Annotated in this window: 51 protein-coding genes and 4 pseudogenes (1 of these 55 only partly in view); 36 read left to right on the top strand and 19 right to left on the bottom strand. The window is 63.7% G+C overall.

What is annotated here, in order from left to right:
- The 3 genes and pseudogenes from aspA to AC1DN2_RS14275 form a co-directional block, all read left to right on the top strand.
- Window positions 1–300, top strand: a pseudogene (aspA, locus tag AC1DN2_RS14265) (aspartate ammonia-lyase); the annotation flags it as partial.
- 154 nt (window positions 301–454) lie between these two features.
- Window positions 455–1,756: a dicarboxylate/amino acid:cation symporter gene (locus tag AC1DN2_RS14270; RefSeq protein ID WP_476850801.1), complete on the top strand. Its 1,302-nt coding sequence runs from the start codon at window positions 455–457 to the stop codon at window positions 1,754–1,756.
- Between the two features lie 69 nt (window positions 1,757–1,825).
- On the top strand, window positions 1,826–2,119 hold the full coding sequence (locus AC1DN2_RS14275; RefSeq protein ID WP_476850802.1) for a winged helix-turn-helix domain-containing protein: 294 nt from the start codon (window positions 1,826–1,828) through the stop codon (window positions 2,117–2,119).
- A gap of 461 nt (window positions 2,120–2,580) precedes the next feature.
- Here AC1DN2_RS14275 and AC1DN2_RS14280 read toward each other — a convergent pair whose 3' ends face one another.
- The 3 genes from AC1DN2_RS14280 to AC1DN2_RS14290 form a co-directional block, all read right to left on the bottom strand.
- Entirely contained in the window at window positions 2,581–5,205 is a 2,625-nt protein-coding gene (locus AC1DN2_RS14280; RefSeq protein ID WP_476850803.1) for a GH32 C-terminal domain-containing protein, read from the bottom strand.
- 286 nt (window positions 5,206–5,491) lie between these two features.
- Window positions 5,492–5,785 carry a putative quinol monooxygenase gene (locus tag AC1DN2_RS14285; protein WP_028275207.1) on the bottom strand — a complete coding sequence of 98 codons (294 nt, stop codon included), beginning with the start codon at window positions 5,783–5,785 and terminating at the stop codon, window positions 5,492–5,494.
- 54 nt (window positions 5,786–5,839) lie between these two features.
- A complete protein-coding gene (locus AC1DN2_RS14290; RefSeq protein ID WP_476850951.1) occupies window positions 5,840–6,838 on the bottom strand; it encodes a LacI family DNA-binding transcriptional regulator in 999 nt (332 codons plus the stop codon).
- A gap of 164 nt (window positions 6,839–7,002) precedes the next feature.
- Here AC1DN2_RS14290 and AC1DN2_RS14295 point away from each other — a divergent pair, with 164 nt between their 5' ends.
- From AC1DN2_RS14295 to AC1DN2_RS14310, 4 genes are all read left to right on the top strand, one after another.
- A complete protein-coding gene (locus tag AC1DN2_RS14295; RefSeq protein ID WP_223917292.1) occupies window positions 7,003–8,121 on the top strand; it encodes a substrate-binding domain-containing protein in 1,119 nt (372 codons plus the stop codon).
- Between the two features lie 114 nt (window positions 8,122–8,235).
- Window positions 8,236–9,282, top strand: coding sequence for an ABC transporter permease (locus AC1DN2_RS14300; protein ID WP_476850804.1), 1,047 nt, complete (start codon window positions 8,236–8,238; stop codon window positions 9,280–9,282).
- Entirely contained in the window at window positions 9,279–10,073 is a 795-nt protein-coding gene (locus tag AC1DN2_RS14305) for an ATP-binding cassette domain-containing protein (RefSeq protein WP_230011630.1), read from the top strand. Before AC1DN2_RS14300 ends, AC1DN2_RS14305 begins: the two co-directional genes overlap by 4 nt.
- Window positions 10,074–10,194: 121 nt before the next feature.
- Window positions 10,195–11,154, top strand: coding sequence for a carbohydrate kinase family protein (locus tag AC1DN2_RS14310; RefSeq protein ID WP_476850805.1), 960 nt, complete (start codon window positions 10,195–10,197; stop codon window positions 11,152–11,154).
- Window positions 11,155–12,038: 884 nt separating this feature from the next.
- On the opposite strand, the gene mmuM is transcribed toward AC1DN2_RS14310, so the two are convergent.
- The gene (gene mmuM / locus AC1DN2_RS14315) at window positions 12,039–13,043 is read right to left on the bottom strand and encodes a homocysteine S-methyltransferase (RefSeq protein WP_476850806.1); all 1,005 of its coding nucleotides are present in this window, start codon (window positions 13,041–13,043) and stop codon (window positions 12,039–12,041) included.
- A gap of 324 nt (window positions 13,044–13,367) precedes the next feature.
- Here mmuM and AC1DN2_RS14320 point away from each other — a divergent pair, with 324 nt between their 5' ends.
- Genes AC1DN2_RS14320 through AC1DN2_RS14330 form a run of 3 tightly spaced genes read left to right on the top strand, consistent with a single transcriptional unit; the run spans window position 13,368 to window position 15,375 of the window.
- The gene (locus AC1DN2_RS14320) at window positions 13,368–13,817 is read left to right on the top strand and encodes a hypothetical protein (RefSeq protein WP_476850807.1); all 450 of its coding nucleotides are present in this window, start codon (window positions 13,368–13,370) and stop codon (window positions 13,815–13,817) included.
- Window positions 13,814–14,566: a cyclase family protein gene (locus tag AC1DN2_RS14325; protein WP_476850808.1), complete on the top strand. Its 753-nt coding sequence runs from the start codon at window positions 13,814–13,816 to the stop codon at window positions 14,564–14,566. The genes AC1DN2_RS14320 and AC1DN2_RS14325 overlap by 4 nt, the downstream gene beginning before the upstream one ends.
- Before the next feature lie 32 nt (window positions 14,567–14,598).
- Entirely contained in the window at window positions 14,599–15,375 is a 777-nt protein-coding gene (locus tag AC1DN2_RS14330) for an IclR family transcriptional regulator (RefSeq protein ID WP_476850809.1), read from the top strand.
- Here AC1DN2_RS14330 and AC1DN2_RS14335 read toward each other — a convergent pair.
- The 3 genes from AC1DN2_RS14335 to AC1DN2_RS14345 form a co-directional block, all read right to left on the bottom strand.
- Complete coding sequence (locus AC1DN2_RS14335; protein WP_476850810.1) at window positions 15,372–16,172, bottom strand: IclR family transcriptional regulator; 801 nt, start codon at window positions 16,170–16,172, stop codon at window positions 15,372–15,374. The two genes, AC1DN2_RS14330 and AC1DN2_RS14335, sit on opposite strands and share 4 nt — an antisense overlap.
- A 37-nt stretch (window positions 16,173–16,209) precedes the next feature.
- Window positions 16,210–17,373 carry an alanine racemase gene (alr, locus tag AC1DN2_RS14340; protein ID WP_476850811.1) on the bottom strand — a complete coding sequence of 388 codons (1,164 nt, stop codon included), beginning with the start codon at window positions 17,371–17,373 and terminating at the stop codon, window positions 16,210–16,212.
- Between the two features lie 81 nt (window positions 17,374–17,454).
- Window positions 17,455–18,894, bottom strand: a complete 1,440-nt coding sequence (locus AC1DN2_RS14345) for an amino acid permease (protein WP_476850812.1) — start codon at window positions 18,892–18,894, stop codon at window positions 17,455–17,457.
- 301 nt (window positions 18,895–19,195) lie between these two features.
- Here AC1DN2_RS14345 and AC1DN2_RS14350 point away from each other — a divergent pair, with 301 nt between their 5' ends.
- The 3 genes and pseudogenes from AC1DN2_RS14350 to AC1DN2_RS14360 form a co-directional block, all read left to right on the top strand.
- Entirely contained in the window at window positions 19,196–20,248 is a 1,053-nt protein-coding gene (locus tag AC1DN2_RS14350) for a homoserine dehydrogenase (protein WP_476850813.1), read from the top strand.
- Window positions 20,241–21,653, top strand: coding sequence for an aldehyde dehydrogenase family protein (locus AC1DN2_RS14355; protein ID WP_476850814.1), 1,413 nt, complete (start codon window positions 20,241–20,243; stop codon window positions 21,651–21,653). The genes AC1DN2_RS14350 and AC1DN2_RS14355 overlap by 8 nt, the downstream gene beginning before the upstream one ends.
- Window positions 21,654–21,758: 105 nt before the next feature.
- Window positions 21,759–21,863 (top strand): annotated as a pseudogene (locus tag AC1DN2_RS14360) (lyase family protein); the annotation flags it as partial.
- Between the two features lie 10 nt (window positions 21,864–21,873).
- On the opposite strand, the gene AC1DN2_RS14365 reads toward AC1DN2_RS14360, so the two are convergent.
- The gene (locus tag AC1DN2_RS14365) at window positions 21,874–22,341 is read right to left on the bottom strand and encodes an Lrp/AsnC family transcriptional regulator (RefSeq protein ID WP_476850815.1); all 468 of its coding nucleotides are present in this window, start codon (window positions 22,339–22,341) and stop codon (window positions 21,874–21,876) included.
- Between the two features lie 75 nt (window positions 22,342–22,416).
- Between AC1DN2_RS14365 and AC1DN2_RS14370 the strand changes: the two genes are divergently transcribed.
- The gene (locus tag AC1DN2_RS14370) at window positions 22,417–23,178 is read left to right on the top strand and encodes an HAD hydrolase-like protein (RefSeq protein ID WP_476850816.1); all 762 of its coding nucleotides are present in this window, start codon (window positions 22,417–22,419) and stop codon (window positions 23,176–23,178) included.
- A 134-nt stretch (window positions 23,179–23,312) separates the two neighbouring features.
- Here the strand turns inward: AC1DN2_RS14370 and AC1DN2_RS14375 are convergent, their stop codons facing one another.
- The gene (locus tag AC1DN2_RS14375) at window positions 23,313–24,836 is read right to left on the bottom strand and encodes a glycoside hydrolase family 43 protein (RefSeq protein WP_476850817.1); all 1,524 of its coding nucleotides are present in this window, start codon (window positions 24,834–24,836) and stop codon (window positions 23,313–23,315) included.
- Between the two features lie 297 nt (window positions 24,837–25,133).
- Between AC1DN2_RS14375 and AC1DN2_RS14380 the strand changes: the two genes are divergently transcribed.
- The 3 genes from AC1DN2_RS14380 (at window position 25,134) to AC1DN2_RS14390 (ending at window position 26,902) form a co-directional block, all read left to right on the top strand.
- A complete protein-coding gene (locus AC1DN2_RS14380) occupies window positions 25,134–25,583 on the top strand; it encodes a hypothetical protein (RefSeq protein ID WP_476850818.1) in 450 nt (149 codons plus the stop codon).
- A gap of 412 nt (window positions 25,584–25,995) precedes the next feature.
- On the top strand, window positions 25,996–26,439 hold the full coding sequence (locus AC1DN2_RS14385; RefSeq protein ID WP_476850819.1) for a hypothetical protein: 444 nt from the start codon (window positions 25,996–25,998) through the stop codon (window positions 26,437–26,439).
- The gene (locus tag AC1DN2_RS14390) at window positions 26,432–26,902 is read left to right on the top strand and encodes a hypothetical protein (protein ID WP_476850820.1); all 471 of its coding nucleotides are present in this window, start codon (window positions 26,432–26,434) and stop codon (window positions 26,900–26,902) included. Before AC1DN2_RS14385 ends, AC1DN2_RS14390 begins: the two co-directional genes overlap by 8 nt.
- A 358-nt stretch (window positions 26,903–27,260) precedes the next feature.
- On the opposite strand, the gene AC1DN2_RS14395 is transcribed toward AC1DN2_RS14390, so the two are convergent.
- Window positions 27,261–27,950 carry a nucleoside/nucleotide kinase family protein gene (locus AC1DN2_RS14395; RefSeq protein ID WP_476850821.1) on the bottom strand — a complete coding sequence of 230 codons (690 nt, stop codon included), beginning with the start codon at window positions 27,948–27,950 and terminating at the stop codon, window positions 27,261–27,263.
- Between the two features lie 627 nt (window positions 27,951–28,577).
- On the opposite strand from AC1DN2_RS14395, the pseudogene AC1DN2_RS14400 reads away from it, so the two are divergent.
- A pseudogene (locus AC1DN2_RS14400) lies at window positions 28,578–28,736 on the top strand (IS110 family transposase); the annotation flags it as partial.
- A 356-nt stretch (window positions 28,737–29,092) separates the two neighbouring features.
- Here AC1DN2_RS14400 and AC1DN2_RS14405 read toward each other — a convergent pair.
- Together AC1DN2_RS14405 and AC1DN2_RS14410 are read right to left on the bottom strand one after the other, a co-directional pair.
- The gene (locus AC1DN2_RS14405; RefSeq protein WP_476850822.1) at window positions 29,093–29,404 is read right to left on the bottom strand and encodes an HAD family hydrolase; all 312 of its coding nucleotides are present in this window, start codon (window positions 29,402–29,404) and stop codon (window positions 29,093–29,095) included.
- Window positions 29,405–29,473: 69 nt separating this feature from the next.
- The gene (locus AC1DN2_RS14410) at window positions 29,474–29,758 is read right to left on the bottom strand and encodes a hypothetical protein (RefSeq protein ID WP_476850823.1); all 285 of its coding nucleotides are present in this window, start codon (window positions 29,756–29,758) and stop codon (window positions 29,474–29,476) included.
- 309 nt (window positions 29,759–30,067) lie between these two features.
- On the opposite strand from AC1DN2_RS14410, the gene AC1DN2_RS14415 reads away from it, so the two are divergent.
- The 3 genes from AC1DN2_RS14415 to AC1DN2_RS14425 are packed head-to-tail and all read left to right on the top strand — an operon-like array spanning window position 30,068 to window position 32,173.
- On the top strand, window positions 30,068–30,793 hold the full coding sequence (locus tag AC1DN2_RS14415) for a glycosyltransferase family 2 protein (RefSeq protein ID WP_476850824.1): 726 nt from the start codon (window positions 30,068–30,070) through the stop codon (window positions 30,791–30,793).
- Between the two features lie 7 nt (window positions 30,794–30,800).
- Window positions 30,801–31,469: a TIGR04282 family arsenosugar biosynthesis glycosyltransferase gene (locus tag AC1DN2_RS14420; RefSeq protein ID WP_476850825.1), complete on the top strand. Its 669-nt coding sequence runs from the start codon at window positions 30,801–30,803 to the stop codon at window positions 31,467–31,469.
- Window positions 31,469–32,173, top strand: a complete 705-nt coding sequence (locus AC1DN2_RS14425; RefSeq protein ID WP_476850826.1) for a methyltransferase domain-containing protein — start codon at window positions 31,469–31,471, stop codon at window positions 32,171–32,173. Before AC1DN2_RS14420 ends, AC1DN2_RS14425 begins: the two co-directional genes overlap by 1 nt.
- Here AC1DN2_RS14425 and AC1DN2_RS14430 read toward each other — a convergent pair.
- Window positions 32,113–32,613, bottom strand: a complete 501-nt coding sequence (locus AC1DN2_RS14430) for a hypothetical protein (protein WP_476850827.1) — start codon at window positions 32,611–32,613, stop codon at window positions 32,113–32,115. The genes AC1DN2_RS14425 and AC1DN2_RS14430 overlap by 61 nt on opposite strands.
- Window positions 32,610–33,800, bottom strand: coding sequence for a molybdopterin-dependent oxidoreductase (locus AC1DN2_RS14435; protein ID WP_476850828.1), 1,191 nt, complete (start codon window positions 33,798–33,800; stop codon window positions 32,610–32,612). The genes AC1DN2_RS14430 and AC1DN2_RS14435 overlap by 4 nt, the downstream gene beginning before the upstream one ends.
- Before the next feature lie 101 nt (window positions 33,801–33,901).
- Between AC1DN2_RS14435 and AC1DN2_RS14440 the strand changes: the two genes are divergently transcribed.
- From AC1DN2_RS14440 to AC1DN2_RS14450, 3 genes are read left to right on the top strand one after another with little or no spacing between them, the layout of a single operon-like run.
- Window positions 33,902–35,365 carry a glycosyltransferase family 87 protein gene (locus AC1DN2_RS14440; protein ID WP_476850829.1) on the top strand — a complete coding sequence of 488 codons (1,464 nt, stop codon included), beginning with the start codon at window positions 33,902–33,904 and terminating at the stop codon, window positions 35,363–35,365.
- A gap of 50 nt (window positions 35,366–35,415) precedes the next feature.
- The gene (locus AC1DN2_RS14445) at window positions 35,416–36,297 is read left to right on the top strand and encodes an MTAP family purine nucleoside phosphorylase (RefSeq protein ID WP_476850830.1); all 882 of its coding nucleotides are present in this window, start codon (window positions 35,416–35,418) and stop codon (window positions 36,295–36,297) included.
- The gene (locus AC1DN2_RS14450) at window positions 36,294–37,355 is read left to right on the top strand and encodes an NAD-dependent epimerase/dehydratase family protein (RefSeq protein ID WP_476850831.1); all 1,062 of its coding nucleotides are present in this window, start codon (window positions 36,294–36,296) and stop codon (window positions 37,353–37,355) included. Before AC1DN2_RS14445 ends, AC1DN2_RS14450 begins: the two co-directional genes overlap by 4 nt.
- Window positions 37,356–37,555: 200 nt before the next feature.
- Here AC1DN2_RS14450 and AC1DN2_RS14455 read toward each other — a convergent pair whose 3' ends face one another.
- Window positions 37,556–37,966, bottom strand: coding sequence for a nuclear transport factor 2-like protein (locus AC1DN2_RS14455; protein ID WP_476850832.1), 411 nt, complete (start codon window positions 37,964–37,966; stop codon window positions 37,556–37,558).
- 712 nt (window positions 37,967–38,678) lie between these two features.
- Between AC1DN2_RS14455 and AC1DN2_RS14460 the strand changes: the two are divergent.
- Window positions 38,679–38,972, top strand: a pseudogene (locus AC1DN2_RS14460) (HhH-GDP family DNA glycosylase); the annotation flags it as partial.
- 68 nt (window positions 38,973–39,040) lie between these two features.
- On the opposite strand, the gene nagA reads toward AC1DN2_RS14460, so the two are convergent.
- The 3 genes from nagA to AC1DN2_RS14475 all read right to left on the bottom strand — a co-directional run bounded on the left by nagA (window position 39,041) and on the right by AC1DN2_RS14475 (window position 42,178).
- Window positions 39,041–40,201, bottom strand: coding sequence for an N-acetylglucosamine-6-phosphate deacetylase (gene nagA / locus AC1DN2_RS14465; RefSeq protein WP_476850833.1), 1,161 nt, complete (start codon window positions 40,199–40,201; stop codon window positions 39,041–39,043).
- A gap of 79 nt (window positions 40,202–40,280) precedes the next feature.
- Window positions 40,281–41,063 carry a glucosamine-6-phosphate deaminase gene (gene nagB / locus AC1DN2_RS14470; RefSeq protein ID WP_476850834.1) on the bottom strand — a complete coding sequence of 261 codons (783 nt, stop codon included), beginning with the start codon at window positions 41,061–41,063 and terminating at the stop codon, window positions 40,281–40,283.
- Window positions 41,064–41,167: 104 nt separating this feature from the next.
- The gene (locus tag AC1DN2_RS14475; protein WP_476850835.1) at window positions 41,168–42,178 is read right to left on the bottom strand and encodes an ROK family protein; all 1,011 of its coding nucleotides are present in this window, start codon (window positions 42,176–42,178) and stop codon (window positions 41,168–41,170) included.
- Window positions 42,179–42,584: 406 nt separating this feature from the next.
- Between AC1DN2_RS14475 and AC1DN2_RS14480 the strand changes: the two genes are divergently transcribed.
- Window positions 42,585–43,376 (top strand): sugar phosphate isomerase/epimerase family protein, encoded by a 792-nt coding sequence (locus tag AC1DN2_RS14480; protein ID WP_476850836.1) that lies wholly within the window; start codon window positions 42,585–42,587, stop codon window positions 43,374–43,376.
- Here the strand turns inward: AC1DN2_RS14480 and AC1DN2_RS14485 are convergent.
- On the bottom strand, window positions 43,373–44,416 hold the full coding sequence (locus AC1DN2_RS14485; protein WP_476850837.1) for a LacI family DNA-binding transcriptional regulator: 1,044 nt from the start codon (window positions 44,414–44,416) through the stop codon (window positions 43,373–43,375). The genes AC1DN2_RS14480 and AC1DN2_RS14485 overlap by 4 nt on opposite strands.
- A gap of 156 nt (window positions 44,417–44,572) precedes the next feature.
- Here AC1DN2_RS14485 and AC1DN2_RS14490 point away from each other — a divergent pair, with 156 nt between their 5' ends.
- The 10 genes from AC1DN2_RS14490 to AC1DN2_RS14535 form a co-directional block, all read left to right on the top strand.
- Window positions 44,573–45,742 carry a Gfo/Idh/MocA family protein gene (locus tag AC1DN2_RS14490; RefSeq protein ID WP_476850838.1) on the top strand — a complete coding sequence of 390 codons (1,170 nt, stop codon included), beginning with the start codon at window positions 44,573–44,575 and terminating at the stop codon, window positions 45,740–45,742.
- Complete coding sequence (locus AC1DN2_RS14495; RefSeq protein ID WP_476850839.1) at window positions 45,742–46,956, top strand: dihydrodipicolinate synthase family protein; 1,215 nt, start codon at window positions 45,742–45,744, stop codon at window positions 46,954–46,956. Before AC1DN2_RS14490 ends, AC1DN2_RS14495 begins: the two co-directional genes overlap by 1 nt.
- Entirely contained in the window at window positions 46,953–47,792 is an 840-nt protein-coding gene (locus AC1DN2_RS14500) for a sugar phosphate isomerase/epimerase family protein (protein WP_476850840.1), read from the top strand. The genes AC1DN2_RS14495 and AC1DN2_RS14500 overlap by 4 nt, the downstream gene beginning before the upstream one ends.
- Before the next feature lie 179 nt (window positions 47,793–47,971).
- Complete coding sequence (locus AC1DN2_RS14505; RefSeq protein ID WP_476850841.1) at window positions 47,972–49,228, top strand: glycerate kinase; 1,257 nt, start codon at window positions 47,972–47,974, stop codon at window positions 49,226–49,228.
- A gap of 95 nt (window positions 49,229–49,323) precedes the next feature.
- Complete coding sequence (locus AC1DN2_RS14510) at window positions 49,324–50,409, top strand: LacI family DNA-binding transcriptional regulator (protein WP_476850842.1); 1,086 nt, start codon at window positions 49,324–49,326, stop codon at window positions 50,407–50,409.
- Window positions 50,410–50,547: 138 nt separating this feature from the next.
- Window positions 50,548–51,861, top strand: coding sequence for an ABC transporter substrate-binding protein (locus tag AC1DN2_RS14515; RefSeq protein WP_476850843.1), 1,314 nt, complete (start codon window positions 50,548–50,550; stop codon window positions 51,859–51,861).
- Window positions 51,862–51,915: 54 nt separating this feature from the next.
- The gene (locus tag AC1DN2_RS14520; RefSeq protein WP_476850844.1) at window positions 51,916–52,848 is read left to right on the top strand and encodes a carbohydrate ABC transporter permease; all 933 of its coding nucleotides are present in this window, start codon (window positions 51,916–51,918) and stop codon (window positions 52,846–52,848) included.
- A complete protein-coding gene (locus tag AC1DN2_RS14525; RefSeq protein WP_476850845.1) occupies window positions 52,845–53,771 on the top strand; it encodes a carbohydrate ABC transporter permease in 927 nt (308 codons plus the stop codon). Before AC1DN2_RS14520 ends, AC1DN2_RS14525 begins: the two co-directional genes overlap by 4 nt.
- Window positions 53,768–54,787: a hydroxyacid dehydrogenase gene (locus AC1DN2_RS14530; RefSeq protein WP_476850846.1), complete on the top strand. Its 1,020-nt coding sequence runs from the start codon at window positions 53,768–53,770 to the stop codon at window positions 54,785–54,787. Before AC1DN2_RS14525 ends, AC1DN2_RS14530 begins: the two co-directional genes overlap by 4 nt.
- A gap of 125 nt (window positions 54,788–54,912) precedes the next feature.
- On the top strand, window positions 54,913–56,211 hold the 5' portion of the coding sequence (locus AC1DN2_RS14535; protein WP_476850847.1) for an outer membrane protein assembly factor BamB family protein. Its footprint extends 729 nt past the window's final position; only the first 1,299 of its 2,028 coding nucleotides appear in the window; the start codon lies at window positions 54,913–54,915; the stop codon falls past the right edge of the window.

The following is a 56,211-nucleotide window of genomic DNA, read 5'->3' on the forward strand; positions in this document are numbered from 1 at the left end:
GTCCACAGCCTCCACAAGAGCATCTCCCACCTCGAAGCCGCGTGCCGCACCCTCACGGCCCGCTGCGTCCGGGGCATCACCGCCAACACCGAACACCTTCGCCTCACCGTGGAACAATCCATCGGCCTCGTCACCGCCCTGAACCCGCAACTGGGCTACGCCACAGCCACGGCCATCGCCCAGGAAGCCCTCGCCACCGGCAAGGGCGTCGCGGAACTAGTCCTCGAACACGGCCTGCTCACCGACGAGCAGCTCACCGAGCTCCTCAGCCCGCACCGCCTGGCCAACCTGAGCAAGTAGCGCCCCTCCGCAGACCGACGACCCCGCCCGACCAGGGAGCAAGGGGCACGCCGTCGTGCCCAAAATCCCGACCGACTACAGAGAAAACGGAACTCGATGACGAGGACCGTTCCAGCACCGGGCCACCAACCCGGCCTCTACCCAAGGACTGACTATGAAAAACAAATCAACGATGTGGATCCTGGCAGCGCTCCTGTTCGGAATCCTCAGCGGTATGCTCTTCCACTGGCTGCTGCCGGTGGACACACGCGAATCCGTCGTGGCGGTCCTCGACACCGTGACGCACATGTTCCTGAACCTCATCAAAATGATCATTGCCCCGCTGATCTTCGCCACCCTCGTCTCCGGCATCGCAGGAGCAGCCAAATCCGCCGGGGTGGGCAAGCTCTTTGGCCGCTCAATGATCTGGTTCCTGACCGCCTCCGTCCTGGTGGGCGCGTTCGGCTTCATCACGGCCCATGTACTCAACGTCGGTGACGGGCTCCACCTAATGCCGGGAGGCGACGCGGGGATGGAAACGAAGCCCCTCGATTACCAGGCGTTCATCACCCACATCATCCCCACGAGCGTCTTCGCCGCACTGACCGAAAACAACCCCCTTCAGATCCTCGTATTCGGCGCCCTCTTCGGCATCGCCCTGCTGAACCTCCGGAAGAAGGGCCGCTCCTCCATAGCCGATGCCATCGACGAACTGATGGGCGTCATGCTGAAGGTCACCGGGTATGTGATGCTGGCGGCACCCGTCGGCGTTTTCGCCGGCATCGCAGCGGCCTTCACCTCCCAAGGTCTCGATGCGTTTGCCACCTACGCGTCGTTCATCGGCGGGTTCTATGTGTCTCTCTCGGCCCTGTGGGTCATCATGGTCGGCGTCGCCGTCGCCTTCCTCGGACGGGCCGCCTTCCGACTGGTACGGATAGTGCGCGAACCCATGGTCATCGCGTTCGCCACCTCCAGCAGTGAAGCCGCCCTGCCCAAGCTCATTGAAGGCCTGACCAAGTTCGGCATCGAGAAGCGCACCACCGGTTTCGTGCTGCCCCTGGGTTACTCGTTCAACGTGGACGGTTCCATGATGTACATGACCTTCGCGTCGGTCTTCCTGATCAACGCCTACGGCATCGACATGGACCTTGGCCAGCAGATCGCGATGACCGCAATGCTCCTGCTCAGCAGCAAGGGCATGGCCGGCGTTCCACGCGGGTCACTCGTCGTCGTAGCCGCCGTGGTCCCTGCCTTCGGCATCCCGGCCGCCGGAATTGGTGTCCTGCTGGTGATCGACCAACTCCTGGACATGGGACGCACCGCCACCAACATCCTGGGAAATGCCATCGCCACCGCGGTCATCGGCCGGAACCACGACAAGTCCACGTCCCTCCTCGAAGCGTCACGCCCGGAAGCCTCCCAGGATGCGCAGGTCACTGAAGACAGCAGGGAGTTTGAGCGTGTTCCGATGCACTGACCGGATCCCGCTCGGCCAAATTTTCAAACCTGCGAACCTACCCTCACACCGGATGAAAGGCCATGGCCAATGACCGCTGACTTTGACCTCCAGAGCCCGATGGACGTGCACCGCATTCAGCGGACGAAAAGAGCGAGAAACACTCCGCTCAGATCAAAAATCATCGACTACCTGGCAAGCCATGGGGCAAGCAAAGTAGCTGACATCAGCGACGGCATCGCGTCCTCGCGCGGCGCAGTCAGATATCATCTGGCAGCGCTGGAGAGCGCTTCGATCGTCCGTTCCAACATTTCCCCCGGTGCCAGGAGTCGTTTCACGCCCTTCTACGGTCTCGCCCCTGGAAAGACGGAGCCCGCCTCCTAGCCGGACAGCGCTGACTGCAACTCTTGCGGACGACGGCGGGACCTCCCGCCGTCGTCCGCCGTGTCCTTACGGCCGGAATCTCATGTCCTCGCCCCCAACCAACCTCGCAGTTTGGGCGGGCGCCACGTCCTGGGCGAACACCCGGACGCCCCCGGCGAAGACTGGCACCTTCCCAACGACCCGAAACCCGCAGCACCAAGAACTGGTTGACGCTATATACCGCCAAGCCGGACAGCAGCACACCAAGCGTCGCTCCGTCCCGGCACTGCTCCTGCTCGCCATGGCACTCACCAACCCCGTCGTGTGTGAACTCCTCCAAATGAGCGCGCTGCTCTGGGGCATTCCCTTTATGTTTCGGCCGCCGGGGTATGGACGAGCTGAAGGGATTGTGCCCGGTGCAATACCGGGCGCAATCCCTTCAGTTCCAGCTCCTTGGGGAGCCCGTCAGGCGGCGGGTGGGGTCACTTCTTTTCAGCCAGGAACATTGCCTTTTCAAGCGGTGTCACGGTGAGTGATTTGAGTTGGGCGGTACCGCCTTCTGCAAAGAGGGCCATCTTGTCGGCTCCGGCGTTGGGGAATACCTGGTCGGTGATGGTCCGCAGACCGTCCTGGGCGAAGACCTCTACTGAGGAGCGGTCGAGGTAGACCCGAAGGGTGACGTAGCCCTTCTTGTCCAGGGTGACGGGGGCGTCCTCTATGGAAGCGAAGGACGGGTGGAACGCGGTGTTGCCGGAGTTAGTGCGGTCAACGAAGAGCTTCCCGGTCGTGGCGTCGTAGCCGATGACGGTGGATGCGGCTCCATCGCCCAGCACGGTGATGCCGGATTTCTTGGCCGTGCCCGGCGCGAAGGTGATGTCGACTCGTTGGATCTGGCCCGATGCTGAAGCCGGCAACTGGTGTGTCCCGGCGGGAATCGGTCCGCCCTTCTTATCCTGATAGGAGACTTTCCCGCCCAACTGTTCCACTTGCTTGACAGCGCTTTGGGTGAGGCGAGGGCCGTCAGAAGTCGTGGTCAGGTTGACTTCGCGGGGAAGTGCCATGGCGCTGCGCCAGGGGCTGGTGGGGATGTCATTGGCGTAGTCCCAGTTGTTCATCCAGCCGAGCATGACCCGCTTGTTATCGGGCATGTTGCCGAAGGACACGGAGGCGTAGTAGTCGCGTCCGTAGTCCAGCCAGTCATAGGTCTCCAGGGCCGACTGTGCCGGTTTCGAGGAGAGCATGAAGTCGTCCGCGAGAATGTGGCCCCAACCGAATCGGTTATTGTCGACCACTTTGATATGTGCTTGTTGGCCAACGAATTCTTTGACATTCCATGATGCCCAGTCGAGCTTTTCACTGTCGTTTCCGGTGGCCGTGCGGACCACTTGTCCGTTGACCACGAGGTTTACCGATTCCTCGTCAGACCGGGGAACGGCCGGGCCGTCAGTCAGCATGACGTGGTCAAGGGTCAGGTGTCCCCACCCGCCGGTGGCCTGGTCAACTACACGCAACTGTGCATTCTGTCCCGCGAACTCGGCGACATCCCAGCCTTTCCAGTTCAGGATTCCGGAATTGTCTCCTGCGAGGGAGCGGACCACCTTGCCGTTGACGAGCAACTGGGCGGCCAGGATCTGTCCGGAGTCCGCGGAGCGGTTGCCGCCGCCGACCAGCATGCTCATGAAATTCTTGGTGATGGGGAATTCCGGTGATGTCAGGGTGCCCTGCCGGTCATCGCCCGGTGCGGTGCCGGTCTCGAAGGTGTTGATCCGTTTGGCCCCGAGGTAGAAGTCCCCGCCGCTGGTGGAGGGCTGGAAGTTGGGGGTGAGGTCGCCGGTCCCGGTCCAGCCGGTGTCGGCCAGCGATGTCCCGGCGGGAACCTCGAAGCCGTCAAACTTGAGCTCCCCTTCGGGCGGGGTGTTGTCCAGCTTGTCGGAGACGCGGGGGTGCTTGCCACCGCCCACGAGGAAGTTCAGGTAGTCGTCGGTCACGGTGAAGTTAGGTGACTGCATGGACCCGAGCGGCCAGTCGCCGTCGTTGAAGGAGTTGATCAGGCCACTGCCGTCAAAGCCGGTCACGGGGCTCTGGCCGGGAAGGGCTCCGTTTGCCGGAGTGCTGCCGAATGGGCCGTTCTTCCAGTTTCCTGGCTCGTTGTTGACGGTCCAGCCGTTGTAAGTTCCGTCGTTGAATCCGGCCAGGACCGTCCCGGGAGGGGGCGTGGCCACGGGTTTGGTGGTTTCGGAGGTGAAGGTGGTGCCGTCGAAGTTGCCCACGAAGTACTGGCCAGCGGAGCCGCCGGCCACGCCTCCGGGGTTGATGTTGACGACCATGACCCATTTAACGTTCTTCGGGTCGCCGTCCACGGCGAGGGGAAACAGGTCGGGGCATTCCCACTGCCCGCCGGTGGCATTGGCTGGTCCGAATTCACTCAGGGCGGTCCAGTCCTTGAGATTGGCGGACTTGTAGAGGACGACCTTGTGATCCTGGGCTTCGACCGCGGTCATGAGCCAGTAGCCTCCGCCGCCGGGTTTGTTGTACCAGGAGACCTTAGGGTCACGGAAGTTGGCGGAGTTTCGGTTCAGTACAGGATTGCCGGAGTACTTGGTCCAGGTCTGGCCGTCATCGAGGCTGTAGGCCAGGGACTGCGCCTGCAGGCCGCGGTGGGGCGAGGCGTCCTTGTAGGCGCTGGTGAAGATCGCGATCAGCGGTGGGTTCTCTTTCGTACCGAAACCGGTCGTGTTGTCCTTGTCCACGACGACGCTGCCGGAGAAGATGTCCTGCTCTGCATCGGTGGAGATCGCCAGCGGCTGCTCCTGCCAGTGAACAAGGTCCTTCGATGTGGCGTGGCCCCAGGACATGTTCCCCCAGGTGTTACCGGAGGGGTTGTGCTGGTAGTACATGTGGTAGACGCCCTTGTAGAAGACGAGCCCGTTGGGGTCGTTCATCCAGTTCTTTGCCGGTGTGTAGTGAATGGCCGGCCGGTAGGGTTCGTCCCCGGGGCCCGTCGCGGCCGACGCCGGCAGGGAACCTGCCAGTGCCGCGGCCAGCGTCAGTCCCGCGAGCGTCAGTGCAGAAACGGCATGCGTCCAGCGGGTGGTCGTGTTCTTCATTCGTTTGATTCGCCCTTCGTTGCGCGCGTCGTCGGTAGACAACGTTGTCAGTGCGAAGGACACTAAGTGATGTCCGTCAGACAAGTCAACGGTTTTGGCGGCGCGGGAATGAGGCCGCCCGCCGCGCGGCTGAGCCGGGCGAAGCGATGGGCGGGCAGCAGAAAATTCCCTCCCAGCGGCAGGGCTGGAAGGGTTATTTCCGGCAGGCGGCTCCGTTCAGCCGTCTCCGTGGGTCCTGGACGCAGCAGCTCCCGCCGACCGTCGACCGGCTGGATTTGGCTGAGGGCTATTCCAGCGGCAGAAGCCAGGTCAGTTCCGAGGCGTCGCCTTCGATATGGCGGGCCAGTTCCTCGTTGAATCTGGCGCCGTAATCGGCGCCGATGTGTTCCTGGAACGCGGCTTCATCGCGGTAGACCTCAAAGACAAAGTACTCCCGGGGGTTCTCTTCCCGGGTGCAGGGAAGGAACAGCTCATTGCCCGGTTCACGGCGCACATGCCGGGTCAGTTCGAGCATCATTTCAGCAACGCGGGCTTCGCTGCCGGGCTTGACGGTGAACTCGGCATACAGGGTCTTGGTCATCATGATCCCTTTCAGGTCGATGGGTTCGAAATATAGTTCAGGAGGCCACCCCTGTCAGGCCGGAGGGCGCAGCTCACCGGAACCTCGTTGTATGAGCTCAGACGGGACAACATAGGTATGCGGGGGCTGCTGGTCGCCATCGATCCTGGCCAGGAGCCGCTCTGCTGCCAGCTTCCCGATCCGCTCGGGGTGCTGGGCGATGACTGTCACGCCGGGATCCATCATGTCGGCAAGCGTGAAGTCATCGAACCCTATCAAGGCCACGCGTTTGCTCAGCCCGAGCTCTCCGAGAGCGCGCATGGCGCCGAACGTGATGAGGTTCTGGCTGGAGAAGATCGCCGTCGGTGGTTCGGCAGCGGTGAGAAGTTCCAACGTGGCCAATCTGGCCGATTCCTCATCGTGCAGGTTTTCACGGACGGGAATCGTGGAGGTGGGAATTCCCTGCCGGCCGATCTCCTCAATGAACCCCCGCCGGCGTTCCCGGGCGGTCTGGATGTCTGTGCGGTCCCCCAAATAGGCGAGCCTGGTGTGGCCGCGGCTGATCAGGTGAGCGGCTGCCCTCGCGGAGCCTGCGGCGTTGTCGGTCACGACGGCGTCTGCTTCCACTCCTACCGGTTCACGGTCGATGAAGACCAAAGGCAGGTCACGGGAATGCTCCGGGATCACATACGCCTGGCTCCTGGCGATGGGCGTGAGGATGAGCCCGTCGACACGCCGCCCAAGAAATGCCGCCACGATGTCCTGCTCCCGCTGGGGGTCATCGTCCAGGCTCGCCGCAAAGACCGCGATTCCCCTGGCCCCAAGAGCATCTTCTATTGCCCGGTTGATCTCGCCGCTGAACGGGTTGGAAACACTCGGCAGCAACAGCCCGACCGAGAGCGTCCTTCTGCCCGCGCGGCGCAGGCTGCCGGCCGCCATGTCCAGTTGGTAGTTAAGTTGCCGGGAAGCGCTGAGCACCTTGTCGCGGGTGGCTTCCGATACGCCAGGTTCGTCATTGATCACCCGCGAGACGGTCTTAATTCCTACGCCGGCAAGTGCAGCCACATGGCGCATCGTCGGGCGGCTGGCGGAAAGGGCCGGCTGGCCACGATTGGACATCGTTGTCAAAAAAATCGCTCCTTCTCATTGCATCTATTGACTCTCCGGTGTGATGCTGATTACATCGTACATGACATCGTTGTCGAGGCCAGTGAGGGCCTCAAACACCAGGAGATTCAATGTTGAGTTCCAAAGCACCCCGTTCAACGGCCACCCGCCTGTTCGCTGCAGGAGCAGTGCTGACTCTGGGAGCGCTCAGTCTTTCTGCCTGTGGTGGCAGTTCCCCGTCCACCTCATCAACCGGTAGCTCGTCAGGGGACAAGGTCGGTGTCTCCCTGATCGTGAAGACGACGACCAACCCGTTCTTCGTCGCCATGGAGGACGGGGCGAAGAAGGCGGCCGAGGCCGGCGGCGTGGACCTTAAGCTCGCTGCGGGCAAGGCTGACGGCGACGAGGACACCCAGATCCAGGCCATTGAGAACGCGATCTCCAAGGGTGACAAGGGCATCCTGATCACCCCCAACGGCCCCTCCGTAGTGGACGCCCTGAAGAAGGCCAAGGACGCCGGGCTCTTCGTCATCGCTCTGGACACCCCGCCGGATCCCGCCGACGCAGCCGACATCACGTTCGCCACTGACAACTTCGCCGCCGGGGAGCTGATCGGCAAATGGACCGCAGCTCAGCTGGACGGGAAAAAAGCGACGATTGCCCTCGTCGATCTCTTTGATGACAAGGTCGTCTCGGTTGACTACAACCGGGACCAGGGCTTCCTGACTGGCCTCGGTATCGACACCGCGGATAAAAAGAAGAACGGCGACGAAGCCAAGACCGGCAAGTACACCGGCGGCAAGGGCGGCGACTACGAGATCGTCGGTAGCCAGGCCTCCCAGGGCGCCGAAGACGGCGGACGCACCGCCATGGAAACCCTCCTGGCCAAGAACCCGAACATCAACGTCGTCTACACCATCAACGAACCTGCGGCAGCGGGTGCCTTCGAGGCACTGAAGGCCGCCGGCAAGGAAAAGGACGTGCTGGTCGTCTCGGTGGACGGCGGTTGCACCGGCGTGAACAACGTCAAGTCCGGCGTCATCGGCGCCACGGCCCAGCAGTACCCGGTCAAGATGGCCGAACTGGGCGTCAAGGCCATCGTTGACCTCGCCAAGACCGGCCAGAAGCCGGCCAACTCACCGGGGCTGGACTTCTACAACACCGGCGTCGAGCTCGTCACAGACAAGCCTGCCGACGGCGTCAAGAGCATCACCACCACCCAAGCCTCCGACATCTGCTGGGGAAAGTAACCCACCCAGCTTCACTGCGGGGCGGGGACCCGGCGCCCGCTATCGGCCTCCCCGCCCCGCATCTCCCGAGCTAGGGCCTCCCCTAGCAACCATCACGGAAGATCAGGACCAATCGTGACCCAGCAACAGACCGCCGGCCCGCCCAGCGCCGGGCATGCCGACCTGGCGGAGGAATTCCTTGACCGCCAGACACCGCTCAGCCGGATACGCAATACCCTCCACCGCTACCCCGCCCTCAGTCCCGCCCTCGTACTTCTCATCGCGGTGGTGGTGTTCGGCCTCCTCAATGACAGGTTCCTGCGGGTTGAAAACCTCTCGCTGATTACCCAGCAGGTCTCCGTCGTCGGCACCCTGGCCATCGCCCAGACCCTCATCATCCTCACCGCTGGCATCGACCTCTCCGTCGGCGCCGTCATGATCCTCTCCTCCATGGTCATGGCCCAGCTCGCCGTCAACAACGGACTGCCCGCACCTGTTGCCCTGCTCGCAGGCCTGGTCGTAGGACTTGCCGCCGGAGCACTCAACGGATTCCTGGTCACCAGGTTCCGGCTCCCGCCGTTCATCGTCACCCTCGGCACGCTGAACATCTTCATCGCCCTGACACTGCTCTACTCCAACGGAGCGACCGTTCGCGGCTCGGCCATGCCTCCCCTGCTGACCTGGACCGGCACCACCTTCCCGCTCGGCCCCGTGCGGATCTCCACCGGCGTCGTCATGATGCTCCTGCTCTATGTCGCGGTCGCCTTCATCCTGGGCAAGACGGCCTGGGGCCGGCATGTCTACGCCGTGGGCGATGACAAGGAAGCCGCCCGCCTGGCTGGCATCCCCGTCAACCGGGTTCTCATGAGCGTCTACCTCGCCGCCGGCGCTGTCCTGGCCGCCGGCGCCTGGATCCAGATCGGGCGCACCAACGCCGCCAGCCCCAACGCCGGCGTAGACCTGAACCTGGACTCCATCACCGCCGTCGTGATCGGCGGAACCAGCCTCTTCGGCGGCCGCGGCTCCATCTGGGGTTCACTGCTTGGAGCGCTGATCGTGGGTGTCTTCCGCAACGGCCTCTCGCTCGCCGGGCTGGACGTGCTCTACCAGACGCTCGCCGTGGGCGTCCTGATCATTGTTGCTGTGTCCGTCGATCAGTGGATCCGAAAGGTCAAGTCATGACCACGACAGAATTTGAAGCCCCCCACGTCGCCACGCGCGAGCCCATCCTGCAGGCCCGGAACCTCGTCAAGACTTTCGGCCGTGTCGTGGGACTGGACGGGGTCAGTCTCGACCTCTACCCGGGCGAAGTCCTCGCGATCATCGGCGACAACGGCGCAGGCAAGTCAACCCTGATCAAATGCCTCACCGGAGCAGAAGTCCCGGACTCCGGCGAGCTCTTCATGTCAGGACAGCCCGTGCACTTCAAGCGGCCGCAGGACGCCAGGGTCCACGGCATCGAAACCGTGTACCAGAACCTCGCTGTCTCACCGGCCCTCGACGTCGCCTCGAACTTGTTCCTGGGTCGGGAGGAAAGGCGCGCGGGACTCCTCGGGAGCGTGTTCCGGATGCTTGACACCAAAGGTATGCGCCGGAAGGCCAAGGAAGAGCTGACCCGGTTGGGCATCTCCACCCTGCAGGACGTGACAGTGCCGGTGGAGAACCTCTCGGGCGGCCAGCGCCAGGCTGTCGCCGTGGCCCGCGCCGCAGCGTTCGGTTCAAAGGTCGTTGTGCTGGATGAACCGACGGCGGCACTTGGCGTCCGGGAATCGAACCAGGTCCTCCAGCTGGTCCGGGACCTTCGCGACCGAGGCCTGCCGGTCATCTTGATCAGCCACAACATGCCCCACGTCTTTGACGTAGCGGACAGGATCCACATCCAGCGCCTGGGCAAGTGCGCTGCCACCATCACTCCGCAATCACACACCATGACCGACGCAGTGGCGATCATGACCGGCGCAGCCACCGCCTGATGGCCGGCTAGTACCCTCCCGCTCTACCGGAGCTCCCTTCTCCGTCCGCGGACCTCCCCCAGGTCCGCGGACGGATCCATACCGGGAGTTCCCATCATCACCATCCCACGAGAGACAGACCATGGATTACCTCACAACAGCCCGGAACGACGCTCACCAGACGCTCGACGTCATGGTCATAGGCGAAGCGCTGATCGACGTGGTCACCACGTCGCACGACACGGTGGAGCACCCCGGCGGCTCACCGGCCAACGTCGCTTACGGACTTGGCCGCCTCGCCGTCACCACAGGTCTGCTCACAGCCATCGCCCCGGACGCGCGTGGGATTTCCATCGAAAACCACCTCAGCAGTGCAGGCGTCATACTTCTGCCCGGATCAAAATCCCTCACCAAAACGGCATCGGCCACAGCAACCCTTGGACCCGACGGCTCCGCTAAGTACGACTTCGACATCTCCTGGGACCTTGCCCCGACAGCCCCCGCCTACTTCCCAAAAATCCTGCACACCGGATCCATCGCCACTTTCCTTAATCCCGGTGCCGGCGCCGTGAAATCCCTGCTCGAACAAGCCCGCACACACTGCATGATCACCTATGACCCGAATATCCGTCCAGCCCTGCTCGGCAGCCACAGGGAAGCTTTGGCCACCTTCGAAGAGCTCGTGCCCCTAACCGACGTCGTCAAACTCAGCGACGAGGATGCCTACTGGCTGTACCCCCAAAAAAGCCTGGACGAAACCGCAGCACACATCCTCGGTCTGGGCGCCGGACTTACCGTCATCACCAAAGGCGCCGACGGCTCACAATTCACCACCCCCGCCGCTAACATCAGCATTCCCGCCGTGAAGTCCAAAGTTGCCGACACCATCGGCGCCGGGGACTCCTACATGTCCGCCCTGATCCTGGGTTTTCTCACCCGAGGAACCGAAGGTTTCGCCCCAGCTGTCTTGGAGCAGCTTGGACACACCGCAGCTGCAGCCGCGGCCATCACCGTGCAGCGCCCGGGAGCAAACCCCCCGACCCTGGAAGAACTCAACATCGCAATCGAAGCCCATTCCGGTGCCCAATACGGGGGTTCCTGAACCACCTAATCAAATGACGGTTGTCCCGGATACCGCTCCGTCAGCGCCACCCTCGCCCGCCTCCCAGACCGGAAAATCCTCTACTGACGCCGGGATTCCGGATTCGCTTATGCCCCGCCGGCCAAACTGTTCCGCTTAGGCAGCTCAACCGAAACGCAAAAACGGATACTTCGTGAATGGCAGTCCGACCAGGTCAGCTCCCCCGAGGCCCTAGGCAGACACCCGGTCGGCACCGGAACGAATCAAAAAGCACAGGACGTCCGACGCCGGACATCTCCGACGACGGCGACCGGCGCCCTCGCCTCCGACCACTCACGCCCGGCCGCTCATCGCCCTCGATGCCACTGTCTGACGACACGCCAGAGAAATAGAGACGAGCCGGTGTGGTGGTAGAGCACAATCTGGCAGTCATGTCGAAAACCGCGAATCCAGGGATGGATGAACACTGGACTCCCCCGGGAACATGCGAGGTCCGGCCCGATCCGACCCACATACGACTCGATCCGAAGGCGGAAGTGTGGACAATGTACACACACCGCAAGTTCGCCGTTTCAGAGCGTTCCGGCCACCAGCCACATCCCAGACCGCAGGGGGCGCGGCCCTTCTTTGCGCGCCTCAGGAGCTGCGCAACTGCCCGTCAGACGTGTCCGCAAGCCGGTCCTGAAGCGCGACACGTTACGTCCCCTCCCCCGCCGCGAGAACTTCCCTAGATGTGAATCTGTGACTGTGGGCTGAGAATGGCGGGTTAATACACAGCTGGGATGGCGGTTTCGGTGCTCCGTGTGGAGAAGCATCGGTGCTGCTGCACAGATCCCGTTACATCGTTACTCAATAGGGGACATCGCCGCTCAGGTTAACTGCGTAGAGGCCAAGTTCGTGACGCGTCAGAAGTTCCTTGCGCCAGCAGCACCAACCGGTCGATATCCAGGTTTGTAACTTTCTGACAGCGCCGTCACGGCGGCAATATCCTGGGGGGTCGTTCGACAGCACCCGCCAACGAGCCGGGCACCAAGTTCACGCCAGATTGGCGTTCCCTCCGCAAGGCTTGCGGGCTGTTTACTATCGGGGCCCGACGGGCTCGCCGCGGCCGGCCCCCACGTTTTGGTGACTGCGTCATAGCTTTCGCCCGAATTCGGATATGCGATCAGGGGCGTATCAGTGGCTCTGCCCAGGGCCTCCAGCGATGGGGAGACCAGCTCCAGCGGCACGCAGTTCACGCCGATAGCCGCCACGAGCGGCTCTGCCGTCAAGAGCTTTGCCGCCTGAGCCAGCGGCGTACCGTCGCTGATGTGGCCGCCATCCCGTAGCGTGAAGGAGAGCCAGGCTTCGACGTCGAACTCTTTCATGAGTGCCAACAGGGCCCCGGCCTCCGGCAATGAAGGCAGCGTCTCACAGGCAAGAAAGTCCGCTCCGGCCTCCACCAGCGCTGCGATTCGGGGCCGGTGGAACTCCAAAAACTCGTTTCGGCTGAGGACATAGTCGCCCCGGTATTCCGATCCATCGGCAAGGTACGCGCCGTAGGGCCCGACCGATCCTGCAATAAGCAGGGGGCCCGCATCCGGGTTTTCCGCCAGGTACTCGCGGCGTGCCTCGTCGGCCAGGTGCACACTCAATGCCACCCGTTCCAAGGCCGCTTCCTCGCCGATGCCGCGGCGCGCGAATCCCAGGGGTGTGGCTTGATAGCTAGCCGTGATGGCGACAGTGGCTCCGGCGCGGAAGTAATCGTGGTGTACGCGCTTGACCAGTTCCGGTTGCTCCAGAAGGACTTTAGCCGACCACAAAGGGTCTTCCAGATCGCAGCCGTGCGCTTCAAGCTCGGTGGCGAGCGCACCGTCCACGGTCAGGTTCGCTCCGGCGTCGAGCATGCGGGAAAGGATGGTACTGGGCATCGTTCAGGGCTCCAAGCATTTCGGTTTGTTCTTTCCTGCGGGGCAGTTGCGGCGCCTCGTGGCCCGGCAATGCAAGGTAGCACAACGTGGAGTGCCAAAAAGAGCAGTGCAGCCCGGGGCTTGCAGATGACGGTCAGCAGCCGCTTGCAGCAACCGGTGTTCCGCGGCTCAGTCACCCCCAAAGTCTGGCGGATGTGCCGAGTGAACGCGAACACCTCTCAAAATTGTGCGTAATAAGCATATATTCATGCTTGTAATGAACATCACTCTCTGCCAATATGGCATTCTGACACCTTTTGCGAACTGCCCAGGAAGAGGCTTCCCTTGAAAATTGCAATGAAATCAGTCCGCAAGCTGCGCGTGCATTGGCCTATAGCTTCGGAAACCTTCTCGCGGCTCGCCACGGGGGACGCAGAAGCGTTCAAAGATGAAGCCGGCATCGCGGCCCTGCTCCAGGCTTCGTCGGAATCCACCGACTTAGGGGATTTTGGCAACTACAGGCATGTATTTGAATCCGGCCTGGGTTTCGAGGGTTTCACCTGCAGTGAAGGCGCTAACCCTACGTTGGGGCAGGTGGGGCAGCGGACAATTTCGCCTACCTTTGTCTTCACGACGTATTTCGATGCGGCGCTCCCTGACGCCGCCGTGGAACGCTTCCTGCAGCACATCGTGGATATCCATCCCTGGGAGGTACCGGTCATCGAACTGACAGGCCCGGTCAGCGTCTCCAGCACAGCCCTTCCCGCACTCTTTGAGAGCGAGGCCGCATCATGATTGAAGCCACCACAGCTGGACTTTGGGACGGTCTGCAGGCGTTGCTGGCGGGCAGGTCATTCACCGACCTGACGCACGCCTTCCACCCCGGCCAGCCGCATTTCCCGGCCTTCCCCGACGAAATCAGGGAGGCGGTCTTCGACCTGGAGAAAGGCGACGGTTTCACCGCTCACCGGTATTCGATCATCGGCCAATGGGGTACGCACGTTGACCCTCCCTCGCATTTCATCCGCGGGGGACGGACCTTGGACCAGATTCCTGTGGAGGACATGGTCCTTCCACTGGTCATCCTCGACATCACCGCCCGGGTCACCGTAAATGCGGACGCCACTCCCACGATGGAGGACATTCAGGCATGGGAGCGCCGCAATGGTGCCATCGCACCGGGGTCCTTTGTGGCGTTGCGGACAGGGTGGAGCCATCGTTGGCCCGACGCCGACGCCATGGCAAACAGGGACGATGAGGGTGTCAGCCACACACCTGGCTGGTCGCAGGAAGTCCTCTCCTTCCTGATCGAGGAGCGGTCGGTAACTGCCGTCGGCCACGAGCAGACGGACACAGACCCGGGGCAGGCTACGTCCTGCCAGGATTTCACCTTGGAGACCTATGTCCTGGCGCGGAACCGGTGGCAGATCGAGCTGATGGCGAACCTGGACGGACTTCCAGAAGCCGGCGCGATCCTCATTGCAAGCTGGCCTAAGCCACTGCAAGGCAGCGGATTTCCAGCCCGTGTCTTCGCCATCCACTAAGACACGTTCGTGCAGTGACTAGAATCGGATCCATGTCTAAGACGTCCAGCATGGGCCGGGGAATCATGGCTGTCCTCGCTGTGGGCTCCCGCAACGCAGAAGGCCTGTCTGGCGGAACGGGCGCTGATATAGCAGCCGATCTGGGCAGGGACCGCAGCCAGGTTTCGCGCAGTCTCCGGACCGCCGAGCAGGAGGGGTTTCTGGCACGCGGAGACCATCGGTCCTACACAATGAACTGGTCGCTCCTGACAGACGCACAGCTGTTGACAGAGCAACGGCTGCAGACCGACGGCGTAACCGCTCTGGAAGGCTTGGCCGGTGAAACTAACGAAGGATGCTTCCTTGGAGTTATGAGCGGAAACAGTACTGTCACCATCGGTGAGCGTGTTCCGGCAAGTAGCAACATGGTCGGTTCGTGGCTGGGCCGGCCCTACCCGGCGTTTTGTAGCGATGCCGGCCAGGCCCTGCTGTGGGAAGCCTCGGACGCCGAGGTCCGAACCATTTTCTCCGGCGTACCTTTCGTGCGCCATGGCCCCAAGACACCGCTTGACGTCGAGGACTTCCTGTCACGACTGCGCGGGGCGCGGGCACGGGGGTACTCCATTGTCGACGAGGAAGCCGAACCAGGACTTTACTCGCTGGCCGTTCCGATTCGCGACTTCAAGGGCGATGTGGTGGCAGCGCTTCAGGTCGTCGGCGCCAAGACACGCTTGGAGCCGCGCCTGGAGCTATGCGCCACGGCTCTCGTGTCCTGGGGAAAGTGGCTTGAGTCAACGCTGGGTCACGCGGCGCCGCAGAACCGGCTCTAGCTGGCAAGGCCCTTCCGGACCGCGTTGTCCCGGGGACGGCCCTCAAAGGACCCCAGCCGCTCGGCTGCTGCCGTAAGGGCCTTTGCAATGTCATTGGTGCTGGGTTTGATCTCGGCCCGGCTGCCGAGGACGCTGAGCGCGGCAAGAATCGATCCTTCAGCGTTGCGGACCGGAACGGCCAGTTCGTAGATTCCGTGCTCGAATTCTTCCTCCGCGACAATGAAGCCCCGCGCCCTGTCCCGGTCCATCAGTTCGGCGACTTCTTGCGGGGAATGGGCCGCCCCCGGACCACCTACGCCGATAAAGTTGACATCCTGGAGAAGGACTTCAATGGCCGGCTGTTGGTCGTCCCACAGCAACGCCCGTCCGGAGCCGGTACACCAGACGGGCGTCACCATGCCGGGTTTCACGAAGCTGCCGGGTACCGCATCGTTACTGGAGGCCCGCAGGAGAACGACCCGGAAGCCATCACGAACGGAAACTCTGGATCTAAGGCCGAAAGAAGCCACTAAAGCCTCAAGTTCGGTTCTTGATTCGCGGACCCAGCCGGTATTCAGCGCTGCGGCCAGGCTGAAAAAACGTGGACCGGTTCGGAAGGGACCGCGATCGACGCGCTCCAGCAGTCCCAGCTCACACAATTCCTGTGTCAGCCGTGAGACGCGGCTTTGTTCCATATCCAACTCGGATGCGAGCTGGGAAACGCCGAGAAGCCGCCTGCCCTGCTTCTCCCGGTCTGCGACCAGCCGAACTATTCGAAGTCCCTGGGCCATGGACGACGCTTCCGAGGAAGAATCCATGCTCCGTGCTCCTTCCGCCCGATGACTACGCCTATTCTCACATGTCTTCATTGTTGACCAGGACGCGGTTTCCTTGCGCCCACACAGTGTAGAGGTCAGCGAGTATCGCTGAATTCGCTGCTTCCAGATCTGCGGGAGCGATTTCTGCCCGTCCCTGCCGCCCGAACAGCACGACTTCGTCTCCAGGGGAAACTCCCGCCACGTCGGTGACGTCGACAACCATGGAATTCATCGAAACGATGTCGACTATGGCAGCGCGTCGGCCGCGGACAAGTACGCTGCCTTGGCTGGCCAGTGCCCGCCGGTAGCCATCTCCGTAACCCGCTGTCACTGAAGCCAGTCTGGAGTTCCGGTCCAAGGTGTGGGTGAGCCCGTAGCCGACCTTAGTGCCTGCTGCATAGCTATTAATGGACGCAATCCGGGCTTTGAAGGCCAAACACCGTTGGAAGTGCGCTGTTGCAGGTTCCGAATCGCCGTAGAGGACTGCCCCGGCACGGACCATGTCCAGCCACGAGCCGCGTACGTGCAGGGCGGCGTATGAATTGGCGCAGTGGAGCAGCACTTCCTCCCGGGGAGTTCGGGTCAATTGCAGCAGTGTCAACGCCTGGCTTTGGAACCGCAGAAGAGTCGTTTCGATATGGCCGTCGTCGTCCTTGGGAAAATGCGTCATGATCCCGGCCAGTTGAAGCCCCGGGTGGCCCACGATTCCTACCGCGGATTCCCGGCCAAGCGAGGATGAGACGTCGAGGCTGTGCCTGCTGATCCCGGTAGAGTTGATATCGAGGTGGATGCGGACCACCTTCCCAGCCACGGCAGCGATCTTGTGTATCTCCCACGCGCTCTGCGGGTCGGCGACAAGTTCCTCGATGTCGTGACGCAGGCCTGCTCTGATCTCCTGCGGCGCCGCGGCACGGACACGCAGGATCCGGCCCTCAAAACCGCAGCGGCGTGCAATGGCTGCCTCCTCGTTGCTTCCTACTCCGATGAATGGAACGCCCAGACGAACAAGGGACGGGAGTAAGAGGTCAGCTCCGTGCCCGTAGGCATGGGACTTGACCACTGCGCACAACAGCGCGCGGTCATCGATCATGGACAGGAGGGTCCGGACGTTTGATTCGAAAGCGGCGGCGTCAATCTCCAGCCAGCTGCCGGCGTCCTGGACCGAACTGCGCACGTGTTGCATCAGGCCTTGTGAGTTCATGGTTTATCCCTTGAACAGCCTCGTGGCCGGGAAAGAAAGACCCCGACCACGAAGCTGAGAAGACGATGGTTGATGATGGCGTCAGGACAGCTGGTCTGCGCGCGCCTTGCGCCCGTATTTGAAGTAGAAGAAGGCGTAGCAGGCACCAACAAAAGAGATTCCGAAATAGAGGGCTGCCACCTGATTCGGGTCAAAGGCGATGCCGATGAGCGAAATGAGGCAGAGCGAAAAGGCCAGGATGGGCACCAGCGGGAACAGCGGGGCCTTGTAGGCAAGGGCGGCGACATCGCCGCCGTTCTTGACAAAGGATCTCCTGTGGAAGAAGTGCGAGGCGGTGATGGACATCCAGACCCCGACGACGGCGAAACCTGCCACTGAAACGAGAGCCAGGTAGACCGTTTCGGGCGCAACGACGCTGCTGATGAGCGACGCAAGGCCTCCGAGCATGCTGACTGAAAGCGCGATTAGGGGGATACCGCCCCGGGTCAGTTTCTTCAGCGCCCGGGGGGCGTGCCCCTCGTCGGCAAGGGAGTAGAGCATCCGTGCGCAGGAGAAGAGGCCGCTGTTTCCGGCGGAGAGGAGGGCGGTGATGATGACGAAGTTCATGATGTCGGCGGCAAAAGGAATGCCTATGGATGAGAAGACAGTCACGAACGGGCTTTCATCCAGGCCTACCTGATCAAAAGGGATGGTAGCTGCGATGACAGCGATTGCCCCGACGAAGAAGATCAGCAGGCGGATCACTGTGCTGCGCATCGCTTTGGGGATGCTGGTGGCGGGGTCAGCTGTTTCGCCCGCTGCCACACCGATGAGTTCCGAGCCGGAGAAGGCGTAGAACACTGCAAGTGCAGTGACGAGGACGCCGCTGAAACCGTTGGGGAAGAGGCCGCTGGAGGTGTTGAAATTCTCAAACATGAACGGGTGGCTGCCTCCCTCACTGAGCGGGTGGATGCCGAACAACGCCGCGCCACCAAGAACGATGAGGACCACGATGGCGCCGACTTTGACGATGGCAAACCAGAACTCGGACTCGCCGAAGAACTTCGAGGAAACTGCATTGAATCCGAAGAGGACCGAGGCGAAGATGACGCACCAGACCCAGACGTCAACATCCGGGAACCAGCGCTGCATGAGGAGACCGGAGGCAGTGAACTCCGATCCGATGGCCACTGCCCAGCAGAGCCAGTAGAGCCAGGCCGTGGCGAACCCTGTGGCCGGCCCGATCGACCTCGCCGCGTAAATGTGGAAGGCGCCTGAGACCGGATACGCGATGGCAAGCTCGCCGAGGCAGGCCATAACCAGGTACACAACGAAGGCGCCGATCAGATAGGCGATGACCGCGCCGAGCGGTCCGGCCTGGGAAATGGTGTAGCCCGAGCTCAGGAACAGCCCTGAGCCGATCACCCCGCCCATGGCGATCATGACCAGATGGCGTGCCCCCATGGACCGCCGGAGCCCGGAGTCGGTCGACGGGGGCAACGTGGGTTGTGTGTCTAGCTGGACAGGTGATGAGGGTTCCATGGTTTCTCCCCGGTGAGTGGATAGGTCTGATGCGAAAGATGCGCACATCGCCCCGGCTTGGGGGACAGGGCGCCTCGGGCTGTGCAGTGGCGGTAGTGATGAAAGTAACACGAAAACGGCCTTTGGGTCATTAAAAACATTTCAACATGCTTATGTTGCACCTAAGTTACTTCGAGGCGCTGCTGCCGAATCGGCGTACAGATGGTCAGTTCGCCCTGCTGTTCGGTCACAATGACATGCACTGACGGACATGGAATGCGGTGAGCATTGGAGGACCGATGTATCTGACTTAAGGAGCACCATGACCACCTATGACATTGCGCTGATCGGCTTCGGCGGCGTCAACAGGACGCTGGCCGAACTGGTCGCAACACGCGGTGACACACTCCGTTCCGAGCTGGGCTTCGGCCTGCGTGTCGTCGCCATCACCGACCTGCGTCTCGGCTCGCTGGTCCAGCCCGAGGGGATCGACCTCGGCATCGCACTCAATTTGGACGGTGGAAGCGAAACCTTCGCCGCCCATGGCGGGTCCGCGGACACCAATAACGAATCAGTTATCCGTGACTGCACCGCCGACATCATCTGCGAGGCCACGTTCACGAATCCCGACGACGGCGAGCCAGCAGTTTCGCACGTACGCTGGGCCCTCGAATCCGGCAAGAGCGTTTGCACGACGAACAAGGGCCCGGTTGCCCTCCGCGGCGCCGAACTGACCGCCCTGGCCGAACAGAACGGCGTGCACTTCGAATTCGAGGGTGCCGTCATGAGCGGCACTCCTGTCATCCGCCTGGCCAAGAAAATGTTCGCGGGGCTGAAGCTGAACGGGTTCGAAGGCATCCTCAACGGCACCAGCAACTATGTGCTCGGGCGGATGGAATCCGGACTGGACTTCGAAGAGGCCGTCAGCGAGGCACAGGAACGCGGCTACGCCGAAGCCAATCCCGCAGCAGACATCGAGGGATACGACGTTCAGCTCAAGGTACTGATCCTCGCCAACGAGCTGCTCGACGCAGGCATCGAACTAAAGGACGTTCAGCGGGCGGGGATTTCGACAGTGACGCCGGAGAATATCCAGAAGGCACCCCGCGAGGGACGCCGCTGGAAGCTCGTGGGTTCAGCGCGGCGGAACCCGGACGGGTCAGTGACCGCAGGCGTCTCCCCCGTAGCGCTCCCCCTCGGCCATGGGCTGGCCGGCGTTTCCGGCGCAACCAATGCCGTGTCCTTCGACACCGACCTTCTGGGCCCGGTAACCGTCTCCGGACCGGGAGCCGGCCGTGTGGAGACCGCCTACGCCCTGCTTTCTGACATCATCGCAATGCACGCAGCCAGGACGGAAGTAGCCGCAAATGTCTGAAACAACGCTGTGCTCGACGGAAACGGCGCTGCCGCAGTTCCGCGACGTGATGAGCCCCTACGACGGCAGAGTGGTCGGCGCGGTTTCGCTGACCGAGGCCACCGCCGGCAAAGCCGTGATCGAAACGGCCCGCGTCGGCGCCCGGAAGGCACGGGCACTGTCCCGCAACGCCCGCGGGAAGATACTGGACGGCGCCGCAACGGAGATCGAGCAGCGCAGCGAGGAGTTCGCGCAAACGATTGTGTCCGAGGCCGGGAAAACGATCCGCCAGGCACGGAAGGAAGTGATGCGCGCGGTCAACACGCTCCGCCTCTCCGCTACCGAAGCGCGCCGGAACGCAGGCGAAGTCATACCCTTTGACTCGTACGAGGGCTCAGAGGACCGCACCGGCTGGTACTCGCGCGAACCACTGGGCATCATTGCCGCGATCACTCCTTTCAATGACCCCCTCAACCTGGTGGCACACAAGATCGGCCCGGCAATCGCCGGAGGAAACGCCGTGATCCTCAAACCCTCTGCATTGACTCCCCTGTCAGCCCAGCTGCTCACGGACGCCCTCGTGAGCTCCGGCCTCCCGCCGGAAGCCCTCACGATTGTTCACGGCGACCGGGACGTGGCCGAAAAAATCATTCGGTCCCGGGACGTACGAATGGTGTCCTTCACCGGGGGGTTCTCCACTGGGGAGAGTATCGCCCGCACCGCAGGCCTGAAGAAGCTTTCCATGGATCTCGGCGGAAACGCACCCGTGATCGTCCTGGACGATGCCCACATCGAGAAGGCCGTGGAATCCTGCGTCTCCGGAGCGTTTTGGGCTGCCGGCCAGAACTGCGTGGGGGTGCAGCGGATCCTCGTAGCCGCCCCAGTGTACGGCGCGTTCCGCCAGCGCTTCCTGGAGGCAACGGCGCGGTTGGTTGCCGGGGATCCAATGGATGAACAGACGGATGTCGGACCCATGATCAGCCCCACAGCATTGCAGGAGCTCCAGTCCAAACTGGACGTGGCCCTCGACGCCGGCGCCGTCCTGCTCTCAGGCAACGTCACGGACGGCAATGTGCTTCAGCCGACCGTCCTGGAAGCCGTCCCGGCGGACAGCAGCCTGTGGAGGGAGGAGGTTTTCGGCCCTGTGGTCATGCTTCGTAAATTCAACACCTTCGAAGAGGCCATCGACGTCGCCAATGCCATCGAGTTCAGTCTTCATGCGGGCATATTCACCGACTCCCTGGCCAGGGCCATGGATGCGGCCCGCCAGCTCGAAGCAGGCGGCGTCATGATCAATGATTCCTCTGATTACCGGTTCGACGGCATGCCATTCGGCGGGGCTAAGTACGGGAGCATGGGCAGGGAGGGCGTCCATTTCGCGTATGAGGAGATGACCCAGCCCAAAGTCATCTGCATCAAGAACTGATCGAACTGGAGGGGCGCGGCCGAGGGCCCGCGCCCCTCCAGTTCCTCCGGGCAGCCGGCACAAAACTGCGCACCACCCAAACTTCCACACGGAGGACAGAAAACCATGGCCACCCGCATCGAGACGGATTCGCTCGGGAGCGTTCCTTTTCCGGCCACAGCCTATTGGGGAGCACACACCGCCCGGGCCTTGGAGAACTTCACCATCAGCGGGATCACTTTCACTCCGTGGCGCGGGCACCTCCGGCGCCCCGCCTGATGAAACTGGAAAGCGTCATGGCTGTCACCGTGTCCGTGACTCCGGGAATAGCAGCGATCTGCTCCCAGATCTCCTGCACCCTCTCCAGCGACCGGGCCTCGAGCCTCACCAGAAGATCAAAGTCACCGCTCACGACATCGCACAGAACCACCTCGGGAATCGACCGCAACACGGAGATGACGTCCGCCCCCCGAACCCGGTCCTTCCTGTAAACCATCAGGAAGGCGGACACCGGGCCCTGGCCCGGAGGGCCGGCAACAATCGTGTACCCCTGGATATACCCTTGCCGTTCCATCCGCTCGATGCGCTGGCGCACAGCGTTCCTCGAAAGGAGGACTTTGGTCGCCAGCTCTGCATGGCTCATGCGAGCGTTCTTCGTAAGCTCCGCAAGAATCCTCTGATCAATCTGATCAAGACTCACTCGATCCATGCCTGCCCTTCACAGCAATAATCCCCCGGACCCAACCGGAACGGAAACAACTTCAAGACCGAAAGCCCCGAAAAAATGACACTTCATCAAGCCCGGCCGTCTCTCACTGGCATTAGCTGCATCTTGTTCGACATGGACGGCACGCTCCTGGATTCAGCGCCGGGCGTTACAACAAGTGCTGCACAGGCATTGGCAGCTGTGGGCGCGCCGGTCCCCAGCATGGACATACTGCGCCGATTCGTTGGTCCGCCCATGATCGAGTCCTTCAGAACAGTCTCACAACTGGACGAAAAGACGGCCCAAAAGGCCCTCCAACATTATCGCAAAGCGTACGCCGATCATGGCGCCGAACAGTCCAGCCCCTACGACGGGATCATCGATCTACTCGAACGCCTACATTCGGCCGGCATTCCGATGGCCGTAGCCACATCCAAGGTTGAAGATCAAGCAAAAAGACTGGCACGAATGTTCGGAATTGATTGCCACTTCATCACCGTATGCGGAGCGTCAGATAGCGAGGGAAGAGCGAGCAAGGCAGACGTCATCGCCGAATTGCTGCTTCGGCTCCATTCCACAGGCGTAGACATCTCCAGTCCCGCAATGGTCGGAGACCGAAGCTACGACGTCGCGGGAGCAGCTATACACGGAATCCCCACAATATTCGCACTCTGGGGATACGGCGAGGCCGAGGAAGCCTCGCAGGCCGCCGCCGTTGCTGCCTCCCCTGCGGCCCTTCTGCCACTGATCCTGGAGAACCGCCGGCGGTCAGCCGCGCAGCATCCCTCGTGCGATGAGTCCACGAATGCGACCAGCAGTCATTCACATTCCACTGTTTGACGAGCCGTCGAAGCCGGCGTTTAGGGTTCGCACGCATTCCTCCCCGACTGTGGAGCTCCCGCACTGGCTGGGAGAGCGCAATCGTGCCATAAATGGGGCCGGAGACTCTCAGGGATGGACGAACTCGAGCGGCGCTAATCGTGATGGTTGTATTCGAACCGTTCGATGATAATGCTGCCGCTGGTTGCCGCCAGTCCGACAACGCGGCCGGTGAACCCGCCGGCGACCTCTGTGGACAGATACCGGCCGTCCATCCGCGCGAGCGTCGTCAGCTCGCCGTGCTCTCGAAAGCCCAATGTGACTTCGTCCGGCCCAGTATTTATGCCCGGTTGGCCCGCCAAGGGTGAGTCGTTGCATGCGATTTCCAGCTGAAATGGTCCAGGTGCTGGGTCGATTTCCGCTGTCGCTACCACCTGCTGAAGGGGTCCGATCTGGGCCACGACCCGGATTTGGCGTCCGGAGGCTTCGATGCCATACCAATGGAAGTCGTCCATCCTCAGGAGGAACCTGACCGCCTCGTCACCCGAGAGAAGAACCGACGCGCGTGCATCCCAAACGTGTCCGAGGACCCTGGTTGCCAAGATGGGAACGCTGCCCGTCTGGCTCTGCCCGATAAGGAGACCTTCGGGGGTTGCGGCCGTAAACGAAGCGGGGTCCTGGCCGGGTGAAATCCACCGCGGGTGAAGGCTGTCGGAGGAGAAATCATCACTAAACGAAGACCCGACGACGGGAACCTGATAACAGTCCTCATCGAACCGCGGCCAACCCTGGTCCCAGGAGATACCCGCAACATAAGTTTCTCGACCCAGGACGTGAAAGCCAGGAACAACGCCTCGGGGACGAACACCGAGATAGACCGCGGCCCAATCACCATCGACCGTTTCGACCAGGTCCGCGTGGCCGACACTCTGGACGGGCGCCTCCATGCTGCGATGACTGAGGATGGGGTTGTACGGATGCGGTTCAAAAGGACCTGCGGGACTGCTGCCACGGCTGACAGAGACGGCATGACCGCGTTCCGTGCCGCCTTCTGCCAAAACCAGATACCAGCAGCCGCCCGCCTCATACAGGTGCGGCCCCTCCGGGTAGGCCAACCCTGTTCCCTGCCACACCTTCCTGGGAGATTCCAAGAGGCGGCCAGCGTCGGGATCCAGCCGCGCCTGGACGATACCGGACTCATGCTCGCCGGGGCCGAACCCCACCCAGGTGAGGTAACAACTTCCGTCGCTGTCCCACGCGATATCCGGGTCGATGCCCAGCGTTCCCGGTATCTGTACCGGGTCGCTCCACGGGCCGGCAGCCTCCTTGGACCGCAACAGCAAATGACCGCCACCGAAGTCGCTCATGTTCGTGGTGACGAACCAGAATTCACCGTTGTGATGCCTGAGCGTTGAGCCGAAGATCCCGCCTGAAGGACGCCCGTCCCCAACAGCGAACTGGCTCCGCCGGGTGAGGATGTTCCCGATCTGATCCCAAGTTACGAGGTCCCGGCTGTGGAAAATCGGCGCTCCGGGGAAGTACTCAAAGCTCGACGTTGCCAGGAAATAGTCGAAGCCGACCCGACAGATTGTGGGGTCAGGGTGGAAACCCGGAATGACCGGTGTGATGGCTGCGGGAGATGCTACTTGCCGAACCTGCTCGACTGCAGTGTCAACCAATGGGGCTCCGTCCGTTGCTGGCATTGACTACCCGGTCTGCGGGAGTAGAGGAATTTCAACCCTAGGATGTCCCGCCTTGCAGTCCCGCCTGGACTTTCACTGGTTGGAACACCTTCCCTGCCTCACACCCGCATCACAGCCGGGGACGCCACGTCATTCAGCGCTGCCGCTGCATGGTCCAGAGCGTTGCACCAATTGGCCACGATGCCTTCAAGGGACGCGACGGTACCTGCCCGGCTGCCTTTCGATCACATGGAAACGCCCCGGACCAGCGTGGTCCGGGGCGAAGCAGACGGAATGGAAGATGCCGTGGACGGGGCGATGCGTACCGGCCTGATGGTAGCCAGCCGAATCGGCGAGCAGCTTGCCAGAATGCGCGAACTGGAACAGCGCACCATCGCCGCAGCAGAGGAGGAGAACCCCCTATCCTTGCTGCGGTGGTCCACGTGCCCTAGCTTGTGCATTCAGGCCAACACGGGCATGGGTAACCCGGAGGGCGTGGCTGAAATTAGTGCGGTGCTGGCAGGACTGACGGCAGAAGAACTCGAGGAGATCACCGTCCTGGGGCCGAAGGGACATCTTGGCCGGCATCTGATCGCCGTCATCGACAGAGCTACCGGAGGCCCGGACGCCGGACGGGGGTTTTACGTGACGGACGGAACGGTCAACGGCAACGGTGGACAGTTCCACGTCCTCCACAGCGACCTGAGTGACCGCATCTTCCGAGTCGGGACGGGCCAAAGCTAAGCCGGCAGCCCCTTGAGCTATGGTGTGCCATTACTGTCCATTTACTGAGGCCTGGCCTGATTGACCCCAAGCCTGCCAAACGGAACCGTGCAGGCAAACTCCATTTCCGGCGTGGCGCCGGCCTGAATGTCTTTACCAGACTGTAATAATTCAATTTATTTTACATATTGCTGCTGCAGCCGCGGTCCCATAGAGTCGGGCCATCAGCTGGTCGGGGCAGCGACGCGTCAGCCCAGCGATCATTGGGGGACTATTTCACTTCACTTCGCTGTGCGCCCTGATGTCAGCTAGCGGAGTACTGAAATTGGGGGATTCAATTGAAGAAGTTCTTGGTGCGACACTAGCTGGCATTCTCGTAACGGGGCTGATGACCCTTGCATCTCCGGCCCAGGCTGCCCCGGACACAGGGGGGGTGGTTAGTCCACAGGGGCTATGTGACAGCTCGACGGTCTACAAGACGGTCACGTCCAAGCAAAACTACTATCAGGCCATCGGCCCGGTGTACCACGCCATTAACGGGACGAGCTATGCGAACACTGTCACGTTTACGAATACCTTGTCTGGCGCGATAGGAGCGACAGTGGGCGGTTATATTGAAGGCGGCGTGAGCGGTGGAATCGCGACTGCTAAGGCACAGGTGTCCGGCAGCATCACGGCCTCCGCTTCCTATACGACCTCAATGTCGGTCCAATACACCGTGCCGGCTTTGCGGACCGGCTACGCGCAAATCGGAACCAGCAAATGGAAGGTAAACATCCGCACTTGGAAATACAACACCAATTGCGTTAGTTCGACTATTGGGACGGGGACGCTGGATGCTCCCACCAGCATCGGGTGGAAGACTTGGAATGGCTGATAGATCAGCGGGGATGATGCTGGCCGGGGCCGGGCTTGCTTCAGTGTGCCTTGCCCTGGTGGGATGCGACGCCGTGCCGCCGCTGCCCCCCGGTACTGCCACAGCTACGGCAAGTCCGTCGAGCACGCTGCCCGAGTCAGTAACTTCTCCGACGACCGTGAACCACCACATTCCCAGCGGCGAAAAAGTGGTCGGATCGCTGGACAACCAGACTGCAACGATGAGCCTTGGTCAATTCAGCGTGGAATCGAAGTTCATCAAGGTTTATTTGACGTGCTTTGGCCCGGGGGAAGTACTCATAAACGTCGATGGCGTAGGTAAGTTCCCGCTGCCCTGCAATCAAAACGATGTGGTTCCTTCGGAAAACCAATTCGAGGTCAGCCACCTCAAGTCCTATTCGGTAGGCATCGAATCGGCTGTGGGCCAGCGCTGGGCAGCGACCCTGGCCATACCAAAGGCGTAGCGTTGGGATCAGCCGTTGCGTGGAGGCGGCTGATCCCAAAGGCCGGTCGCCGCAGGGAGATACTCGGATCATGACGCGACTGGAGTTCTGGACGGACTACGGTCCGGGACCGCTATGGACCGATGAAGGCAAACCCGTCGATTTGAACGCGGGTCTCGGTGATTCTGCTCGTGGCCGCAGATCGGCTGCACTCAACTGATTCCAACGCCGATATCGGAGATTATGACGAGCGGCCACTCAGAAGCGGCTACGACGGCAGGTTACGTGAACACTATCGATTAGCCTCGTTGGGCACTTGTGTCCCAGGCAGGGAATAATGCCGGGGCGCCGTGAAGCCGGCGGCTCGGTTTCTGGCCGGTTATTCGTGGCCGGGCGCCGGGACGGTCGCGGGTGTGTGCTCGATGACGAGTGTGCTGCGCTGGCTTCCTGCTGCTACCAGGCGGGCATTGCGTTCGTCATTGCCGGTTGCACGCCATTCGGCGATGGCGGGGTCCTTGTCGAACCTCACGTGCCGGGCGGTGAGCCGGCGCAGGCGTTCGCCCTGTTCGAGTTCGACGAACCAGGTTTCATCCAGGAGGGATGCGACCTCGTTCCATGGGGCCTCGTCCAAGAGCAGGTAGTTGCCCTCGGTGATGATCAGGCGTGTTTCCGGCGGGACGGCGATGGCCCCGGCGATCGCGTCGTTGACTTCGCGGCGGAAGACCGGAGCGAAGACCTCCCGCGAGATATCTGAGCGCAGCCGGCGGAGCAACGCGACGAAGCCGGCACCGTCGAAGGTGTCCGGAGCGCCCTTGCGGTGCTCAAGCCCGCGGGCCACGAGCAGCGACTGCGCCAGGTGATATCCGTCCATAGGGACCAGGGCGACCTGCCGGGGATGGTCGGTGAGCAGGCGCTCCAGCAGCCATTCGCAGATGGTGGATTTTCCGGCCCCGGGCGCCCCGGCAATTCCGAGCAGGCACCGGCTTCGCCGCTGGAGCAGCGCTTCAGCCCTGGCGAGGAGCTGCTGCTGGCCTGATTCGTCCCAGCGCAGGTATGGAGGGGTGTTCATCGCTTCTCCTTTCCGGCTCCCGCCTGGACCAGGGCAGGAGGGTCACCGGTGTTCTACGGCATCACGTTACATCGGCGTGGACAATGTCCACACAACCTTTGCCGCACAAACGCCCGCTCACCTCTCCCCGGCCAAGAAAAGGAACGAATCGAGGACCAGAAAATCTCCCAGAAACATCCCTCAGGTCATGTCATCACCACAACTCCGGGAGATGAACAGGTATAAGGCCAACCACGTCCGCCACAAACAGCAAGGAAGGAGGCCCGAGTGATCCCGAGTCGCAGCAAGTCATGCAGTTCCAAGCGCTACCGGCCATGAAGGAGTAAACAGCAACAGCGCTGTCCAAGCCAAGAAAAGGAGCCGCCAGACCAGCCGCCACCAACAAAAATGGGCCCCCGCAGGGGCCCATAAAAAGATATTTGTACACATTCAGAGGCCCACGAGCCCCTGGACAGGGAAATACTGTGCCCGAGGTGGGACTCGAACCGCATTCCCACCCTGCAACCACTGGACTCCCCCGGAAACGTAACGAATCCGAGCCAGTCCGGCACCACTCCGACCCGATCCGAAGCCCAAAGTGTGTACTTTGTACACACCCCAAATTGCCCAGCGCGGAGCATCGCAGCCATTAATGCGCTCACCGCTCTCCTCCGCGTCGTCGACCTCGGCGTCGACGCCCGTAGGCCCTTGACCGTCACACAGATCAACACCATCGCAGCTTGGAGGGAACGGGACGAGGAATTCGGAGGTCAAACCTGCCGCCGCGAAGCAACGCGGCTCGCGAAGTAGATCCTGAAAACCCTTGGCGTTCTAAGACGGCTTGGCACCATTCACGGATTTGAACTGGCCGCCCCCAAAGGTCAGTGGACTCATACTTGCACAACGCCAGGTAGAAGCATCCAAGACAGCCGGCTCCGTCTCACCACGAGACTGGGTCGGCTTTTCTCAGCTCCGGACGACAAAGGGCACCGCGACAACCTGCCCCGGACACAGGAGCGGCCGTCATCCCCTCTGTGGGTCTTAGACGCAAAGAGGAAATCTGCGGGTTCAGCCTGACTGAACTGGTGGTAACGCTGCCGCGGCGGGGAACGTTCATTGGTTCCGGAAAGCGCGGCAACAAAAGCACACCACGCACGGCCGCGCTATGCGGCGCGGCATCCGGCATTTTCGAGTGCCCGCACGCCCTCAGGTACGTCCGGGTGCAGCCCGAGTCCGGCCGGGCCGTCCATGACGTGGTCCACTGCCTCGTCCAGGTTCCTGTCCAAAGACACCCCGCGGAGGAGCCCGCCCAGGACCTCGGCGCCAATGTCGGCGAACCGGCCGCTGCCTCCGGCCGCGGCAAGGGCGAACCCGTCCCTGAGCAAGGTTGCGAACCAGAGCGCAGCGAAGCTAACCGGGCGGGGCGCCGTCGTCGGCGCGCCCGGTCCTATCGCAGGACCCGGGAATAGGGTCATCAGGTTCCGGGATCCCTTCGGCCGAGGGAGGGGCCCGGCTGGACCCGGGACCCTCCTGTGAACCCGTTCCTACATTCCGGGGATATCGAGGGCCTGGAACACCTGGATCGTCGCGCCGGGCATCATGAGGTGAGGGTGGCCATCCATCAGAGCCACGGCCTGCTCCACACTGTCCGCCTCCAGCAGCGAGTAGCCGCCCACGTTCGCGTTGGCTGCGGACACCCCTGCCGGGGTAATTTCCTGCCCGTTGCCCAAGGGAGCGCCCATGTCCGCCAGATGCTCACCGGTCCGGCCGGCCCAGTCCATCCAGAGCTTCATTCCTTCAGCCGCAGCCGCAGGATCGTTGTTCTCCATGGTGGCCTCGGCCGACTGCGGAGCATTGTAGAGAACGACAAACTTAGCCGTGCTTCCTCCTTGAATCCGGCACCACATCTCGGGCACCAACCACCCGGAACACTACGGCCTGAAGCCATTCTCCGGAAGTGGCCGGGGCTGGCAATAACCTGATGTCGGCACACTCGGCGGGACGCGGCTCGCTCCGCCGCAGCCAGGCACCGGCGGGAATGGGGAGCACCGGTTAACGGTGGGTCCGCGGCATCATTTTTCCGCATACCGTAAGGATTCCGGGGCGAATCGGCGCTGCCGAATCCGTAGCCTTGAAGCATGTTTGAAATGACCGCCTGCATGGTTGACGTCGTGTTGCCGTGCCTGGACGAGCGGGGCGCCCTACCGTGGGTTCTGTCCCGTCTGCCGCACGGGTACCGGGCCATCGTCGTGGACAACGGTTCGGTGGACGGTTCCGCTGAGTTCGCGGAGAGCATGGGTGCGACCGTGGTCCGGGAGGACCGGCGCGGGTTCGGGGCGGCCGCCCATGCCGGGCTGCTCGCGGCAACGGCGGAATTCGTGGCCTTCTGTGACTGCGACGGCTCCCTGGATCCGGCCCAGCTTCCGGCGCTCCTCACCCCCATCATGGACGGAAACGCGGATCTGGTGCTGGGCAGCCGCCGGCCGCAGCCCGGCTCGTGGCCCCTGCACGCCCGCATCGCCAACCGTGTCCTGGCATCGCGGATCCGGCGCATGACCGGGGAACACGTGACGGATCTTGGACCGATGCGGGCCGCACGCCGCGAAGGGCTGCTCTCCCTGGCCTTGGAGGACCGCCGAAGCGGCTACCCCCTGGAGATGCTCCTCAAGGCCAGCCTGCACAGTTGGCGGATCGTGGAGTTCCCAGTGCGGTATTCCCCGCGCACCGGCAAATCGAAAGTCACCGGCACCCTACGCGGAACGATTACGGCGGTCCGGGACATGTCGGCCCAGCTCAGGGCGGCCGCCGCTGAGCTGCCGCCGGGACCGGCCCGGATGACCGGCCACCGCGAAGAACCCCTATGAGGGCAACATGGACCTGACAGTGGCCGTCATCGCCAAAGAGTGCCTGCCGGGACGGGTCAAGACCCGGCTCAGTCCCCCGCTGACGCCCGAACAAGCTGCAGCCCTGGCCCAGCTGAGCCTCAGCCGCACCCTCTATTCGGTGCGTAGCCTCCCGGCCCGACGCCGGCTGCTCGTGATGGACGGGGCACCCACCGCGCGGGACGCCACCAAATTCACTCTTGTCCAGCAAGTATCCGGAGGCCTGGATGAGCGCCTGGCCGCCATCTGTGACGCAACCAGCGGCCCCCTGCTCATTATTGGCATGGACACCCCGCAATTCTCCCGCCGCCATGTAGAGCCGCTGCTCCATGACTGGTCCACCTCGCAGCCCAGCCACGATGCCTGGATGGGCCCGGCAACGGATGGCGGCTTTTGGTCGCTGGCGCTGCGCCAGCCGGACGGAGCCCTGATCAGGGGCGTTCCCATGTCCACGACGACAACCGGGGCCCGGCAGCTCGCCCGGCTCACCGCGGCCGGCCTCAACGTCGGAATGCTCCCCGAACTGCGGGACATGGATCACTTCAGTGACGCCCAGCAGATCGCGGCGGAGATTCCGGGCAGCGCGTTCGCCAAGGCGGTGGCCAAAACCGTCGCCTGCGTGTCGGGCGTGCGGCAAAAAACAGAAGCACCCCGGTGATGACCGCCACCGCGGCACCTGCCGCCTACTTCGGCCAAGGCGAACGTGAGCCATTCGCCCTTGCCCTGCTGACCGGCTCCGGGGCCTTGACCCTCCGTCCGGAAAGTGCGCACTATCCCGCGGAGCCGGTGGAGTTCGACGTCCGTAACTGGTGCGAGGACGCCGACGCCACAGAGAGGTCTCTCCTGCAAAGCCTTCTGGGGCCGGTCCTGGACGTCGGTTGCGGGCCGGGACGACTTCTGGCTGCTGCCCAGCTGCTCGGATTGGCAGCCCTGGGCATCGATGCCAGCGCCGAGGCGGTCCGGCAGGCGCGCAACCGTGGTGCCCGCGCCCTCGAACAGTCAATTTTCGCCCCTGTACCGCAGCCGGGCCATTGGCAGTCCGTCATCCTGCTCGACGGCAACATTGGAATCGGGGGAAGCGTCACGGCCCTGCTGGGCCGCTGCCGGCAGCTCATCGCCCCTTCCGGGACACTGCTGGTGGAAGTAGACGCCGACGAAAACATCGACACGGCCTACTCCGCTTTTCTCGAAGACAGGCACGGGAACCGAAGCGAGGCGTTCGCCTGGGCGCGGATCGGCACGAACGGTCTGGCGTCGCGGGCGCCGGCCGCCGGCTGGTCTGTAGCCGCCATCCAGCGCCTTCAGGGCCGCGTCTTTTGCCGACTCTCGCCCCGCCGCATGCCGGTCCGCTCTATCCCATAAACGAGTACGGCAACCACCGCTGCCAGCACCGCCCAGAACCAGAGCAGATTGGTGGCATAGTCGCCTTCCAGGGCGCTGGTATTGCGGGCCACGGACTGGGCCTTCAACAAGATCCCGGCAATCACGGTCACCACGGCCCCCGTCATGAGCCCGCCACGCAGAACCGCGCCCGACGCTGGGCGGAGCCCGGATCCCAGCCGGGTCAGACCCCCGCCGGCAAGGGTGGAGGCCGGCACGATGACGCCGTCGTGCAGCAGCACGGCCACCGCCATCCACACCAGAAGCCCGAGCAGCTGGGGCGGGCCGAGTTGGGTCGGCAAACCCAAGAGCCCGTACCCGAGCAGCGACACACCCGCAATTCCCAGAACGATCCTCCAGATGCCCGCAGCTCGTCCCGCCCCGGCGGGTTTGCCGGCGCCAGCCGGCATCACGGGTTTCACAGGACCTCCACAGTGTGCAGCCACTTTGTTTGGAGGACGCCGGGGCGTCCGGGGGCGATGATGCGCGCCGGATACCCGTGGTCCAGATCCAGCGTCTGTCCGTTCAGCTCCAGAGCCACCAAGGTCCGTTCGTCCTGTGCGTACGCGGCTGGCATGTCCATCGTGCGGTAGGCGCCCTCGGGTTCGAGGCTTGTGACCCGGAGCGAGGACGACGGCGACGCGCCGACAGCGGCCACCAGGTCCCGGATCCGCACACCCCGCCAGGTGGCCGTCTGGCTCCAGCCCTCAACGCAAGCGATGGGAAGTTCGTGCTCATACTGGGGCAGGGCCTGGAGCTCCGCGAGGGTCAGGATGCGACGGGTGTCCTCATGGCTCACGGTGAGCGCCCAGTCCTTTGCTCCGGCCAGGTCGGCGACCTTGGCGTCGGCGGCGGTGCGGTTCACCGGGACGGCTTGTGGGCCGGTTCCCATCTTCCGCGGTGCAAAAAGGTTCAGCGGGTCCAGCCAGGAAAAGGACTGCCCGGCCGTCGTGAGTACGACGGCGCCCGTGGTAACGCCGACGGCGGCCAGAAAGGCCCGCCGGGACCAGCGACCCGGCATCGGAGGCGCCGCGCCGTCGTCAATCACCGGTGCTGTGGAACCGGCGCCGGCAGCCACTTGGGGCCGGGTGCCCGAACGGGAACGCCAATGCTCCATGATCAATGGAAGTTTCACGGCGATATGGAGCAGCAGCGACCCCCAGATCACCCAAGCCAACCAGAAGTGTGTCTGACGGAAGGGGAAAGGCCACGGGTACCACTTGTAGGTGTTGATCAGGCCCGTGCTCAGCTGCAGGAGCGAGGAAGCGATGAACAAGGCAATGGATGCCCGCTCCAAGGCGTGCATCACGGATTTGACCGGCGGCCACTTCAGCAGCTCCGGATAGACCGACCACAATTTGGCCAGCAGCAACGGAATGGCGGCGATGCCCGTGGTCACATGGATTCCCTGCGTCAGCTGATAGATCCAGACGGGGCTGGTGGGGAAGAACATCCACGACGGTGGCTCCTGCAGCCCGTGACTGAAGAGCCCGGTCAGAAAGCAAATGGTGAAGCTGAGCCCGAGCCAGCGCCCCAGGACCACCGTGAGCCGGGTGCTGCGCGTCGGTGAAGCGAACCGTGCGGCCAAAGCGTTGGTTAGCTTTTCCATAGTTCGATCACACCACCAATTCAGTCCCCCGGACCTTACGATTCGCTGAAATCCTTGGCCCGTCTGCAGCGCGGGCACCGGACATGGGGCAGGATCGGAGAGTGGGCGTCACTGCAACAGAATCCAGCCGGACAAGCGGAACCAGGATCAAGGTCCTCGTGCTCCTTCCGCTTGTGTTCCTCACAAGTGCTGCCCTGCTGTGGTGGATGGTGGTCCCCGGAAACCCGCTCGAAACGGCGCAGATCATCGCCACCTGCCTGACATGGCTGTCCCTCATCGCGGCCGTCAGCCTGCTACGGCACGTGCCACGGCGTCATGTGGGGGCCGTCATCATCACGGGAACCGTCCTGCTCGGCCTCGTTGCCGTGAGCGCACCGCCCCGGACCAGCAACGATTCGGCCCGGTATGCGTGGGACGGCATCGTTCAAAAAGCCGGCATCTCCCCCTACTCGTATGTGCCCATCGATGAAACGCTAAGCAGGCTTCGCCCCGGCTGGCTGTTCGCCCCCGGTTCCACGGGCCCCGACGGCAAGCCCATGTGTGCCCGGGACCTGTTCGGAACGGAATCCGTCGCCGCATCCGGTTATCCTTCCGGGGATCCTCTGTGCACGGCAATCAACCGCCCGCACGTGCCCACGATCTACCCGCCCACGGCCGAACTGTACTTTCTGGGCGTGCGCGCCACGGTCCCGGACACGGCCGGATTCATGGCCTTCCAGGTGGCCGGCCTGCTCCTGAGCGTGGCGATGGCACTGATGCTGCTCCGCGCGCTGGCCAGCCGCGGATCACCGCCGTACCTGGCCGCCGTGTGGGGGTGGAGTCCGTTCGTGCAGCTCGAAGCGGTCAACAACGCACACGTCGACGTCCTGGCCGGAGTCCTCATCCTTGCCGCCGGTATGCTGCTTCTGGGCGGCAGGCCGATCCGCTCAGGGGCCGCCTTCGGGGCCGCCGTCGCAACGAAACTTATACCCATCATTGCCGCCCCTGCACTGCTGTGGCGGCGCCCCGCCAGGTTCATCACAGCGGCGCTGGCCACGTTCGTGCTGCTCTATGTTCCCTACGTGGCGATCGCGGGGGCCGGTGTCCTGGGTTTTCTGCCCGGCTACCTCAAGGAGGAGAACTACAGCCAGAGCGGCGGCATCCGCTTCGGTCTTGCACAACTCGTCTCCGCCGGCCCCTGGCCGCCACTGCTCGGCGCCGCGGCCCTGGCCGTCGTCGCCCTCTGCGTGCTGCGGCGCACCCAGGCGGGGAATGTCTGGGAACAGCAGACCGTCATGATCGGGCTGACATTGCTGATTGTCAGCCCAAATTACCCCTGGTACGGGCTCATGCTGCTGCCGTTCATCGTGCTGAGCCGGCGCTGGGAGTACGTGGGGGTGATCCTCGCCCTGGACATCATCTACATGGTCCCCTCCGGCCCCTGGAGCGAGCCACTCAACCAGGGCGCCCTGCTCCTGGCGGCCGCGGCCATCGCCGGAGGCACCTGGCTGCGGCGCCGCGACGGGCTGCGGCTGGCCGCCCTCGAAGGACTCACGACCGGGGCGCCGGACCCCGCGGGCCGGTGACCGGCATAGGAACGTCACATACCCACATCGAGGACAGACAGGATTACATCATGGACACACCACTTCCCGGGCCGGCCCAGGCACGCATCGGCATCATTGGCGGTTCGGGAACGTACCGGCTTCCCGGGGCAACTGTGCGCGCGACCGTCGACGTCGGGACCCCTTACGGGCCGCCGTCCGGTCCGGTGACACTGGCCGACGTGGGCGGACGAACCGTAGCGTTCCTCCCCCGTCATGGCGGCGAACACTCGCTTCCGCCCCAGAAAATCAACTACCGGGCCAACCTCTGGGCGCTCAAGAGCCTCGGGGTCGAGGCAGTGATTTCCTCCTCGGCGGTGGGCGGGCTGCGGCAAGGCTTCGGTCCCGAGACCTTCGTCGTGACCGACCAACTCATCGATCGCACCTGGGGACGCGCCGATACCTTTTTCGACGGCACCGTCGCCGACGGCGTCACCCCGGCGGGTGTCCAGCATCTGCCCGCCTCGGAACCGTTTTGCCCGACACTGCGGTCGCACCTGGAGGCAGTTCTTGCGTCACGGGGCCTCCCCTACGCCCCGTACGGCACGGTGGTGGTGATCAACGGACCGCGGTTCTCAACGAAGGCCGAGTCGCAGTGGTACGTCACCGGCGGTGCCGACATCATCAGCATGACCCAGTACCCCGAGCCCGTGCTGGCCGCGGAATTGAACATGGGCTTCGCGAACCTGGCCTTCATCACAGACTCTGACACCGGCCACGACGGCTCGGAACCGGTCACCGCCGAGGCCGTCTTTGCACGGTTGAAGAAAGCCCAGCACAGCGTCCTGGCCGTGCTGGAGGACACGATAGCGGCGCTCCCCGAGGACTACGCACCGCGCCCGCTGATGGATCGGACCGCCGTCGCCCGGATCATGGCCCTCCCGGTCACACACGAGTCCGTGCCCGCACAGTGAGGCTCCTCGTCACCGGCGGTGCCGGATTCATCGGTTCGCACATCGTCGACGCCGCCCTCGCCAAGGGATGGTTCGTACGCGTCCTGGACTCCCTGGACCCGGGCCTCCATCCGGGGCCGCCGGCCCTTGATTCGAGGGTGGAGCTGCTGACCGGCGATCTCACGGAACCGGACACGGCAGAGCGTGCGCTCGAGGGGATCGACGCCGTCTGCCACCAGGCCGCGAAGGTCGGGCTCGGCGTCAGCTTCGCTGACGCGCCGGACTACGTCCGGAACAACGACTACGCCACCGCTGTCCTGCTCGCCGCCATGGAACACCAGGGCATTCTCGGGCTGGTCCTGGCCTCCTCGATGGTGGTCTACGGTGAGGGTGCTTACATCGATTCCGAAACCGGCCTCGCGGTCAGACCGGGACCGCGCGCCGAGGCCGACCTGCGCGCCGGCATCTACGACCCCCGGAACCCTGCGTCCGGCGCGATCCTTATTCCCTCCATGGTCAGCGAGGACGCGCCCCTGGATCCGCGGAACGTCTACGCGGCATCAAAAGTCAGCCAGGAGCATCTCGCCGCCGCGTGGGCACGCAGCGCCGGCGGGGTGGCGATCGCCCTGCGCTACCACAACGTCTATGGTCCCCGGATGCCGCGCGACACCCCCTATGCCGGTGTTGCCTCGCTGTTCCGCTCGGCCCTGGCCCGCGGTGCGGCACCCCGGGTCTTCGAAGATGGCGCCCAGCGGCGCAGCTTCATTCATGTCAGGGACGTGGCCGCCGCGAACATCGCTGCGGCCGAGGCGCTGTCCGCGGGCGGCGCTGCTGCATTCCGGGCCTACAACGTCGGCGCCTCCGAGGTGCACACCATCGGCGATGTTGCCGCGGCTCTTAGTAATTTCAGTGCCGGACCTGCCCCGATCGTGACGGGTGAATACAGGCTGGGGGATGTCCGCCACATCACCGCATCCTCCCACCTGATCCAGGCCGAACTCGGCTGGGAACCGACCGTAGGCTTCGACGAAGGCATGCGTCAATTCGCCACAGCTCCCCTGCGCGGCGAGCCAGGCTGACAAGGGCCTGTCCCGAAGGTCCCAAATGCCGGCATCCTCCGCTCGCTCCCCCCGCCGCGAGAAATCCCTTACAGATACGGGTCTCCCGAATGCGAGTAAACCCTCCCACAGGTCCCTGGCGGGCCGGCTGCCATGACCCCGAGCCAGTTCCCGGCAGTGAGACGGAAGACGCCGGCCGGCTTGCCGGTGATCCTGTCGAGTCAGTGCCGGCCGAGGTGGGCTGCGTCTTTCCAGACGCCATCTGCCGGCATTTCTAGCCGGTCGGTCATACCCTTCCTCCAATTCGGGGTCTCTACCGGCTCCCCCCAGTAGTCCGTGATGTGGGTGATTGTGCCGTCGACGAGTTCTCCAATGGTGACGTTGCGGTAGAGGCGTCCGTCGCCGTAGTTGCAGGTCCATTCGACGACGATGGTGGTGCCCAGCCGGTGCCGGCGGCCGATTTCCAGGGTGAGTTCGGGGAAGTTGCCTTCGACGTCTGCGATGAGTTGGCGGCCTCGGACGATTTCGCGCATCTGCGGCCATTGGCGGACTACGTTCTCGTTGAGGGGAGCGCCGAGGAGGTATTCGACGCGGGTGGCCCCGTTGTAGTCATCACTTGCAATGTCGGTCATGCTGGGATTCCTTCGGTGGTGGTAAGTGGGCGCCAGAGCCGTGCGGTGGCGTAGCTGCGGCCCGGTGCCCATCCTTGTCCGCGCTCACGAACATCGTCAATGGTCGGTGCCTCGTTGAGGGTCCAGGCGTGGGCGATTGCACGGCGCACTCTGTCACCGATGCGCCACGGAATCACGCGGCTACGCCTGTGGACCCTGTGCACACCACCTTGGCCGGACAAACAACCACCGCCCTCTCCCCGGGCCCAAGTAACAAAGAGTTCCCTGACGTTCCGGCTGCCGACAGGGATGATCATGAGGGTTTGATCCCCGAGTCACAGCAAGTCATGCCGTTCCAAGCGCTCCCGGCCATGAAGGAGTGACTAGCAACACCCCTGTCCAAGCCAAGAGAAGGAGCCGCCAGACCGCAACGGCCACCAACAAAAATGGGCCCCTGCAGGGGCCCATAAAAGGAGATTTGTACACACTCAGTGGCTCATAAGCCCCTGAACCAAAGGACCGCACACAATTCATGGAGGTGCGGTCCTGGCTGCGCCACCGCTGCCAACTGGTCGGCGTCACGACGTCCTCCAGCATTGACTTGTCAAAGAATCGGACCTCGCCCGCGGCCTGGAAAAACACCGGAAATACTGTGTTCGCGTCCTTCGAGGTTTCGTAAATCTCGGGCGCGCTCCCGTGCTTTCGCGCAATGGTTCCAACCACCCTATGGAACCGGGACGACCCTGACGGCCAGGAAGTGCTGCGAAGGCTGAATGGAGTGCCCAGCTTCGGAGAGCAAAAGGCAAGGATCTTCCTCGCGCTACCCGGCAAACAGTGCTGACTCCAGGCACAAGGCTGGCGAGAGCTGCCGACCCCTACGGCCAAGAGAGCGCATTTCTTTCTGTCGCCGACATCATGGACCCCGAGTCGCTGAATAAAGTGCGCCAGCAAGCAGGCTGCCAGGGCCGCAATCAAAGCCGCGAAGCCATCCGAGCGCCTCGATTCGGCCCCTACCGCTCACCAGTGACGGCCGTTCCATCTCGACTACGACGACGAAGCACCGGGGTTGTTTGACGTAGGAGAGGAGCGGCTGTTCTATCGAACACGGTGGCCAGCCGCCCACACTTTCCTGACGCCAAGACCGGCGTCTAAGAGGACCGCATCCGCGGCGAACCCGGGATCCAACCGTCCCAGATCACCAGACCGGCCGACAGCCCGAGCCGGAGTCTCAGTCAACGCCTGCACCGCCGCGGGCAGAGCGATCCCGAGCTGCTGGACAGCGCGACGAAGCGCGGCGTCGAGAGTAAGCGTTGAACCCGCGATGGCCCCGCCATTGGTCAGGCGCGCAACTCCCCCACTCACCTTTACCGCCAACGACCCAAGCCGGTAGTCGCCATCCTTAGCACCGGCAGCGGCCATCGCGTCAGTGACGAAGGCAATCCGACCCGGAGCGGCATCGAAGGCGACTCGCACCACGTCGGGATGTACATGGACCCCGTCGTTGACTACTTCCAACGTCACATGTGGGGTCCCGATTGCGGCTCCCACCGGGCCCGGTTCCCGGTGGTGTAGTCCGTTCATTGCGTTGAAAGCGTGGGTCAGAATGCTGGCACCGGCATCGAAGGCTTCACGCGCCGTGGCATAGTCCGCATCGGTATGTCCGACAGCGACGGCCGTTCCCGCCTCCACAAACGAAGACACCGCGCGGATTCCCCCCGGCAGTTCCGGTGCCAGCGTGATTTGGCAGATAGTGCCCCGGCCCGCTTCAAGAAGAGTCTCCACGGCCGCACAATCCAGGTTGCGCAGTAGTGAGGGGTCGTGTGCGCCCTTATGCCGCGGATTTAGAAAGGGGCCTTCCAAGTGACTCCCCAGGATCGTCTCGTCCCCATCCGCCAGATCGGCGATGGTTTCCAAGCGCTGCCTCAGCTGCTCGAGGTCCGCCGTGACGAGGGACACTACGGAGCGGGTAGTCCCGTGGTGACGGTGCATGGCCAGGGCAGCGGCAACGGAATCAGGACCGTCATCAAAGGAGGCGTTTCCTCCACCGTGAGAATGAATATCGATAAATCCCGGCGTGAGCCATCCGTCGTCGCCGTCAACTACTTCGGCTGTGTCCAACCCCGGGAGAGCGCGCCAGGAGCCGCCCGACCCTGTGGCGGTGATTCTGCCGTCGTCGAAGTTGACCCAACCATCATCGAGTACCTTGCCGCCACTGACGACAGCCGCCGAGTGGATCACGCATCTTCCGAACTTCATACCATCTCCAATCATTACTGCAACCAGCTGCCTCCTCCGGTTTAGGGAGTTGGCAGACCTCGTGGAACTACCCGCACTTTCAGAGCTGCTGCCATACTGGCTTGTTCTCGTATGTGTGCCGGTAGTAGTCCGCCAGGGCGAGTTGCGAAGCGGCCGCTTCATCGAGGATGACCCTGGTGTTCGGGTGCAGTTGAAGGATGGAACCGGGGCACATGGCCGATATTGGCCCTTCCACGAGCCGGGCGATGGCTTCGGCTTTGTGCTCCCCGGTGGCCATGAGGACAACACGACGGGCTTCCATGATGGTGCCTATTCCTTGGGTGATGACGTGGTGAGGGACATCGTTCGGATCGCTAAAAAAGCGTGCATTGTCCCGCCGGGTCTTGGAAAGAAGAGTTTTCACTCGGGTCCGTGACCCTAGGGAGGACCCTGGTTCATTGAAGCCAATATGGCCGTTCGAACCGACGCCGAGGACCTGGACGTCGATGCCGCCGGCGTCGATGATCGCCCTCTCAAAGTCCGCGGCTTCAATCTCCAGATCAGGGGCGTTCCCGTTGGGTCCGAGAACCCTGGCTGGATCGATGTCAACACGAGTAGTGAACTCCCTGTTGACCACCGCCTTGTAGGTTTCGGGGTGCCCCACGGGCAAGCCGATGTATTCATCCAGGCTGAAGGCGCGCACGTCGCGGAAGGTCAACTGCCCGCGACGGCTCCGACGCTCCAGTTCGTCATACAAAGGAAGCGGGGACGACCCGGTCGCCAGGCCCAGGACTGCCGCCGGCTTGCGGTTAATGATTCGTTCGAATGGGTCTGCGGCGGCCTGGCCGACAGCGTCAATATCTGGGCAAATAACAATTTCCATATCGATCTCCTGTTAAGTCTTCTGATTTCGAATCGGATCTTCATTGAGCAGAACCTCGGCGACGTTGGCTGACGAAGTGATGCATGGTCTTTTGTTGATGCCAGTCACAGCCTTGCCTGTTCGCTGTTGATGAGTTCCCGGGCCTTCAGTCCTGAGCCGACCAGTCCAGCATTCTGACCCAGTTCCGCCGGAACGATACCCGGCCGTGGCTGGAACGTGAGTAACTCATCCACTCGGTCGATGACCGGGGCAAATAATGCCTCGCCCGCTTCAGCCAGGCCACCGCCCAGCACAACAGTCTCCGTGCCCAGAATGGCCACGCACTGGGCGATGTTGAACGCAATAGCGTCCACTGCCTCGGACCAGATCCGCCGGGCAACCGTTTCCCCGTTCTGGGCCATCCGCAGTACACCGCGGGCGCCATCGGCGGCAAAACCTGTGGCCTCCGCATAACGCCGGGCAATGGCCCCGGCCGCCCCGATGCGTTCCAATTCCTGCAACGAACCGCCCGGAACGGGAACCAGCGCATGGCCTAGCTCTCCGGCATACCCGCCGCCGACCACGCGGCGGCCGTCGCTGAAAATGGCACCGGAAATTCCGGTGCCGATCACCATGACCATTGCATTGCTGCACTCACGTGCTGCACCGAGCCGGAACTCGGCCTCGCCGGCCATTTCGACATCACGACCGAAAGCCACGGGCAAATTGAGTCGCTCACTTAGCCGCTGGACGAACGGATAGTCCGACCAGCCTAGGTTGACGGAAAGAATGCCGATGCCAGCGTCCTCGTCCACCAACCCGGGGGCGCCCAGGCCGATGGCGGCCACCTCGACGTCCGGATGCGTCCGGCGGTATTGCCCAGTTAATTCCACAATCCGGTCCACCACTGCGTCTCCGGGCCGTGTGGCGTCCCGAGGCGTCCGCATCCGCTGCAGATCCAGCACCGGCAAGGACCCTGATTCGATTGGCCGGCCAAGCAGAATGCCGATCTTCATGTCGGTCCCGCCGACATCGATTGCCAGGACAGCCGGACCATCCCTCTGCGTATGCAGGCCCGACTCGGGCTCGACGAAGCGGCCTTGAACCCTCCCGGCGGCCGTTTCTTTGACGACCATCAATACATCTCCTTAATCGGAAGGCAGACACTGTGTTGCCCCCCGGATGCTGCAGAACGACGGCTCTCCGGCTAACCCCGGTGCGGTCTTGGCTTGGAGTGACGTTCACAGCGGTTGTTAGAAATGAAGCTTTCCCAACTAGGCGCCGCATCATCGTGGTGGCGACGAACGTTGAGTATACGCATGATCTTGCCAACGTGGAAAGCGCTTACCCCAGATGACATGACATCGCCCCGCCGAAGGTTGCCCGCACCTGGCCCTCGAGCCCAGCGTGGCACCGTCGATCAGGCCGGGAGTCCCGACGGGCCCGCCCGGGGACGGCGCCTGCGTTCGGTGGGATTGCATGGAAAGCGCATTCCCATTACCGTGGAAGCGCCCCATCCCTGAAAAGACTGCGAGTACCCTGATGGCCTTAGTCTCGGGCTTCGACCCGATGCAACAGGTGGCAACGCTCACGCCCGGCATCTGCTCGGTGACGCTTCGTTCCCACAGTATCGACGAGGTGGTCGCGGTTGCCGCCGGGGCTGGCCTGTCCGGGATCGAGTGGGGCGCCGACGTCCACGTCGTCGACGCCGCCTCTGCGGACCATGCGCGGCAGGCCTGCGCCGCTGCCGGGCTCAAGGTTCTCTCGCTGGGCTCGTATTACCGGGCTGGCACCTTCGGCGAATTCGACGACGCCGTGGCGCTGGCCGTCCGGGCGGGGGCACCGCGAGTGCGCATCTGGGCCGGCTCGGTTGAACCTAACGATGCCGAGCAGCAGCTATGGGACGCGGTAGTGGCGGACACCCGGCGCATCGCCGCGTTGGCCGCGGAAAACGGCCTGCAGCTCGCCTTCGAATACCATGGAGGCACCCTGACCAGCACGGTCGAGGGCACCCTGGAGCTTCTCGAACGGGTGGACCGGCCTAATGTGGGCACCTATTGGCAGCCCGCCGTGGCGCTCAGCGAGCCGGACGCCGTGGCCTCGCTGCGCCAGCTGATCGGGCGCGTGGCCGGCGTGCACTGCTTCTCCTGGTGGCCCGCGACGGAGCGGCTCCCCCTGGAGGGCCGCAAGCGCCTGTGGCAGGCCGTGTCCGACGTCATTCGGGAACACGGTCGGGACATGGACATGATGCTCGAATTCGTCGAAGGTGACCTCCCGGAAAACGTCGTCCGCGACGCAGGGTTCCTGCGCAGGATCGCCACAGACGCCGGCTAGGCGCCGGCCGTGCTCCGGCGAAGCGCCACACTGCCTGCAATGGCGGCCGGGCCGGCATCGTCGGAGATGGCCCCCAAAGTCACCAGGCGTCCCAGCTCTTCCAGCGGCAGGCTCACCGTGGACAGCGCCGGCCGGAAGTCGCGCAGCCATTCAATGTCGTCGAAGCCGGCCAGGGCGGCGTCGCGCGGAATCTTCAGCCCGTGCTCGCGCAATGCCGCAGCCACCCCGATCGCCATGACGTCATTGCTGGCGAAAATGCACAACCGCGGCTGCCCTGCGGCCTCCTTGATCTTCCGGGCGATCACCACGCCGGCGCCGAAGCCGCCGCTACGGTTGAACGGAAAGTGCATGACCTCCGCGGCCGGCCGGCCGGCGTCGGACAATCCCTGCTGGAATCCCCGGATCCGTTCGTCCGAGGTGGCCAGGCCGTCGGGGCCGCCCACGATCACAAACGCGCCCTCGTGGCTCCGGGCCAGGTCCCGGGCCAGGTCCCGGGCGAGCTGTTCATTGGGGACGATGACCGTGTAGTAGCTGTCCGGCTCTGCCGCGCCGGGGACCGGCCGGCCGAGAACGCCCACCCGCCCGCCGTTGCGGCAGTAGCGGTCCAGTTCCGCGGCGAGTTCGGCATTGGCCCCGGCGTCTTCGGCCCGCATAGAGCGCGAGCCGGCAATGATGATCGATTCGGCCCGGCGCGCGGCAAAGGCGACGACGGCTTCCTTCTCGGCTGCGGGCGTGCCGTCCGTCGTGGCCAGAAGCACCATGCGGTGCTCCTGCCGGGCGGCTGCCTGGACGCCTTGCGCGATGGCGGAGAAATACGGGTCCGCGATGTCGTGGACGATCAGCCCGATGAGTCCCGTGCTGGCCCTGGCCAGGGCCTGGGCCTGGGCGTTGGCCACGTAGCCGAGCGACTCGGCAGCCGCGCGGACCACCTCGGCAATGCCTTCGCCGGGCTTCCTCGCGGAGCCGTTGAGGACTCGCGAGGCCGTGGCAAGGGAAACTCCTGCCAGCTTGGCTACTTCGGCCAGGGTGCTTGCGGCCACGGGATGTCCTTTCTCTGGAGCGCTCCGAACCACCTTATGGCAGTTCGCCTGAAATATCCGGAAAGCGCTTGCCCCGGCGGCGCGGACAGTGCACACTTGATCAGTGGGAATGCGCTTTCCCATCTTGGATACCACCCTGATTTCTGGAGGACACACATGGGCTTCGAAACAAAGACGATCCGCATCGCCATGAACGGCATTACCGGCCGGATGGGCTACCGCCAGCATCTGCTGCGGTCCATCCTCCCCATCCGGGATGCCGGGGGGTTCACCCTGGAGGACGGCACCCGGGTGCAGGTCGAACCGATCCTCGTGGGCCGGAACGAGGCCAAGATCCGCGAGCTCGCCGAACTGCACAAGGTCTCCGAATGGTCCACGGACCTGGACTCGGTGATCAACGATCCCACCGTCGACGTCGTCTTTGACGCGTCCATGACCAGCCTCCGCGCCGCCACGCTGAAGAAGGCCATGCGTGCCGGCAAGCACGTCTTCACTGAGAAGCCCACGGCCGAGACGCTGGAGGAAGCCATCGAGCTCGCGAAGATCGGCAAGGATGCCGGCGTCACGGCGGGCGTCGTGCATGACAAGCTGTATCTGCCGGGCCTGGTCAAGCTGCGCCGGCTGGTGGATGAGGGATTCTTCGGCCGCATCCTCTCGATCCGCGGCGAGTTCGGCTACTGGGTCTTCGAAGGCGACGTTCAGGCGGCCCAGCGTCCGTCCTGGAACTACCGCAAGGACGACGGCGGCGGCATGACCACGGACATGTTCTGTCACTGGAACTACGTCCTGGAAGGCATCATCGGCAAGGTCAAGAGCGTCAACGCCAAGACCGCCACCCACATCCCCCTCCGCTGGGACGAGGCCGGCAAGGAATACGCCGCCACTGCGGACGACGCGTCCTACGGGATCTTCGAACTCGAGACGCCGGCCGGCGATCCGGTGGTCGGTCAGATCAACTCCTCGTGGGCCGTCCGGGTCTACCGCGACGAGCTCGTGGAGTTCCAGGTCGACGGCACGCACGGCTCCGCCGTCGCCGGCCTGAACAAGTGCGTCGCGCAGCAGCGTGCCCACACGCCCAAACCGGTCTGGAACCCGGACCTGCCGGTCACCGAATCCTTCCGCAGCCAGTGGCAGGAAGTCCCCGCCAACGCCGAGCTGGACAACGGCTTCAAGCTGCAGTGGGAAGAATTCCTCCGCGACCTCATCGCCGGCCGCGAACACCGCTTCGGGCTGCTGTCCGCCGCCCGGGGTGTCCAGCTCGCCGAGCTCGGCCTGCAGTCCAACGATGAGCGCCGCACCATCGATATCCCGGAGATCACACTCTGATGACGTCCCTCATTCTTCCCACTAACGACGGCGGCACCCGCGAGTACCGGCTCAGTGCGGCCCCGCGCTGGGCCAAGCCGACTGCACCGCTGACGTCACGGCGCGCCTACGCCGCGGCCCACGTCATTCCCGAAGTCACGGCCGACAACACGCCGGGCGCGCCGGCCCGGCTGGACTGGGATGCCACTCTGGCGTACCGGCACGAGCTGTGGTCCTACGGCCTCGGCGTGGCCGATGCCATGGATACCGCCCAGCGGGGCATGGGCCTGGACTGGGACGCGACCCGGCAGCTCATCAAGCGCACCGGCGCCGAAGCAGCTTCGGTAGTTGCCTCGGGTGCTGCCGCAACCGCCGGCAAGTCGGTGCGCGATCTCGTCGCCTGCGGTGCCGGGACCGACCAGCTGGATCTGGAAACGCTTCCCTCCGGCGCTGCAGGTATCGAGGCGGTCCTGAACGCCTACCGTGAGCAGGTCGCCGTCGTCTCTGAGGCGGGGCCCAAGGTGATCCTGATGGCGTCCCGGGCGCTGGCCATGGTGGCCGGCGGACCGGATGACTACCTGCATGTCTACTCGACCCTCCTGCAGGAGGTGGACCGGCCGGTCATCCTGCACTGGCTCGGCACCATGTTCGATCCGGCGCTGGCCGGGTACTGGGGCTCCGCCGACGTCGCCCCGGCCACCGATACGTTCCTGTCACTGATCCGGGAACACGCGGACAAGGTGGACGGGGTCAAGGTCTCGCTCCTGGACGCCGGCCACGAAGTGGCCCTGCGGGCCGCCCTGCCCCCGGGCGTGCGCCTCTACACCGGCGACGATTTCAACTACCCGGAACTGATCGACGGCGACGGCACGCACCACTCGGATGCTCTGCTGGGCATCTTCGCCGCGATCTACCCGGCTGCGTCGGCAGCCCTGCAGAGCTACGACGCCGGTAACGCCGCGCAAGCGCGCGCCATCCTGGACTCCACCCGGGAGCTGGGCAAGCACATCTTCAGCGCCCCGACCTTCTACTACAAGACCGGCATCGCGTTCCTGTCCTGGCTCAACGGCAAGCAGCCTGGATTCCAGATGGTGGGCGGACTGCAGTCCGGCCGGTCCGCGGTGCACCTGGCGAAGACCTTCGAACTGGCAGACCAGGCCGGACTGATCACCAACCCAGCCCTGGCCGCCTTCCGAATGTCGGATTTCCTGCGGATCAACGGGGTGGGAGTATGAGCGACTTTTCACGATTGTCACTGAACAGCGCCACCACCAAGAAGTGGACCCTGGCCGAGGCCGTCGACGGCTGCGTTCGCGCCGGCATCCCGGCGATCGGCCCGTGGCGGGACGTCGTGCACGACACCGGCCTCGACAAAGCCGCGGCCCTGATCAAAGACGCCGGCCTGCGAGTGTCCTCGCTGTGCCGCGGCGGCTTCCTCACGGCGCCCGACACCGCCGGCCAGGCCGCAGCACTGGCGGACAACCGGGCCGCCATACTGGAGGCCGTGGCACTGGATACGCAGGAACTGTTCCTCGTGGTCGGCGGCCTGGCGCCCGGCGAGAAGGACGTCGTGGCAGCCCGCCGGCGCGTCGCTGACCGCCTCGAGGACCTGGTGCCGTTCGCGGCCGACCACGGCATCCGGCTGGTGCTCGAACCCCTGCATCCGATGTACGCCGCGGACCGGGCCCTGATTTCGACACTGGGTCAGGCCCTGGACCTGGCCGCACCCTACGACGCGAAGGCGGTGGGCGTCGCCGTCGACACCTTCCACGTCTGGTGGGATCCGGAACTTAAGGCGCAGATCGAACGGGCCGGACGGGAGAACAGGATTGCTTCCTACCAGGTGTGCGACTTCAACCTCCCGATCGCAACGGACGCCCTGCTGTCCCGGGGCATGATGGGCGACGGCGTCATCGACTTCGGGACCATCGGCACCTGGGTCCGCGACGCCGGCTACACCGGCGACATCGAAGTGGAAATCTTCAACCGGGACATCTGGGACGCCGACGGCGACACCGTTCTGGCAACCATGAAGGAACGGTACGCGCAGCTCGTGCTCCCGTCCGCCTGATACGTCCGGCCCAACGGCAGCGGGCGCCTGCCACGTCATGGCCGGCGCCCGCAATGGCAGGACGCACGGTTGCAGGTTTCCCTGCAGGAACCGAATCCCAGCCGATGTATGCCGGTCAGTCGACGCCGGCTGGGATTCGGCCGATCGCAAATGACTTCCAACCGACGAGAGGACGGAAAATGCACATTCTGGTCGCCCCTGACAAATTTAAGGGGTCACTCACCGCCGCCGAGGCAGCATCTGCCATGGCCGAGGGCGCCTCGCGCGCATTCCCGGGGGCAACCGTCACGCAGTTCCCGATCGCCGACGGCGGCGAAGGCACCCTCGACGCGGCTGTCCGCGCAGGCTACGAGCCGCGGCAGACCACCGTGGCCGGGCCCCTTCTGCAGACGGTCGGCGCGTACTGGGCGCTGCGACGTACACCAGCCGGCGGTGCCACCGCAGTGATTGAAACAGCGCAGGCCTCGGGTCTGATCGCCACGGCCCAGACCCCGGACAACGCCCTCCGGGCCCACAGTTATGGTTGCGGCGAGTTGATCGCGGAAGCTCTCGACGCCGGCGCCACGGAAATCATTCTGGGGCTCGGCGGCTCAGCCATGACCGACGGCGGCAGCGGCGCCCTGCGTGCCCTGGGGCTGCGTCCTCTGGACGCCGCCGGGAACGTGGTTCCCTTGGGCGGTGGTCCGCTGGCCGACGTCGCCGCCGTGGACACTTCCGGTCTTGATCCTCGGCTGGCGACCGTGAGGCTCCGCCTCGCCGTCGATGTCCGCAATGCCTTGTTCGGGAACGACGGTGCGGCCCACGTCTTCGGCCCGCAGAAGGGGGCAGACGCCAGTGCTGTTGAGCTGCTCGATGCCGGTCTCCGCACCTGGGCCGCCGTGTTGCGGGAAACGACGGGCCGGGACGTCCACGTTCCCGGTGCCGGCGCGGCCGGCGGCTTCCCGGCGTCGTTCCTGGCCTTCACGGAGGCCAGCCTGGAAAGCGGCTTTGGCCTCGTGGCAGAGCTGACGGGATTAGCGGAACAGCTGGACTCCGCCGACCTCGTAATTACCGGAGAAGGGTCACTGGACGCCCAGTCTCTCTCCGGCAAAGCTCCCGTTGCGCTGGCGAATGCCGCCAAAGAGCGGGACATCCCCGTCATCGTGGTTGCAGGCCGCATCCTTGTCACGCCTCAGGAGCTGGCATCCAGGGGAATTGTTGCCGCTGCCCAGCTGGTGGACTTCGCCCAACGCAGCAACGATGGTCCGGACATTGACGATGCGGTGGCGAAGGCCGCCACATACCTCGAACTTGCCACCAGAAGCGTGCTTCCGGGACTAGTGGGGCCTAGCCAGACGTCGTCTTGCTATGGAACCGCGGCGACGCCTCGAATCAGCCACCCAGAATTAATGTACGAGCTTAGGACGCCGCACCGGCCGCGACCAGGGCGATGGTGAACGTGGTCCAGTCGCCTTGACTCCCAAGGAAATGTTCGTTGTAGTTCAACTTGAAACATTTGAACAATTCCGAACTTTATTAGGGAGGCACGCGCATGTTGTCCAAAGAGAGACATGGTCTGATCCTCAAGGAACTGGCGCTCAGCGGGTCGCTGACCGTCACCGAATTCGCCGCCAAGGCCGGCATCTCCGGAATGACGGTCCGGCGGGACCTGGTGGCCCTGGAAGCCGAAGGACTACTGAGCCGGGTACACGGCGGCGCTGTTCCGGCTGCCGCGCCCTCCGGGCCCGAACGCCGCGGCCGCACCACCACTCGCCCACCCCTGGCAACAATCGGAATGGTGGCGCCCTCGGCGGCTTATTACTTTCCGGGCATCATCCGAGGGGCCGAGGCCGCGGCGCGGGAACTGGGTGTCCGCCTGGTCCTTGGCGTCTCGAACTACTCGCAGTCGGAGGAGCGCCTGCAAATTCAGCGGTTACTCGCCAGTGGCGTGGACGGCCTCATGGTCACACCCAGCCAGGAATCATTGACTGGGACGCCAACCCTGGACCTGCTGGCCGCCGCCAAAGTGCCAATCATCGTTGTCGAGCGGTCCATTGATGATGTTCTCGACCCCGGCAGACTGGAATCGGTGCGCAGCGACCACGTCCGCGGTGCGGAAATTGCCGTCAACCACCTGCTGGCTCTGGGCCATAAGAGAATCGCCCTGTGTGCTCGTGAGGCCAGCCCCACGACAACTCCCCTGGGCGAGGGTTACCGTCTCGCCCTGCAGAAAGCCGGTCTTGACTACGATGCAGGCATGGTGCGCTCCATCAGCCCGGTCCCGAGCGACCCCGAGGTCCTCCGGCGGCAAATCGACGGCATCCTGGACTGGATCCCGGACGCCGGGGTGACCGCCGCGATCGTCCACAACGACGACGACGCCCTCATGTTTGCTGACTCGTGCCAGGCGCGGAACCTACGCATCCCCGGACAACTTGCGCTGGTGGCGTACGACGACGAGATCGCCTCCCTGGGGTCCGTGTCCCTGAGTGCTGTCGCTCCGCCGAAGTTCGACGTCGGGTACCAGGCATTGCAAATGTGCCTGAACCGCATCGTTTCCCGGCGCGGCACTTCCTCGGCGCTGCAGAGGGTCAGCCTGTCGCCCACCTTGGTTGTCCGGGACTCGACCATCAGCTAGCCGCCGGGCCATCCACCGACCCGAATGTTCAGTTCTGTTCACTTTGTTGTTGTTGTTTAAATCTGCGTGTTTCATTGACGTACACCATGTGGCAGTCACCACATCCCACCTTCGCATCGTGGAATTCAAGGGAGAACAATGAAGCGTCGCAAACTGCTTATCGGGGCAGCAAGCCTGGCCAGCAGCGCATTGCTGCTGGCAGCCTGCGGAACGGCAACCACCCCGTCCGCCGCACCTACCCCCACCGAGGATCCCTCGGGCACTGTCACGTTTTGGTCAGCGCTCGCAGGAATGGACAAGGTGGCAGCCGCGTTCAACGCGAGCCAAACCAAGATCCGGGTCAATTTCGAGACCATCCCCAACGGCGACAACGGCGGCTACGCCAAGCTTTCCACGGCCATCACTGCAGGAAACGGGCCCGACGTAGCGACCATCGAGTACCCTCAGCTGCCGCAGTTCGTCAGCAACGGCCAAGTGCAGCCGCTGGATGGACTGATCGATAAGTCCGCAACCGTGGACAAGCTCGGCGGCGAAATCCGGAGCATGGTTCAGTTCGGCGACAAGACCTATGGTTTGCCCTACGACGCGGCTCCCATGGTCATGTACTACCGACAGGACATGCTGGCGAAGGCCGGCGTCGGTATCCCCAAGACCTGGCAGGAATTCGAAGAGGCGGGAGTCAAGCTCAAGTCGGTGGCACCTGACGCCTACCTGGCCAGCTTCAACCCCAACCAAGTAGCAGCCACCGCCGGACTGGCCTGGCAAGCAGGGGCCAAATGGTTCGGCACCTCTGGCGAAAGCTGGGCGATCGGTGTGAACGATGGTGCAACAAAGAAGGTGGCCGACTACTGGCAAAAACTGATTGACGACAAGATCGTCAAGGTACAGCAGGCCTACAGCGATGAGTGGAGCCTCGATCTGGCGAGGGGCACGGTCGTCGGTGTCCTCGGTGCGAACTGGAGCGCCACGGGCATCCAGAAGCGGACCGAAGCGAGCGGCCAGAAGGGACAGTGGATCGCCGCCGAAATGCCCAACTGGGGCACACCGGCCGGCGCTTTCTACGGTGGATCAAGTTTCAACGTCACCAAGAGCAGCAAGAACCCGGCTGCCGCGGCCAAGTTCATCGAGTTCCTCACCACAAACCAGGAAGCCATCAAGGCGCGTGGAAACACCGGCTCGGCCTTCCTCGCCTTCCCAGGACTGACTCCCGTGGCGCAGCAAGCCTACGACGCCAGCTACTTCGGCAACGACATCTACGCCGTCTTCAACAAGGCGTACGCAACAGTCAGCCCGGGCTGGCACTGGGGCCCCAACTGGGACATCACCAACACGGCCCTCAAAGACGCCTACGGCAAGCTCAGCACCGGTGGCACTGTCCAGGAGGCGGTAAACACGGCCCAAACGGCAACGGTGGCAGGACTTAAGCAGAACGGCCTGTCCGTCAAAGAGTAGTAACACCCCCTGGGCTGCCTCCACGGAGGCAGCCCAGGCAGTTAGGAGATCTTCATGGCCTCTCAGGCCCACACCACTGTTCCGCGCCGCAGGCGCAGTGCAGCCTCAGGAACCGGCGGCAGGACCGCAGCAATCTTCCTGGTCCCGTTCTTCGGCGTCTTTGCCATCGCCATGGTCGCACCAGTCATCTACTCGATTGTGCTGAGCCTCTATGCACAACAGAAATCGGGCCTTGGTTTCGGTGAAGCCAAGACGGCGTTTGTTGGACTCGAGAACTACCTCCAGGTCCTGCATTCGGAATCGTTCGTCAGCGGCATCGCCCGGCTTGGCTTGTACTGCCTGATCTACATCCCCTGCATGGTGGGCGGCGCCGTCATCTTTGCGCTCCTCCTCGATGCAACGGTTGCCCGGGCACGCAAGCTGTTCCAGTTGCTTATCTTCCTTCCTCACGCGGTGCCGGGCGTCATCGCAGCCCTGATCTGGGCCTACCTCTACACTCCGGGCATCAGCCCGCTGGTGCAAGCGTTCGAGGGCGGCGGCATTCAGATCAATTTCCTGGACGCCCACATGGTCCTCCCGGCGATCGTCAACATCGGCGTCTGGGAATGGACCGGCTACAACGTGATCATTCTGTTCACCGCACTGCAGGCGGTTCCGCGGGAAATCCTGGAAGCAGCCCGGGTGGACGGAGCCGGCGAAATCCGGATGGCGCTGAGCATAAAGTTCCCCCTGATCCTGCCGGCGCTGAGCGTGATCATGCTGTTCACCATCATTGGAACGCTGCAGCTTTTCACGGAGCCCTCCATCATCGCCAAGGCCACCCCGTCCATCACCAGTACCTGGGTGCCCAACCTATGGGCCTATGACGCAGCCTTTATCCGACACAACCTCAACCAGGCCGCGGCCGCCTCGATCATCATTGCCGGGCTGGCAGCATTCCTGTCCCTGGTTGTCACCCGACTCAGCTCCAGGATGAACAAACCATGAGCACCAATATCCTGTCCCGCCCCAGAAACAAGGCGAGCAACCCCCCGGCGCCGAAACCCGCGCCGCGCGAGAAGACTTCGGCACTCCAAGGGGGTTTCGCCAGCAAGCTCACCGTCAACGGACTGCTGATCCTGGGTTCCGCCTACATGGTGGTTCCGGTCCTGTGGCTGCTCTTTGCGTCCACGAAGAACGCCGCAGACCTCTACGGCACGAGTGCCTACTCCTTGGGCAACTTTGCCCTCTTCGAAAACATCGCAGCGGTGGCCGCCCAGGACGGAGGGACGTTTTTCCGTTGGATGGGCAACTCCGTCCTCTATGCCGGCTTCGGCGCCGTCTTTGGCGGACTCATCTCCGTCATGGCAGGCTACGCCTTCGACAAGTTCCAGTTCCGCGGCAAGAACTCGCTGTTCGGATTTGTCCTCGTGGGAGTCCTGATCCCCAATACGGCAACGGTACTGCCGATGTACCTGCTGGCATCGGTGGTGGGCATGACCAACACCATTTGGGCAATCCTGATCCCGGTCCTTTGCAACCCCTTCGGCGTGTACCTGGCCCGCGTCTATGCCGCTTCCTACGTCCCCATGGAGACGCTGGAAGCAGCCCGAATGGACGGGGCCGGACCCATCCGGTCGTTCGTCTCGTTGGGGCTACCCATGATGATGCCGGGCTACATCACCATTGCCCTGTTCCAATTCATCGGCGTGTGGAACAACTTCATGCTTCCCCTGATCATGCTGCAGGACCAGCAACTCTTACCGGTCAGTGTGGGCATCTCCATCTGGCAGGGCTACGCGGTTCCCCAGCCCGAGTTCGCACCCATGGTCATCACGGGTTCGCTGCTGTCCGTGATCCCGCTGGTGGTGGCGTTTATCATGCTGCAGCGTTTCTGGAAGTCCGGACTGACAGCGGGGAGCGTCAAGTGAACCTGTCCCCGGAAAAGCTAAACGTCGCGCTTGCCATGAGGGCCGACGTCGCCGCCAGGATCTTCCCCACCCGGCGCCTGGATTCCCTGAACCCTGGCCTGCGGCTCCTGAGCACGGAGCCCATGGAAGACTTCGCGTCACCCCAATCGCTGGGACTCCTCGCCGAAACCGACATCCTCATCACGGGATGGGGCTGCCCCACTGTGGATTCCGCCGTCCTGGATGCCGCTCCGCGGCTGCGCCACATCCTGCACGCCGGCGGTACCGTCAAGAACCACGTGGGAGACGAGTGCTGGGCCCGGGGCCTCCAGGTCAGCACCGCCGCGGACGCCAACGCCATCCCGGTGGCGGAGTACACCCTGGCCATGATCCTGCTGGCCAACAAAAGGGTCCTGCAAATTGCCCGGAAGCTGCACACCGAAAAGTCAGCCATCGACCCGGACAGCCTGTTTCCCGAGATGGGCAACTATGGCAAACGGGTAGGCATCATCGGCGCGTCCAAAATCGGCAGGCACGTCATTCGGCTGCTCGCGCCGTACGAACTCGACGTCGTGGTGGCCGACCCCTATTTGAGCCCTGACGAGGCCGCGTCCCTCGGCGTGCAGTTGGTGAGTCTGGCGGAACTCGCGGAAAGCAGCGACGTCGTGTCGCTGCATGCGCCGTCGCTTCCCTCCACCCAGAACCTGATCGATGCCGCGCTGATAGCGCGCTTCCGGAGCGGGGCCACGTTTATCAACACCGCCCGCGGGGAGCTGGTGGACCAGGATGCACTTCTTGCGCGCCTGGAACGGCACGAGCTGTTTGCCGTCCTGGACGTCACCACTCCCTGGGTCCTGCCTGCGGATTCGGGCTTCTACTCCAACCCAAACGTCCTGCTTACCCCGCATCTTGCCGGGTCGCTAGGCACTGAGCTGGACCGGCTGGCCGCCACCGCCGTGGCCGAAGCCCACCGAGTGTCGCGCGGTGAGCCGCTGCTATTCCCCGTCCGCATGGCGGACCTGGCCGTCACCGCCTAACTGCAGCACCGTCGTCGTACTCTGCATTTCCGCGGGCTTTCCCGCGGGCAATTCCGCACGCAAAAAGTTCGACGGCGGCAGCCTTGCAACAGCTTTCACCTCCCATTCAGAACAAAGGAAGTTCAATGCAGATTTCCAACATCAGCAGGCGGGCCGTCCTCCAGGCAGGCGGCGCAGCCGGTCTCGCGGCCGCACTGGGCCTGTCCGCGTCCGGACCGGCAGTGGCCACGGACCCGTCCGCCCAGCGCGGCGGGCACGGCACCACCGAAATCGTCGATTTGGGACCGGCGGTAGTCCAGTTCTCGCTGATGAGTTCGATTCTGGTCGGCGACATTGTCTACATCGGTTCCCGCAACCTCGACCCCGTCCGCATCGTCGCCTTCCACGTGCCCACGGGCACGGTAGTCGGCGAGACAGTGCTGGCCACCGGCTACAGCATTCAGGCCCTGGCGGCCGATTCCACGGGCCGCTACCTGTATGCCGGTGTCCTCCAAAATTCCGGTGGAGCGCAGCCCAACCTTTACCGCTGGGACCTGGCCACCCTGTCGACGAAGGCAACGCCGATCGGCCGCATCGGTGACCGCGACGTGCGCGACCTCAGCGTGGCACCAAACGGACGCCTGTACGCGGTTGGCGGCGGGAGTCCCACCAAGCCGGCTTTGTGGGAGTACAACCCTGCCACCGGCCAGGTCGTCAGTCTGGGGATCCCCGATACGGGCGCTACGCTGGCGCGGGCGGTTGCGGCCACCGATACCACGGTTTTCTTCGGCGCCGGCAGCACCCTTGGCGGCGGCGGCAGTGCGGGCCGGGCCTGCCTCTGGGCGTACAGCCGCGCCACCCAAACCTTTCAGCTGGTCACCCCCTCGGAGATGCAAGCGGATCCCAGTATCCGGGACCTGGCCATCGTCGGAGACAAGCTTCTGGTAAGTTCTGCCGCTTCGACCGAACAGTCGAAGGTTGCCCTCATGGCGCTGGACAACCCCTCTTCTTATTCCGTGGCGACGTCGATCGGCAAGACGGTCAAGAACTTCGCAAGTATCGGCGACCAGGTGTACTTCGCCAACGAGTCTGGCCTGTGCGTGTACTCCGTGGAATCGAACTCGATCTCGCAGTTGGCGCTGAACGGCCCGCCCCTCGGCGAAATCTGGGGCGTGGACGCCCGGAACGACAAGCTCCTGGTCACCTCGGGCTACGGCTTCGTGGCCGAGATCGACCCCGGCACGGGAAGCGTGGCCGTCACTGACCTTGGGCAGGCCGGCGCGTCCGCCACCGCCCAGACGGCGATGGGCCTGGCCGCCGGTTCGGGATTTGTCTACGCCGGAGGCAACGGCGTGATCGCCCGCCACTCGCTGAAGAACGGCGAAGTCGTCAACTTGAACGCCCCTGGTGAGGCCAAGGACGCCGTGATTGTGGACGGTGTCTTG

The sequence above is a fragment of the Arthrobacter sp. 01L42 genome (genome assembly GCF_056400005.1).

Excerpts from the sequence above, each read along its gene's own strand:
- AC1DN2_RS14290 (WP_476850951.1), bottom strand. The coding sequence starts at position 6,838 with ATGCGCCATGTGGCTGCACTTGCCGGCGTAGGAATTAAGACCGTCTCG.
- AC1DN2_RS14445 (WP_476850830.1), top strand. The coding sequence starts at position 35,416 with ATGGACACACCACTTCCCGGGCCGGCCCAGGCACGCATCGGCATCATT.
- AC1DN2_RS14380 (WP_476850818.1), top strand. The coding sequence starts at position 25,134 with ATGGAAGATGCCGTGGACGGGGCGATGCGTACCGGCCTGATGGTAGCC.
- AC1DN2_RS14370 (WP_476850816.1), top strand. The coding sequence starts at position 22,417 with ATGACACTTCATCAAGCCCGGCCGTCTCTCACTGGCATTAGCTGCATC.
- AC1DN2_RS14355 (WP_476850814.1), top strand. The coding sequence starts at position 20,241 with ATGTCTGAAACAACGCTGTGCTCGACGGAAACGGCGCTGCCGCAGTTC.
- AC1DN2_RS14415 (WP_476850824.1), top strand. The coding sequence starts at position 30,068 with ATGTTTGAAATGACCGCCTGCATGGTTGACGTCGTGTTGCCGTGCCTG.
- AC1DN2_RS14435 (WP_476850828.1), bottom strand. The coding sequence starts at position 33,800 with ATGGAAAAGCTAACCAACGCTTTGGCCGCACGGTTCGCTTCACCGACG.
- AC1DN2_RS14280 (WP_476850803.1), bottom strand. The coding sequence starts at position 5,205 with ATGAAGAACACGACCACCCGCTGGACGCATGCCGTTTCTGCACTGACG.
- AC1DN2_RS14350 (WP_476850813.1), top strand. The coding sequence starts at position 19,196 with ATGACCACCTATGACATTGCGCTGATCGGCTTCGGCGGCGTCAACAGG.
- alr (WP_476850811.1), bottom strand. The coding sequence starts at position 17,373 with ATGAACTCACAAGGCCTGATGCAACACGTGCGCAGTTCGGTCCAGGAC.
- AC1DN2_RS14475 (WP_476850835.1), bottom strand. The coding sequence starts at position 42,178 with ATGGTCGTCAAAGAAACGGCCGCCGGGAGGGTTCAAGGCCGCTTCGTC.
- AC1DN2_RS14455 (WP_476850832.1), bottom strand. The coding sequence starts at position 37,966 with ATGACCGACATTGCAAGTGATGACTACAACGGGGCCACCCGCGTCGAA.
- AC1DN2_RS14420 (WP_476850825.1), top strand. The coding sequence starts at position 30,801 with ATGGACCTGACAGTGGCCGTCATCGCCAAAGAGTGCCTGCCGGGACGG.
- nagA (WP_476850833.1), bottom strand. The coding sequence starts at position 40,201 with ATGAAGTTCGGAAGATGCGTGATCCACTCGGCGGCTGTCGTCAGTGGC.
- AC1DN2_RS14495 (WP_476850839.1), top strand. The coding sequence starts at position 45,742 with ATGACGTCCCTCATTCTTCCCACTAACGACGGCGGCACCCGCGAGTAC.
- AC1DN2_RS14330 (WP_476850809.1), top strand. The coding sequence starts at position 14,599 with ATGTCTAAGACGTCCAGCATGGGCCGGGGAATCATGGCTGTCCTCGCT.
- AC1DN2_RS14285 (WP_028275207.1), bottom strand. The coding sequence starts at position 5,785 with ATGACCAAGACCCTGTATGCCGAGTTCACCGTCAAGCCCGGCAGCGAA.
- AC1DN2_RS14335 (WP_476850810.1), bottom strand. The coding sequence starts at position 16,172 with ATGGATTCTTCCTCGGAAGCGTCGTCCATGGCCCAGGGACTTCGAATA.
- AC1DN2_RS14270 (WP_476850801.1), top strand. The coding sequence starts at position 455 with ATGAAAAACAAATCAACGATGTGGATCCTGGCAGCGCTCCTGTTCGGA.
- AC1DN2_RS14345 (WP_476850812.1), bottom strand. The coding sequence starts at position 18,894 with ATGGAACCCTCATCACCTGTCCAGCTAGACACACAACCCACGTTGCCC.
- AC1DN2_RS14295 (WP_223917292.1), top strand. The coding sequence starts at position 7,003 with ATGTTGAGTTCCAAAGCACCCCGTTCAACGGCCACCCGCCTGTTCGCT.
- AC1DN2_RS14505 (WP_476850841.1), top strand. The coding sequence starts at position 47,972 with ATGCACATTCTGGTCGCCCCTGACAAATTTAAGGGGTCACTCACCGCC.
- AC1DN2_RS14480 (WP_476850836.1), top strand. The coding sequence starts at position 42,585 with ATGGCCTTAGTCTCGGGCTTCGACCCGATGCAACAGGTGGCAACGCTC.
- AC1DN2_RS14305 (WP_230011630.1), top strand. The coding sequence starts at position 9,279 with ATGACCACGACAGAATTTGAAGCCCCCCACGTCGCCACGCGCGAGCCC.
- AC1DN2_RS14525 (WP_476850845.1), top strand. The coding sequence starts at position 52,845 with ATGAGCACCAATATCCTGTCCCGCCCCAGAAACAAGGCGAGCAACCCC.
- AC1DN2_RS14310 (WP_476850805.1), top strand. The coding sequence starts at position 10,195 with ATGGATTACCTCACAACAGCCCGGAACGACGCTCACCAGACGCTCGAC.
- AC1DN2_RS14520 (WP_476850844.1), top strand. The coding sequence starts at position 51,916 with ATGGCCTCTCAGGCCCACACCACTGTTCCGCGCCGCAGGCGCAGTGCA.
- AC1DN2_RS14410 (WP_476850823.1), bottom strand. The coding sequence starts at position 29,758 with ATGGAGAACAACGATCCTGCGGCTGCGGCTGAAGGAATGAAGCTCTGG.
- AC1DN2_RS14490 (WP_476850838.1), top strand. The coding sequence starts at position 44,573 with ATGGGCTTCGAAACAAAGACGATCCGCATCGCCATGAACGGCATTACC.
- AC1DN2_RS14275 (WP_476850802.1), top strand. The coding sequence starts at position 1,826 with ATGACCGCTGACTTTGACCTCCAGAGCCCGATGGACGTGCACCGCATT.
- nagB (WP_476850834.1), bottom strand. The coding sequence starts at position 41,063 with ATGGAAATTGTTATTTGCCCAGATATTGACGCTGTCGGCCAGGCCGCC.
- AC1DN2_RS14405 (WP_476850822.1), bottom strand. The coding sequence starts at position 29,404 with ATGACCCTATTCCCGGGTCCTGCGATAGGACCGGGCGCGCCGACGACG.
- AC1DN2_RS14325 (WP_476850808.1), top strand. The coding sequence starts at position 13,814 with ATGATTGAAGCCACCACAGCTGGACTTTGGGACGGTCTGCAGGCGTTG.
- AC1DN2_RS14500 (WP_476850840.1), top strand. The coding sequence starts at position 46,953 with ATGAGCGACTTTTCACGATTGTCACTGAACAGCGCCACCACCAAGAAG.
- AC1DN2_RS14395 (WP_476850821.1), bottom strand. The coding sequence starts at position 27,950 with ATGAACACCCCTCCATACCTGCGCTGGGACGAATCAGGCCAGCAGCAG.
- AC1DN2_RS14390 (WP_476850820.1), top strand. The coding sequence starts at position 26,432 with ATGGCTGATAGATCAGCGGGGATGATGCTGGCCGGGGCCGGGCTTGCT.
- AC1DN2_RS14515 (WP_476850843.1), top strand. The coding sequence starts at position 50,548 with ATGAAGCGTCGCAAACTGCTTATCGGGGCAGCAAGCCTGGCCAGCAGC.
- mmuM (WP_476850806.1), bottom strand. The coding sequence starts at position 13,043 with ATGCCCAGTACCATCCTTTCCCGCATGCTCGACGCCGGAGCGAACCTG.
- AC1DN2_RS14510 (WP_476850842.1), top strand. The coding sequence starts at position 49,324 with ATGTTGTCCAAAGAGAGACATGGTCTGATCCTCAAGGAACTGGCGCTC.
- AC1DN2_RS14365 (WP_476850815.1), bottom strand. The coding sequence starts at position 22,341 with ATGGATCGAGTGAGTCTTGATCAGATTGATCAGAGGATTCTTGCGGAG.
- AC1DN2_RS14425 (WP_476850826.1), top strand. The coding sequence starts at position 31,469 with ATGACCGCCACCGCGGCACCTGCCGCCTACTTCGGCCAAGGCGAACGT.